51 protein-coding genes and 1 riboswitch (1 of these 52 cut by a window edge) are annotated in these 57,671 nt (G+C 73.1%); of the genes, 39 read left to right on the forward strand and 12 right to left on the reverse strand.

The window, feature by feature from the left end:
- The 3 genes from AB0H57_RS04055 to AB0H57_RS04065 form a co-directional block, all read left to right on the forward strand.
- On the forward strand, positions 1–412 hold the 3' portion of the coding sequence (locus AB0H57_RS04055) for an Lrp/AsnC family transcriptional regulator (protein WP_357502423.1). 47 nt of this gene lie to the left of the window's left edge; the window shows 412 of its 459 coding nt (coding positions 48–459); the start codon falls outside the window, past its left edge; the stop codon is at positions 410–412.
- Between the two features lie 236 nt (positions 413–648).
- Positions 649–1,521 carry an SDR family oxidoreductase gene (locus AB0H57_RS04060; RefSeq protein WP_357502425.1) on the forward strand — a complete coding sequence of 291 codons (873 nt, stop codon included), beginning with the start codon at positions 649–651 and terminating at the stop codon, positions 1,519–1,521.
- Positions 1,522–1,531: 10 nt separating this feature from the next.
- Entirely contained in the window at positions 1,532–2,623 is a 1,092-nt protein-coding gene (locus AB0H57_RS04065; protein WP_357502427.1) for a PLP-dependent cysteine synthase family protein, read from the forward strand.
- A 7-nt stretch (positions 2,624–2,630) separates the two neighbouring features.
- On the opposite strand, the gene AB0H57_RS04070 is transcribed toward AB0H57_RS04065, so the two are convergent.
- The 4 genes from AB0H57_RS04070 to AB0H57_RS04085 form a co-directional block, all read right to left on the reverse strand.
- Positions 2,631–3,251, reverse strand: a complete 621-nt coding sequence (locus AB0H57_RS04070) for a putative glycolipid-binding domain-containing protein (RefSeq protein ID WP_357502829.1) — start codon at positions 3,249–3,251, stop codon at positions 2,631–2,633.
- Between the two features lie 116 nt (positions 3,252–3,367).
- Positions 3,368–5,161 (reverse strand): DEAD/DEAH box helicase, encoded by a 1,794-nt coding sequence (locus AB0H57_RS04075; protein ID WP_357502429.1) that lies wholly within the window; start codon positions 5,159–5,161, stop codon positions 3,368–3,370.
- 195 nt (positions 5,162–5,356) lie between these two features.
- Positions 5,357–7,093, reverse strand: coding sequence for a hypothetical protein (locus AB0H57_RS04080; RefSeq protein WP_357502431.1), 1,737 nt, complete (start codon positions 7,091–7,093; stop codon positions 5,357–5,359).
- A 113-nt stretch (positions 7,094–7,206) separates the two neighbouring features.
- Positions 7,207–8,874: a C40 family peptidase gene (locus tag AB0H57_RS04085; protein WP_357502433.1), complete on the reverse strand. Its 1,668-nt coding sequence runs from the start codon at positions 8,872–8,874 to the stop codon at positions 7,207–7,209.
- A 236-nt stretch (positions 8,875–9,110) separates the two neighbouring features.
- Between AB0H57_RS04085 and mqnE the strand changes: the two genes are divergently transcribed.
- From mqnE to AB0H57_RS04100, 3 genes are read left to right on the forward strand one after another with little or no spacing between them, the layout of a single operon-like run.
- Entirely contained in the window at positions 9,111–10,280 is a 1,170-nt protein-coding gene (gene mqnE / locus AB0H57_RS04090) for an aminofutalosine synthase MqnE (RefSeq protein WP_357502435.1), read from the forward strand.
- A 24-nt stretch (positions 10,281–10,304) separates the two neighbouring features.
- On the forward strand, positions 10,305–10,760 hold the full coding sequence (locus AB0H57_RS04095) for a hypothetical protein (RefSeq protein ID WP_357502437.1): 456 nt from the start codon (positions 10,305–10,307) through the stop codon (positions 10,758–10,760).
- Positions 10,761–10,807: 47 nt separating this feature from the next.
- Complete coding sequence (locus AB0H57_RS04100; protein WP_357502439.1) at positions 10,808–11,089, forward strand: DUF4229 domain-containing protein; 282 nt, start codon at positions 10,808–10,810, stop codon at positions 11,087–11,089.
- A gap of 96 nt (positions 11,090–11,185) precedes the next feature.
- On the opposite strand, the gene AB0H57_RS04105 is transcribed toward AB0H57_RS04100, so the two are convergent.
- Positions 11,186–12,526: a C39 family peptidase gene (locus tag AB0H57_RS04105; RefSeq protein WP_357502441.1), complete on the reverse strand. Its 1,341-nt coding sequence runs from the start codon at positions 12,524–12,526 to the stop codon at positions 11,186–11,188.
- Between the two features lie 205 nt (positions 12,527–12,731).
- Here AB0H57_RS04105 and AB0H57_RS04110 point away from each other — a divergent pair, with 205 nt between their 5' ends.
- From AB0H57_RS04110 to AB0H57_RS04125, 4 genes are all read left to right on the forward strand, one after another.
- Complete coding sequence (locus AB0H57_RS04110) at positions 12,732–14,600, forward strand: M14 family zinc carboxypeptidase (protein ID WP_357502442.1); 1,869 nt, start codon at positions 12,732–12,734, stop codon at positions 14,598–14,600.
- A gap of 98 nt (positions 14,601–14,698) precedes the next feature.
- Positions 14,699–14,782: riboswitch (cobalamin riboswitch) on the forward strand.
- Between the two features lie 112 nt (positions 14,783–14,894).
- Positions 14,895–15,833 carry an ABC transporter substrate-binding protein gene (locus tag AB0H57_RS04115; RefSeq protein WP_357502444.1) on the forward strand — a complete coding sequence of 313 codons (939 nt, stop codon included), beginning with the start codon at positions 14,895–14,897 and terminating at the stop codon, positions 15,831–15,833.
- A gap of 10 nt (positions 15,834–15,843) precedes the next feature.
- On the forward strand, positions 15,844–16,935 hold the full coding sequence (locus AB0H57_RS04120; protein WP_357502446.1) for an iron ABC transporter permease: 1,092 nt from the start codon (positions 15,844–15,846) through the stop codon (positions 16,933–16,935).
- Between the two features lie 2 nt (positions 16,936–16,937).
- Positions 16,938–17,720, forward strand: a complete 783-nt coding sequence (locus AB0H57_RS04125) for an ABC transporter ATP-binding protein (protein WP_357502831.1) — start codon at positions 16,938–16,940, stop codon at positions 17,718–17,720.
- A gap of 94 nt (positions 17,721–17,814) precedes the next feature.
- Here the strand turns inward: AB0H57_RS04125 and AB0H57_RS04130 are convergent, their stop codons facing one another.
- From AB0H57_RS04130 to AB0H57_RS04140, 3 genes are all read right to left on the reverse strand, one after another.
- Positions 17,815–18,579, reverse strand: coding sequence for a VOC family protein (locus tag AB0H57_RS04130; protein ID WP_357502448.1), 765 nt, complete (start codon positions 18,577–18,579; stop codon positions 17,815–17,817).
- Positions 18,580–18,674: 95 nt separating this feature from the next.
- A complete protein-coding gene (locus AB0H57_RS04135; protein WP_357502450.1) occupies positions 18,675–19,412 on the reverse strand; it encodes an ABC transporter permease in 738 nt (245 codons plus the stop codon).
- Positions 19,413–19,423: 11 nt separating this feature from the next.
- Positions 19,424–20,317, reverse strand: coding sequence for an ABC transporter ATP-binding protein (locus AB0H57_RS04140; protein ID WP_357502452.1), 894 nt, complete (start codon positions 20,315–20,317; stop codon positions 19,424–19,426).
- 167 nt (positions 20,318–20,484) lie between these two features.
- Here AB0H57_RS04140 and AB0H57_RS04145 point away from each other — a divergent pair, with 167 nt between their 5' ends.
- On the forward strand, positions 20,485–21,093 hold the full coding sequence (locus AB0H57_RS04145; protein WP_357502454.1) for a hypothetical protein: 609 nt from the start codon (positions 20,485–20,487) through the stop codon (positions 21,091–21,093).
- A 65-nt stretch (positions 21,094–21,158) separates the two neighbouring features.
- Here the strand turns inward: AB0H57_RS04145 and AB0H57_RS04150 are convergent, their stop codons facing one another.
- Entirely contained in the window at positions 21,159–23,204 is a 2,046-nt protein-coding gene (locus AB0H57_RS04150) for an AAA family ATPase (protein ID WP_357502456.1), read from the reverse strand.
- 185 nt (positions 23,205–23,389) lie between these two features.
- Here AB0H57_RS04150 and AB0H57_RS04155 point away from each other — a divergent pair, with 185 nt between their 5' ends.
- Genes AB0H57_RS04155 through AB0H57_RS04165 form a run of 3 tightly spaced genes read left to right on the forward strand, consistent with a single transcriptional unit; the run spans position 23,390 to position 26,173 of the window.
- Complete coding sequence (locus AB0H57_RS04155; protein ID WP_357502458.1) at positions 23,390–23,974, forward strand: metalloregulator ArsR/SmtB family transcription factor; 585 nt, start codon at positions 23,390–23,392, stop codon at positions 23,972–23,974.
- A 45-nt stretch (positions 23,975–24,019) separates the two neighbouring features.
- Entirely contained in the window at positions 24,020–25,288 is a 1,269-nt protein-coding gene (locus AB0H57_RS04160; RefSeq protein WP_357502460.1) for an MFS transporter, read from the forward strand.
- 33 nt (positions 25,289–25,321) lie between these two features.
- Positions 25,322–26,173 (forward strand): menaquinone biosynthesis protein, encoded by an 852-nt coding sequence (locus tag AB0H57_RS04165; protein ID WP_357502462.1) that lies wholly within the window; start codon positions 25,322–25,324, stop codon positions 26,171–26,173.
- A gap of 25 nt (positions 26,174–26,198) precedes the next feature.
- Here the strand turns inward: AB0H57_RS04165 and AB0H57_RS04170 are convergent, their stop codons facing one another.
- Complete coding sequence (locus AB0H57_RS04170; RefSeq protein WP_357502464.1) at positions 26,199–27,143, reverse strand: serine hydrolase; 945 nt, start codon at positions 27,141–27,143, stop codon at positions 26,199–26,201.
- Positions 27,143–28,087 (reverse strand): hypothetical protein, encoded by a 945-nt coding sequence (locus AB0H57_RS04175; protein WP_357502465.1) that lies wholly within the window; start codon positions 28,085–28,087, stop codon positions 27,143–27,145. Before AB0H57_RS04175 ends, AB0H57_RS04170 begins: the two co-directional genes overlap by 1 nt.
- A 365-nt stretch (positions 28,088–28,452) precedes the next feature.
- Between AB0H57_RS04175 and paaA the strand changes: the two genes are divergently transcribed.
- From paaA to AB0H57_RS04300, 25 genes are all read left to right on the forward strand, one after another.
- Entirely contained in the window at positions 28,453–29,523 is a 1,071-nt protein-coding gene (gene paaA, locus AB0H57_RS04180; protein WP_357502467.1) for a 1,2-phenylacetyl-CoA epoxidase subunit PaaA, read from the forward strand.
- Positions 29,520–29,804: a 1,2-phenylacetyl-CoA epoxidase subunit PaaB gene (gene paaB, locus AB0H57_RS04185; protein WP_357502469.1), complete on the forward strand. Its 285-nt coding sequence runs from the start codon at positions 29,520–29,522 to the stop codon at positions 29,802–29,804. The genes paaA and paaB overlap by 4 nt, the downstream gene beginning before the upstream one ends.
- A gap of 140 nt (positions 29,805–29,944) precedes the next feature.
- Positions 29,945–30,706, forward strand: a complete 762-nt coding sequence (gene paaC, locus AB0H57_RS04190; RefSeq protein ID WP_357502833.1) for a 1,2-phenylacetyl-CoA epoxidase subunit PaaC — start codon at positions 29,945–29,947, stop codon at positions 30,704–30,706.
- A gap of 55 nt (positions 30,707–30,761) precedes the next feature.
- A complete protein-coding gene (paaD, locus tag AB0H57_RS04195) occupies positions 30,762–31,238 on the forward strand; it encodes a 1,2-phenylacetyl-CoA epoxidase subunit PaaD (protein WP_357502471.1) in 477 nt (158 codons plus the stop codon).
- Entirely contained in the window at positions 31,235–32,344 is a 1,110-nt protein-coding gene (gene paaE / locus AB0H57_RS04200; protein ID WP_357502473.1) for a 1,2-phenylacetyl-CoA epoxidase subunit PaaE, read from the forward strand. The genes paaD and paaE overlap by 4 nt, the downstream gene beginning before the upstream one ends.
- Before the next feature lie 328 nt (positions 32,345–32,672).
- Entirely contained in the window at positions 32,673–33,863 is a 1,191-nt protein-coding gene (mqnC, locus tag AB0H57_RS04205) for a cyclic dehypoxanthinyl futalosine synthase (protein ID WP_357502475.1), read from the forward strand.
- A 466-nt stretch (positions 33,864–34,329) separates the two neighbouring features.
- Positions 34,330–35,745 carry a PT domain-containing protein gene (locus AB0H57_RS04210; protein WP_357502477.1) on the forward strand — a complete coding sequence of 472 codons (1,416 nt, stop codon included), beginning with the start codon at positions 34,330–34,332 and terminating at the stop codon, positions 35,743–35,745.
- Between the two features lie 110 nt (positions 35,746–35,855).
- Complete coding sequence (locus tag AB0H57_RS04215; RefSeq protein ID WP_357502479.1) at positions 35,856–36,566, forward strand: demethylmenaquinone methyltransferase; 711 nt, start codon at positions 35,856–35,858, stop codon at positions 36,564–36,566.
- A gap of 80 nt (positions 36,567–36,646) precedes the next feature.
- Positions 36,647–36,859 (forward strand): hypothetical protein, encoded by a 213-nt coding sequence (locus AB0H57_RS04220; protein WP_357502481.1) that lies wholly within the window; start codon positions 36,647–36,649, stop codon positions 36,857–36,859.
- Between the two features lie 135 nt (positions 36,860–36,994).
- Entirely contained in the window at positions 36,995–38,269 is a 1,275-nt protein-coding gene (locus AB0H57_RS04225) for a geranylgeranyl reductase family protein (protein WP_357502483.1), read from the forward strand.
- 197 nt (positions 38,270–38,466) lie between these two features.
- Complete coding sequence (locus AB0H57_RS04230) at positions 38,467–38,832, forward strand: NADH-quinone oxidoreductase subunit A (RefSeq protein ID WP_091593239.1); 366 nt, start codon at positions 38,467–38,469, stop codon at positions 38,830–38,832.
- A 14-nt stretch (positions 38,833–38,846) separates the two neighbouring features.
- A complete protein-coding gene (locus AB0H57_RS04235; RefSeq protein WP_357502485.1) occupies positions 38,847–39,524 on the forward strand; it encodes an NADH-quinone oxidoreductase subunit B family protein in 678 nt (225 codons plus the stop codon).
- The gene (locus AB0H57_RS04240) at positions 39,521–40,252 is read left to right on the forward strand and encodes an NADH-quinone oxidoreductase subunit C (protein WP_357502487.1); all 732 of its coding nucleotides are present in this window, start codon (positions 39,521–39,523) and stop codon (positions 40,250–40,252) included. The genes AB0H57_RS04235 and AB0H57_RS04240 overlap by 4 nt, the downstream gene beginning before the upstream one ends.
- A 52-nt stretch (positions 40,253–40,304) precedes the next feature.
- A complete protein-coding gene (locus AB0H57_RS04245; RefSeq protein ID WP_357502489.1) occupies positions 40,305–41,630 on the forward strand; it encodes an NADH-quinone oxidoreductase subunit D in 1,326 nt (441 codons plus the stop codon).
- The gene (nuoE, locus tag AB0H57_RS04250; protein ID WP_357502491.1) at positions 41,627–42,757 is read left to right on the forward strand and encodes an NADH-quinone oxidoreductase subunit NuoE; all 1,131 of its coding nucleotides are present in this window, start codon (positions 41,627–41,629) and stop codon (positions 42,755–42,757) included. Before AB0H57_RS04245 ends, nuoE begins: the two co-directional genes overlap by 4 nt.
- Positions 42,754–44,070 carry an NADH-quinone oxidoreductase subunit NuoF gene (gene nuoF, locus AB0H57_RS04255; protein WP_357502493.1) on the forward strand — a complete coding sequence of 439 codons (1,317 nt, stop codon included), beginning with the start codon at positions 42,754–42,756 and terminating at the stop codon, positions 44,068–44,070. The genes nuoE and nuoF overlap by 4 nt, the downstream gene beginning before the upstream one ends.
- On the forward strand, positions 44,070–46,583 hold the full coding sequence (locus AB0H57_RS04260) for an NADH-quinone oxidoreductase subunit G (RefSeq protein ID WP_357502495.1): 2,514 nt from the start codon (positions 44,070–44,072) through the stop codon (positions 46,581–46,583). Before nuoF ends, AB0H57_RS04260 begins: the two co-directional genes overlap by 1 nt.
- A 67-nt stretch (positions 46,584–46,650) precedes the next feature.
- Positions 46,651–47,997: an NADH-quinone oxidoreductase subunit NuoH gene (gene nuoH, locus AB0H57_RS04265; RefSeq protein WP_357502835.1), complete on the forward strand. Its 1,347-nt coding sequence runs from the start codon at positions 46,651–46,653 to the stop codon at positions 47,995–47,997.
- Between the two features lies 1 nt (position 47,998).
- Positions 47,999–48,640, forward strand: a complete 642-nt coding sequence (gene nuoI, locus AB0H57_RS04270) for an NADH-quinone oxidoreductase subunit NuoI (protein WP_357502497.1) — start codon at positions 47,999–48,001, stop codon at positions 48,638–48,640.
- On the forward strand, positions 48,637–49,410 hold the full coding sequence (locus AB0H57_RS04275; RefSeq protein WP_357502499.1) for an NADH-quinone oxidoreductase subunit J: 774 nt from the start codon (positions 48,637–48,639) through the stop codon (positions 49,408–49,410). The genes nuoI and AB0H57_RS04275 overlap by 4 nt, the downstream gene beginning before the upstream one ends.
- 118 nt (positions 49,411–49,528) lie before the next feature.
- Complete coding sequence (gene nuoK, locus AB0H57_RS04280) at positions 49,529–49,828, forward strand: NADH-quinone oxidoreductase subunit NuoK (RefSeq protein WP_357502501.1); 300 nt, start codon at positions 49,529–49,531, stop codon at positions 49,826–49,828.
- Between the two features lie 9 nt (positions 49,829–49,837).
- Positions 49,838–51,796, forward strand: a complete 1,959-nt coding sequence (gene nuoL, locus AB0H57_RS04285) for an NADH-quinone oxidoreductase subunit L (protein WP_357502502.1) — start codon at positions 49,838–49,840, stop codon at positions 51,794–51,796.
- A 64-nt stretch (positions 51,797–51,860) separates the two neighbouring features.
- A complete protein-coding gene (locus tag AB0H57_RS04290; RefSeq protein WP_357502504.1) occupies positions 51,861–53,393 on the forward strand; it encodes an NADH-quinone oxidoreductase subunit M in 1,533 nt (510 codons plus the stop codon).
- 124 nt (positions 53,394–53,517) lie between these two features.
- A complete protein-coding gene (nuoN, locus tag AB0H57_RS04295; protein WP_357502506.1) occupies positions 53,518–55,071 on the forward strand; it encodes an NADH-quinone oxidoreductase subunit NuoN in 1,554 nt (517 codons plus the stop codon).
- A gap of 92 nt (positions 55,072–55,163) precedes the next feature.
- Positions 55,164–56,246 (forward strand): polyprenyl synthetase family protein, encoded by a 1,083-nt coding sequence (locus AB0H57_RS04300; protein ID WP_357502508.1) that lies wholly within the window; start codon positions 55,164–55,166, stop codon positions 56,244–56,246.
- Between the two features lie 92 nt (positions 56,247–56,338).
- On the opposite strand, the gene AB0H57_RS04305 is transcribed toward AB0H57_RS04300, so the two are convergent.
- Positions 56,339–57,538: an MFS transporter gene (locus tag AB0H57_RS04305; protein WP_357502510.1), complete on the reverse strand. Its 1,200-nt coding sequence runs from the start codon at positions 57,536–57,538 to the stop codon at positions 56,339–56,341.
- Positions 57,539–57,671 lie beyond the last annotated feature (133 nt).

Here is a 57,671-nt window from a genome sequence, read left to right on the forward strand (position 1 = left end):
CCGCCTGTCGTACGCCGAGTTGGCCCGCCAGGTGGGGCTCTCCGCGCCGGCCGTGCACGAGCGGGTCGGCAAGCTGGAGTCCAGCGGCGTGATCCGGGCGTACCGGGCCGAGGTCGAGCCGGAGGCGATCGGGCTCGGGGTCACCGCGCTGATCGGCATCGTCGAGGACTCCACCGCCGACACCGACGACGTGCTGGAGGCGTTCCGGCAGATGCCGGAGATCGAGTCCTGCTACTTCATGGCCGGCGTGGAGTCGTTCCTGCTGAAGGCGCGGGTCGGCACGATCGCCGAGCTCGAGCAACTCATCATGCGGTTGAACCGGACGCCCGGGGTGGCGTCCACCCGGACCGGGATCGCGCTGTCGACGAAGTGGGAGAACCGCCCCCAGCCGCTCGGTCCCCCCGCCTCCTGACCGACCCACCGGACGGGCCGCCGGGGGTGCGGCCGAGCCGGCGCTGCCCGGGCGGTGTCGCTGCCCGGTGGTGTCGGCGCTGCCCGGGTGGTGTCGTCTGGTGATTCGTTTTCGCGTCCCACGTCCGCGCGCTGCGCCGCGTCCCGCGTCCCGCGCGACATCCGACTCTCGTGGTCCCCGAGGCCGATCCTGGTGGGCTCTGGCGCGGGCGGGGAGCCCGGCGATACCGTGCGCCGATGACGCCGCCGGCACGGGAAGCAGCACGGGAGGCAGCACGGGCACGGGAGGTGGCCGTGGTGACCGGGGCGGGCGGTGGGCTGGGTCGGGCCGTCGCCGCCGCGCTGCACGCCGACGGGTGGCGCGTACTCCTGACCGACCTGGACCCCGACGCGGCCCGCGCTGCCGCCGCGCCGCTGGGCGGGTGGTCCCGGGCGCTCGACGTGCGGGACGAGACGGCCTGCGCCGAGGTCGCCGCGGCGGCGGCCGACTCCCCGGGCGGGCTCGGGCTGTGGGTGAACAACGCCGGCATCCTGGTCACCGGCGCCGCCTGGACGCACGACGCGGCGACCCGGCGCCGGGTGGTCGAGGTGAACGCGCTCGGTGCGATGAACGGCACCATGGCCGCACTGGATGTGATGCGCCCGCGCGGTCGCGGGCACGTGCTCAACGTCGTCTCCCTGGCCGGGCTGGTCGCCGCCCCCGGCGAGACGGTCTACGCCGCCAGCAAGCACGCGCTGCTGGCCTTCAGCGTCGGCACCCTCGCCGACCTGCGGCTGGCCGGCCTGCGGGACGTACACGTGTCGTGCCTGTGCCCGGACGGGATCTGGACGCCGATGCTGCACGACCGGCTGGACGACCCGGGGGCGCTGGCCTCCTTCACCGGCGCGATGCTGAGCCCCGCCCGGGTGGCCGCGCGGGCCGCCCGGCTGGCCCGGCGGCCCCGCCCGGTGGTCACCCTGCCCCGGTGGCGCGGCGTGCAGGTACGCCTCCTCGACGCCTTCCCGCGGGTCGCGCTCGGCCTGCTGCCGGTGGTCCGGGCGGCCGGGCGGGCCGGTCAGCGCCGGCAGCGCCGCCGGGTCGGGCCGGAGTCGAACGGCACTCGCTTGTAACGTTGCCGGCGTGACACATCTGGACCGGTGCGACGAGGCCAGCCGGACGTGGGTGACCGAGGCGATCGCCACGGTCGAGGCCGACGCCAACCGGTCCGCCGACACCCACCTACTGCCCTTCCCGCTGCCCCGGGCCTGGGGGATCGACCTCTATCTCAAGGACGAGTCGGTGCACCCCACCGGCTCGCTGAAGCACCGGCTGGCCCGCTCGCTCTTCCTCTACGGGCTGTGCAACGGCTGGATCGGCCCGGAGACGACAATCGTCGAGGCGTCCTCCGGCTCCACCGCGGTGTCCGAGGCGTACTTCGCCCGGATGCTCGGGCTGCCGTTCATCGCGGTGATGCCCGCGTCCACCTCGCCCGAGAAGATCACCCAGATCGAGTTCCACGGCGGCCGCTGCCACCTGGTCGACGACCCGGCCAAGGTGGTCATCGAGGCCCGCTGGCTGGCCGAGGACACCGGCGGGCACTTCATGGACCAGTTCACCTACGCCGAGCGGGCCACCGACTGGCGGGGCAACAACAACATCGCCGAGTCGATCTACGCCCAGCTCGCCCTGGAACGGCACCCCGTGCCGGCCTGGGTGGTGGTGGGCGCGGGCACCGGCGGCACCAGCGCCACCATCGGCCGGTACGCCCGCTACCGGCGGCTGGCCACCAAGCTGTGCGTGGTGGACCCGGAGAACTCGGCGTTCTATCCGGCCTGGCAGGCCGCCGACTGGTCGGTCCGGACCGGCCGGGGCTCGCGGATCGAGGGCATCGGCCGGCCGACCGTCGAGGCGTCCTTCCTGCCCTCGGTGGTGGACCGGATGGTGCAGGTGCCCGACGCGGCGTCGCTGGCGGCCATGCGGGCCGGGTCCCGGATCCTCGGCCGCCGGGTCGGCGGTTCCACCGGCACCAACCTCTGGGGCGCGTTCGGGCTGATCGCGGAGCTGCGCGCCGCCGGCCGGACCGGCTCGGTGGTGACGCTGATCTGCGACGCCGGGGAGCGGTACGACGACACCTACTATTCCGACAAGTGGGTGGCCGCGCAGGGCCTCGACCTCGCCCCGCACCTCGCCACCATCGACCGGTTCCTGGCCAGCGGCGCCTGGCCGGCCTAGCGCACGGTCAGCCCGCGTCGACCCGTTCGGCCAGCCCCGGGTAGCGCAGCACGAAGCCCTCCGGGTCGACCTCCAGGTCGGCGGTGAAGGAGTCGCTGGCGTACCGGACCCGGCCGGGTCCGAGCGAGGTGTAGACCTGCTCGGCGGGGAGCACCGCCAGGCCCGGCAGCAGTACCCAGGCGACGGTTACCCCGTGCGCCTGGTCGGCGGGGAGCCGGCTCAGCCCGAGCCGGCGGATCGGCAGGGTGTTGGTCAGCGGGGAGCCGCCCAGGTCGACGTCGAGCGCCTCGGCCAGCCGGCCCGGGTCGTCCGTGCCGGGCAGGCCGGCCGGCGGATGCCCGGCCGCCCGCAGCGCCGCGTCCAGGTCACCCTCCTCGCCGGTACGCACCCGCCACCCGTCCCCGGCCCGCTCCAGGCGTACGCTCCGCGCCCAGCCGGCGCCGTTCGCCTCGACCTCCAGCCGGCTGGTCGACCAGTCCGGCGCGGCGGTCAGCCGGTAACGGCACGTGTACGGGATCGGGTCCACGGCCAGCGCCACGCCCTGGGCGGTCAGCCCCGGACGGTCGTCGAGGACGACGTGCTCCGAGCCGGCGGTGTCGGTCCGGGACCAGAAGAGCGACTTCGGCATGCTCGACATGAACCGGACGTTACGCGAGCGGGCCGACACCGGCAGCGGATGCCCGAACGCCGCCGCCGAGCGGGTGCTCGACGGCGGCGTTCGCGGTGTGCCCCTCCGGGGCTCGGTCAGTGGGTGCGCGCCGGCGGACGGCCACCGAAGCCGCGCCGGTCGTCACGCGGCCGGTCGTCGCGGCCGCGCCCCTCGGGCCGGAACCCGCCCCGGCGCTCGGCCGGCCGGAAGTCGCCCTGGTCGCCGTAGCGCCGCTCGCCGTGTCCGCCCTGGTCGCCGTAGCGCCGCTCGCCGTGTCCGCCCTGGTCGCCGTAGCGCCGTTCGGCCTGCGGGCGGTCGTCGCGGCGGCGGTCGCCGAAGCCCCGCCCGCCGGCGGGCCGGTCGTCCTGCCGCCGCTCGCCGAACCGGCGGTCGTCGCGGGCGGACTGGTCACCGAAGCCCCGCCCGCCGGCGTGCCGGTCATCCTGCCGCCGCTCGCCGAAGCGCCGGTCGTCGCGGGCGGGCTGGTCACCGAAGCGGCGGTCGTCGCGCCGCTCGCCCCGGTCGAAGTGCCGGTCGCCGCCGAACCGGCGCTCGCCGCCGGCCCGACCGCCGAAGCGGCGCTCGCCGCGCCCGTCCCGGTCGGCGAAGCCGCGCGGGCCACCGCGGCGCGGCTCCGGCTCGTCCCGCACCGGCACCGGCACCCCGCTCGGCTCCCGCGCGCCGGTCAGCTCGGCCAGCACCGCGTCGCCGGCCCGGACCCGGACCTCGGCCGGCTCGACGCCCGCCTTCTCCAGCATGGCCAGCGTGGTGCGGCGCTGCTTCGGCAGCACCAGCGTGGCGACCGCGCCGGACTCGCCGGCCCGGGCGGTACGGCCCGCCCGGTGCAGGTAGTCCTTCGGGTCCTTCGGCGGGTCCACGTGCAGCACCAGCGAGACCCCGTCGACGTGGATGCCGCGGGCCGCGACGTCCGTGGCGACCAGCACGCTCGTCCGGCCCTCGCGGAACTCGGCGAGGGTGCGGGTGCGCATCCGCTGGGTCTTGCCGCCGTGCAGCCCACCGGCCCGGACGCCGACCGCCGCCAGTTGCTCGACCAGCCGGTCCACACCCAGCTGGGTACGGGCGAAGACCATCGTCCGGCCGTCCCGGGCGGCGATGGAGGCGACGACGGAGAACTTGTCGTGCGGCGGGATCAGCAGCACGTGGTGGTCCATGGTGGACACCGACGCGGTGGAGGGGGCGGTGGAGTGGGTGACCGGGTCGGTCATGAACCGCCGGACCAGCGCGTCCACGTCCCCGTCGAGGGTGGCCGAGAAGAGCAGCCGCTGGCTGTCCGCCGGCGTCTTCGCCAGCAGCTCGGTGACCTCGGGCAGGAAGCCCATGTCGGCCATCTGGTCGGCCTCGTCGAGCACGGTCACCTCGACGTCGTCCAGGCGGCACACGCCCCGGGCGATCAGGTCACCGAGCCGGCCCGGGGTGGCGACCACGATCTCGACACCGCGGCGCAGCGCGTCGATCTGCCGGTCGTACGGCACCCCACCGACGGCGGTCTTGAGGAAGATGCCCACGGCCTTGCCCAGCGGCAGCAGCGCGTCGTTGACCTGCATGGCCAGCTCGCGGGTGGGCACCAGCACCAGGGCGCGCGGGTGCAGCGGCCGGGCCCGGTTGCGGTCGGCCAGCCGGGCGATGATCGGCAGCCCGAAGGCGAGGGTCTTACCGGAGCCGGTCTGGCCCCGGCCGAGGACGTCCCGGCCGGCGAGCGCGTCCGGCAGGGTGGCCCGCTGGATCTCGAACGGCGCGGTGATGCCCTGCCGGGCGAGCGTGCGGACCAGCTGGTCGGGCAGGCCGAGGGCGGCGAAGTCGGGGGCGGCGGGCTCGGTGGGGGCGTCGAGGGCGGGCGGGAACGTGCCGGGTTCAGCGAAGGTGGTCAACAAAAGCCTTTCGAGCGGGGCGCATCTTCGCGATGGCCCGCCGCGCTGAACGCCGCTGTTTCGCCCGCAAGATCGCCCATGGGCGCGGCAGAACGCGCGCCAGGTCAGTGATCCTGACAAGTGTACGGCGATCGGGCCGGTCCGCCCACGCCGGCGGCCGGTAGTGGGCGGGCTCACCTCGGCCGGCGGGGCGGGTCAGCCGGAGAGCAGGTCGCCGAACAGCCCGTCCAGCGCGTCGTTGGCGAGGACCAGCACGAGCACGCTGATCGCCACCAGCAGGGCCAGCGCGGCCGCCAGGACGACGACCACCCGGACGGTCCGGGACCGGGTCCTGCTCGGCTCCTCGGCCCAGCCCTGGGCCAGGATGTGCCCGGTCAGCGAGCCGGAGTTGTCCAGCGGGTTGCCGGCCGGGAAGGAGACCGTCGCGAATCCCGGCCCCTCGGTGCCCCCGTACCCCGTGCTGGCCAGGTCCGGGCCCCCGTGGTAGGCCCGACCGGTGGGCGCGGCGGCCGCGGACCAGGCCGGCCCGCCGGTGACCGTCGTGGCGGCCGTCCCGGCCGGCCGGTCGTACCGGCTGGCCGGCTCCGCCCGGCGGTCGGCCGGTTGGGTCGGCGGTGGCCAGGTGGGCAGCGCCGGAGCCGGCACCACCGGCGGTGCGGCGGCCGGCGGTGGTGTCGGCGGTGCGGCGGCCGGCGGTGCCGATGGTGCGGCTGCCGCCGCTGGCGACGCGGCGGGCGGGGCCGAACGCGACGCGGACGGTGGGCCCGGGCGCGACGCGGACGGTGGGGCCGGCACGGAGGCGGTTCCCCGGGGTGCGGCCATGGCGGGCGGCGGCGGGAACGGCGGCGCCGGCATCGGCCCGGGCGGACCCGGCGGCCCGGGGATCGGCGGCCCCGGCGGCGGCACCGGAGGGCCGGGCACCGGCGGGATCGGCCCGGGCGGCACGGGCCCGGGGCGGGGCGGGGCGGGCGGGACCGGCACCGGGGGCGGCACGGGCGTGGGCGCGGGTTCCGGTCCCGGCACGGGCGTGGGCGCGGGTTCCGGCCCCGGTACGGGGCTGGGCACGGGCTCCGGCTCGGGGGTGGGCGGCGTCGGCGGCTGGGCCGGCTCGGGCGGCTGGGCGGGCTCCGGCGGTTCGGGGTTCACCGGACCCGACCGGTAGACGGTGGCCTGGCCGCTGTGGGTGGCGGCCGGGGCGGCCTCGGCGGTGGCGACCCGGTTCAGGCCGGGAACCGAGGCGGTGGCGCGGGCCGCGCCACCCGCAGCGGCGACCCGCCGCTGCTCCGGCAGGCGGGCGGCCGGTTCCGGGGTGGCCGCCGGTTCCGAGGTGGCCGCCGATCCCGAAGCGACGTCCGGTTTCGCGGCGGCGTTCGGCTCCGGGACAGCGGTCGATCCCGGGGCGGCGGTCGCCTCGGGTGGAGCGGCCGGCTCGGGCGCGGCGGCAGCCTGGTTCGGCGCGACCGCCCGGGACTCGGGGGGAGGCGCCGTGGTGGCGGACGCTGCGTCGGCGTTCCCGGGGCCCGTGGTGCTCGCCGGCGGCGCCGACGAGGGCGACTGCCCGGCCTTCTCGAAGGCGGACCAGCTGCCGGCCGACGCCACGGAGGCGCCGGGCCGGCGCCGGTCCAGTGGTGGCACCCCGGACGCCCCGGCACTCGGCGTGCCGGCCCGGTACGTGGTGGCGGTCGCCCGTCCGCTCGGCACGGCGTCGCCGTCGGCCGGCGCCGCGGCGGTGGCCACGGTGACCCGGCCCCGGGCCGGCGCGGCGCTGACCGGTGCGGCGCTGACCGGACGGGCGGCGGCATCCTCCGTCGCCGGTGTGCCGGGCTCCACGACGGACGGATCGTCCCCCCTGGCGCGGTCCGTGCCCTGCCCGGCAGCTACGGGCAGCGGGGTCCCGCCCGCGATACCCGCCGGAACCTGCTGCTCACCCATGCTCGACCTCCGCGCCCACGCCCGCTCCGGACCGGTGCTGCCGGTCCGCGAGTGCCTGGTTGTCACCGTGCCACATTCCGGCCCGACCGCACAGTCGGAGTGGACGGTTGCGGTCAGTTGCCGGGGCTGCTGCTGGTCGACGTGTCGGCGGAGGAGCTGGTGGACGCCTCCGCGGAGGTGCTGTCCGCGGGGTCGGCGCTGCCGCCATCCGGGCTGGGCGCCTCAGTGGTCGTCGCCGGCTCGGTGGGCGCCGAGGTGGGTTCGGTGGGGCTGGGCGCGGGCGTGGTGGGCGGCGCGGAGGTGGTCGGGGGCGTCGTGGTGGGCGGCGGGGTGGTGGTGGGTGGGGTGGTCGGCGTACCGGTCGGGCTCGGCGTGGTCGACTTGGTGGGGGTCGGCTTCGGCGTGGTGCCGCCGGTCGGCTTCGGGGTCGGGCTGGTGGTGCCGCCCGGCGTCGGCGGGGCGCTCTTGCTCGGCGTCGGCGTCGGCGTCGGCGTCGGGGCGCCGCCGGTGGGCACCGGCTGCGGGATCGTGGTGGGGGCGGCCGGCCCGGGGACGGCGCCGACCACCCGGGTGGCGGCGTAGAGGCGGGACCAGCGGACGGTCGAGATCTTGACCACGTCGCCCGTCCGGGGCGCCTCGACCATCTTGCCGCCGCCGATGTACATCGCCATGTGGTGGATGGTCGTCCAGCTGCTGCCGGAGGCGAAGAAGAGCAGGTCACCGGGGAGCAGGGCGGACGGGTCGACGGTGCGGGTCCGGGTGGCGTAGTACTGGTCGCGGGCGACCCGGGGCAGCCCGTTGTAGCCCGCCGAGCGGTACGCCGCCCAGACCAGGCCGGAGCAGTCGAAGGTGTCCGGCCCCTCCGCCGCCCAGACGTACGGGTCGCCGAGCTGGGCGAGCGCGTAGCGGACGGCGGCCAGCGCCTGCGGGTGGGCCGTCATCCCGACCGCGTTGCGGCCGACCCCGTTCGGGCCGGTCAGGTAACCGGCCCCGATCCGCTGATCGACGGCGTCCTGCTGCTGCTCGATCCGGTTCAGCTGGAGCGCGTTGTCCCGGCGCAGCGTGATCAGCCGGGTCTCCTGGCCGCGCAGCGACTGCTGGGTGCCGGTGAACCGCGCGGCGATGTCCCGGTCCCGGGCCTGGGCGGCCAGGTACGCCTGGTTGGCCATCTCCTCGGCGGCCCGGGCCCGGGCCAGCTCGCCGGTCGCCCGGGTGGTCGACGGCTCCTCGCGCTGGCCCTGGTTGATCTGCTGGAGCTGGTTGAGTTCCTGGAGGTTGCGGGCGAACTCACCGGGCGGCAGCGCGGCGGCGGCCTTGAACACGCTGGCCGCCGTCCGGTCCGCCTGCTCCTGGGCCCGGGTCAGCGCCTCCCGCGCGGCGGTCAGGTCGCGTTCGGCGGCGGCGAGCTGGGCGGCCGTCTCGGCGCGCTGCTGGCGCAGGGTGAGCAGCTCGTCGCCGAGCTGCCCGACCTGGGCGTCGACCGCGTTGATCAGGGCCATCAGCGGCCCGTCGGTGGGGCTGGTGGTGGTCGGCACGGCCGGCCGGTCGGTGGCCGGCGCGACGGGTGCGCCCGTGCCGGGCAGGAACAGCGAGCCGGTGACCAGCGGGCGGGACCCGGAGTCGGGGACGGTGTCCGGCAGCGGTGGTTCGGCGTACGCGGGGCTGGCGATCGCCGCGGCGACGACCGCGCCGAGCAGTGCCGCCCACAGGCGCGGACGCAGTATCGGCGAGATCACCGGGCTCCTGCGTCGTTGCCGTGCCCTGCGCCCGCTGTCGTTCATTCCGCTCCCCGCCCGGCACCCGCCGCCGCGCAGCCGGGCGCGGCGGTCGGGAGCTGTCAGTGTGTGTCGTCCCCCACCATGTCTTACCTCACCTGGGCAGGGATGTCGATGTGCGGAGGGTGACGACGAGCTGAAGAACCAGTGAGCCGGGTCGCTGCCCGTGCCCGGCCCGCCGCTGTGTCGGTGTTCCGACGTAGGCTCGACCGGGACCGCAGGTGGAAGGGACGTGGCTTTCGATGGACGCCGGACTCAAGCGCGAGCTCGAAGCGAAGGTGTACGCCGGGGAGCGGCTGACCCGGGAGGACGGGGTCGCCCTCTACGAGTGCGACGACCTCTCCTGGCTCGGGCGGCTGGCCCACCACCGGCGCACCGAGCGCAACGGTGACCGGGTGATGTTCAACGTCAACCGGCACCTCAACCTGACCAACGTCTGCTCCGCGTCGTGCGCGTACTGCTCGTTCCAGCGCAAGCCGGGCGAGAAGGACGCCTACACGATGCGCATCGACGAGGCGGTCCGCAAGGCCAAGGAGATGGAGGACGAGCAGCTCACCGAGCTGCACATCGTCAACGGCCTGCACCCGACGCTGCCCTGGCGCTACTACCCGAAGGTGCTGCGCGAGCTGAAGGCCGCGCTGCCGAAGGTCAACCTCAAAGCGTTCACCGCGACCGAGGTGCAGTGGTTCGAGAAGATCAGCGGGCTGAGCGCCGACGAGATCCTCGACGAGCTGATGGACGCCGGCCTGGAGTCGCTGACCGGCGGCGGCGCGGAGATCTTCGACTGGGAGGTCCGGCAGCACATCGTCGACCACGCCTGCCACTGGGAGGACTGGTCGCGGATCCACCGGCTGGCCCACTCGAAGGGCATGAAGACGCCGTCGACCATGCTCTACGGCCACATCGAGGAGCCCCGGCACCGGGTCGACCACGTGCTGCGGCTGCGTGAGCTGCAGGACGAGACGGGCGGCTTCCAGGTCTTCATCCCGCTGCGCTACCAGCACGACTTCGTCGACTCGGCGGACGGCAAGATCCGTAACCGGATCCAGGCCCGCACCACGATGGCCTCGCCGGCCGAGTCGCTGAAGACCTTTGCGGTCTCCCGGCTGCTCTTCGACAACGTGCCGCACGTGAAGTGCTTCTGGGTGATGCACGGGCTCTCGGTGGCCCAGCTCTCGCTGAACTTCGGCGTGGACGACCTGGACGGCTCGGTCGTGGAATACAAGATCACCCACGACGCCGACTCGTACGGCACGCCGAACACCATGCACCGGGACGACCTGCTGCACCTGATCTGGGATGCCGGCTTCCGCCCGGTCGAGCGGAACACCCGCTACGAGACCGTCCGGGAGTACGACGCCGCGCCGACGCTGGCCGAGCGGCGTGCCGAGCCGCAGCAGGTCTGGGCCTGAGCGGGCCCGTATCCTCTTGCCACGATGACCGAGCAGCGCCGCGACCGTACGCCAAAAGGCACCCAGCAGCCCGGTGGGTTTCCCCGCCGGGACGCGCAGGGGCGCATCCTCACCCTGGGCGACCTGCTCGGGATCAGCCTCGCCGGCTGGCTGATCGGCATGCTGGCGCTGGTGCTCTTCGACTGGGCCTTCGCCGGCCTGGGCGCCGGCTCGTTCGGGCACACCAACGGCTGGCTGGCGATCATCCTGCCGGCGTGGCTGTTCTGGGACGACTTCCGGGCCTGGGAGTTCGGTGCCGCCCGGGTGGTCGCGGCGCTGGTCGCCGCGGCGCTCGCGGTGGTCGCCGGGCTGCTGCTGGCGGGGTTCGCCGGCGGCCTGGCGCCGCTGGCCACCGGAGGGCTCGCCGCGGCCGGGTTCACCGTGGTGTACGCGGTGCTCTGGTTCCGGGGTGTGCACTGGCTGGCCCGACGGACCGGCTGAACACGTGCCCGGCGGTGGGCCGGGCGGGACGAACGGAGGGGTGGAACGTGAGCGCGGCGGTCAAGTACACGCTGGGCCGGATCGGGCTGTTCGTCGCCGTGCTGGCGGCCCTCTGGTTCGTCGACATGAACATGTTCCTGCGGCTGATGGTGGCGCTGGTGTTCTCCGCCGCGCTGTCGTTCTTCCTGCTGCGCGGCTGGCGGGACGAGATGGCCGGCGAGATGGCCGAGTCGGCGGCCCGCCGCCGGGCGGACAAGGAGCGGCTGCGCTCCGCGCTGGCCGGCGACGACCAGGCCGCCGAGGGCGAGCCGGAGAACCCCCGCAGCTAACCCCCCACCCCCCACGCGCGCCGCGCGTGGGGGCTGAGGGGTTTGACCGGGGGCCCTGCTACACAAAATGCGTTAGGCGGGGCCCCCTCCTTCGGGTTACCAGTTGGTGGAGCCGGGGACGACTGGCCAGGGCTTGTCGGTGGGCTTGATCAGGTACGCGATGCCGCCGGAGCCGCCGGCCACCGTGCCGTTGGCCCGGTAGCGCTTGGTCCGCAGCCAGATCTGCTCGAACTGCTCCCGCTTGTACACGTTGCGCACCTCGGCGTTGGACGACGAGGCCGGGTCGTTGACGATCACGTCCCCGTCGGCGGTGAAGCCGACGACCACGAACAGGTGGCCGGAGGTGCCGTAGTTCGAGCCGTCCAGCTCCTCAGCGAGGAAGGACTGCGAGGTGACGACGGGGATGCCGGCCTTGATGAACCGTTCCACCTCGTCCAGCGAGTGCAGCCGGGTCACCTTGGCGTCGATGCCCGGGAAGCTGGCCGCGTACGCGGTGTTGAACGGCCAGTTGCCCGCGCCCTCGTACTCGTGGTCCCAGGTCATCCGGGCGGCGTGGGCGACCTGCGGGTCGGTGTAGCCGGGGGTGACCCAGGCCAGGTCCGCGGGTGAGGGGCCGCGCCCGTAGTACTCCAGGACCATGGTGGTCGAGGTGGGGCTGCACCAGACCTGGCCGCCGCCGCCCCACTCGGGGTAGTTGCCCCGGTGGATCATCTGGGAGCGGGCCGGCACGGGCAGCTCGGTGCCCCAGGCGATGCCGCCCCTGCTGGGCGTGACGGTGAACCGGTCCGGCACGTTGGAGCTCATCGCGCCGAGCATCCGGACCCGGGGCGAGGCGGTCTGCCCGGGCGCCCGGTAGAGGGTCAGCCGCAGCTGGTACGAGCGCAGCAGCACGCCGGCCTTGGCGTCGTCGATGGCGAAGGTGTCGGTCCAGATGGTCGACCAGGGGTCGCCCTGGCCGTCCAGGGTGGCCCGCTTGATGTCCTGGTCGCCGGAGGCCCAGCGGCCCAGCACGTACCACGGGGTCTGCGCGCCGGTGTTGTACGTGCCGTGCAGCTCGACCTGGATCCAGGTGCCGGCCGGGGTGTCCGCGTTCCACGAGGCGACCAGCTCGGTGGCGTCGAAGCCGATCCGCCGCACGGGCGAGGTCCAGGTGGCGTACTCCCAGGTGCGGGTGGTGCCGCTGTGTTCGTCGGTGAACTCGGTGGTGCCGGCCGGCTGGCCGATGGTGATCCCGGTGCGGTGGCCGGGGAGGGCGTACGTGCCGCGGTGCTCACCGGTACGCCAGTCGGGGTGGCTGGACCAGTCCTGGTAGGTGATCTGCTCGTCGTGCCCGGCCACCGGCAGGTTGTCGCCGGCGCGGGCCGGAACGGTGGTGGCGAGCAGGGTGAGCGCGGTCAGGCCGGCGAGGGTCGCCGTGCGCAGCGGGTTCGTGACCATGGCAGCTCCACAGTGCTGAGGCAGTCTTGCCGTTCACTGTCGCGCCCGGAGGGAACTTTCGCCAGGGGTTCCGCGGAGGAAAATTGTTGCCGAAGTGAGGATCCGGTCGGGATGACCTCAGACAGTGATGGATATTGATCTGGTGAGGTGACTGCTGGTGGAGTGTGCGCACAACGGGATCTCCCGTACCCCGAGGAGGTTTTCCATGGCCCTCCGCACGTCCACCCTTCGCAGGCGCCTGGCGCTGCTCGTCGCCGCCGGGCTCGGCGTCGTCACCGTCGCCGCCACCCCGGCCTCCGCGCGACCCGCGCCGGACCGGACCGACGAGCCGGCCGCCGTCGGCTACCGGGTCGTCGGTCCGCGCACCCTCGCCGACCGGGACGCCGTCGCCCGGACCGGCGCGTCCGTCGACTTCGTCGAGCACGGCAAGCTGCACGTCTCGGCGACCCGTGCCGAGGCCGCCGCCATCGCGCGCCTCGGCTTCACCCTGGAGCGCGAGGCCACCCCGGATCGGCGCGCCGACGGTGACGTCGGCACACTCGCCTTCCCGCCGGCCGACTCCAACTACCACGACTACGCCGAGCTGACCGCCGTGGTGAACCAGGCGGTCGCCGACCACCCGGCCATCGCCCGCAAGATCAGCATCGGCACCTCGTACGAGGGCCGCGACCTGATGGCCGTGAAGATCTCCGACAACGTCGGCACCGACGAGAACGAGCCGGAGATCCTCTTCAACGCCCAGCAGCACGCCCGCGAGCACCTGACCGTCGAGATGGCGATCTACCTGCTCAACCTCTTCACCGACAGCTACGGCAGCGACTCCCGGATCACCAACATCGTGAACTCCCGGGAGATCTGGATCGTGCCCACCGTCAACCCGGACGGCAGCGAGTACGACATCGCCACCGGGTCGTACCGGTCGTGGCGGAAGAACCGGCAGCCCAACAGCGGCTCCTCGAACGTGGGCACCGACCTGAACCGGAACTGGTCGTACCAGTGGGGCTGCTGCGGCGGCTCGTCCGGCACCACCTCGTCGGAGACCTACCGCGGCCCGTCGGCCTTCTCCGCCCCGGAGACACAGGCGCTGCGCAACTTCGTCAACAGCCGGGTGGTCGGCGGGGTGCAGCAGATCAAGGCGAACATCGACTTCCACACCTACTCGCAGCTGGTGCTCTGGCCGTACGGCTACACCTACAGCGACACCGCCACCGGGATGAGCGCCGACCAGAACAACACCTTCGCCACCATCGGCCGGCAGCTGGCGGCCACCAACAGCTACACCCCGGAACAGTCCAGCGACCTCTACATCGCCGACGGCACCAGCATCGACTGGATGTGGGGCGTGCACGGCATCTGGGCGTACACCTTCGAGATGTACCCGGGCTCGGCCAGCGGCGGCGGCTTCTACCCGCCCGACGAGGTGATCCCCGCGCAGACCTCCCGGAACCGGGAGGCGGTGCTGCTGCTCTCCGAGTACGCCGACTGCCCGTACCGGGCGATCGGCAAGCAGGCGCAGTACTGCGGCACGGGTGGCGGCAGCACGGTCTGGTCGGACACCTTCGAGACGGCGACCGGCTGGACGATCAACCCGGCCGGCACCGACACCGCCACCGCCGGCCAGTGGGAACGGGGCACCGCGCAGGCCACCACCTCGTCGGGGGCCAAGCAGCTCACCCCGTACGCCGGCAGCAACGACCTGGTCACCGGCCGGCTGGCCGGCACCGCCGCGGGTGACTACGACGTCGACGGCGGGGTGACCAGCGCCCGGTCGCCGGCGGTGACGCTGCCCTCGACGGGCACCCTCACCCTGTCACTGGCCTGGTACCTGGCGCACGGCTCGAACTCGTCGTCGGCCGACTACTTCCGGGTCAGCGTGCTGCACAACGGCGGCACCACCGCCCTGCTCAACGTCGCCGGGGCGGCCACCAACCGCAACGGCGCCTGGACGGTGTCGAACCTCAACCTCACCCCGTACGCCGGCCAGTCCGTCCGGATCCAGGTCGAGACGGCCGACGCGTCCACCGCGAGCCTGGTCGAGGCGGCTGTGGACAACATCACCATCACCAGTTCCTAACCCCGAGGCGGGGCCCCGGTCCGCCCCCGCCGGGGCCCCGCCACCCCTTGTCGGTCTCCGGGCGTGCGCTACGGTGCTACCGACCGTTCCGCAGCGAAGCCGGTGGGAAACCGGCGCTGTCCCGCAACTGTGATGCCCCATCGCAACCGGCCCCCGGCCGGCGGCGGTGCGGACGAGCCAGGTCGCCTGCGGCGCGGTCGCGACACGCGCTCTCGAGGAAGGGCGCCTCGCGGACGGGCGGCCATCGCAGCCCTGTCGGCGAAGCACCACGCTCCTCGACCGACAGGAGGACCGATGTCCAGACGTACCCCCCGGGTGTTCACCGCCCTGCTCGCGGCCGCCGCGCTGACCCTCGGCGGCTGCGCCGAGCAGGCCGCCGACCCCACCCCCGCGGCCGGCGGCGGCTCCCCGGCCGCCAGCTTCCCGGCCACCGTCGGCGACCTGACGCTGGAGAAGCGGCCCGAGAAGATCGTCTCGCTGTCGGCGGCGGCCACCGAGATGCTCTTCGCGATCGGCGCCGGCCCGCAGGTCACGGCGGTCGATGACCAGTCGAACTACCCGCCCGAGGTGCCGAAGAGCGACATCTCGTCGTTTCAGCCGAACGCCGAGGCGATCGCCGGCAGGGCCCCCGACCTGGTGGTGCTCTCCGACGACCGGAACAAGATCGTCGACCAGCTCACCAAGCTGAAGATCCCGGTGTTCCAGACCCCGGCGGCCAAGACGCTGGACGACACGTACCGGCAGCTCACCGAACTGGGCACGCTCACCGGCCACCCGGCCGAGGCCGCCGACCTCACCACCCGGATGAAGGACGACATCGCCAAGCTGGTCAAGGACCTGCCGCAGCGGTCGACGAAGCTGACCTACTTCCACGAGCTCGGCCCGGAGTTCTACACCGCCACCAGCGCCACCTTCATCGGCTCGCTCTACGCGCTGGCCGGGCTGGAGAACATCGCCGACCCGTCGGACGCCGACGGCAAGGCGGCCGGCTACCCGCAGCTGTCCCAGGAAGTGATCATCAAGGCCGACCCCGACCTGATCTTCCTCTCCGACACGAAGTGCTGCCAGCAGACGCCGGAGACGGTCAAGGCCCGCAGCGGCTGGGCCGACCTCAAAGCGGTGAAGAACAACCAGGTCATCGCGCTCGACGACGACATCGCCTCGCGCTGGGGCCCGCGCGTCGTGGACCACGTCCGGGCGATCGTCGACGCGGTCGCCAAGGTGCCGGCGTGACGGTGCGCCGGTGACCACCGAGACACCCGTCCGGCCGGCCGGGACGCGCCCCGCCGCGTCCCGGCCGGCGGGACTGCGCAATCGCTGGCTCGCCGTCGGGGTGGGCGCCGTGCTGGTCGCGCTGGTGGCCGGCGTCTCGCTCGGCCCGGTCAGCCTGCCGCCGGGCAGCGTCGCCGTCGAACTGCTCAACCTGCTGCCCGGGGTGCACCTGGACAGCGGGCTGACCGCCAGCGAGGCGGTCATCGTCACCGAGCTGCGGCTGCCCCGGGCGGTGCTCGGGCTGCTGGTCGGCGCGCTGCTGGCGCTGGCCGGCGGCGCGTACCAGGGGGTGTTCCGCAACCCGCTGGCCGACCCGTACCTGCTGGGGGTGGCGGCCGGCGCCGGGCTGGCGGTGACCGTCGCGATGGTCCTCGGGGCCAACGCGGAGGGGTTCACCGGGATGTCGCTGACCGTCCCGCTGGCCGCCTTCGTCGGCTCGCTCGGGGCGGTGGCGCTGACCTACCTGCTCGGCGCGGCCGGCGGTCGGGACCGCTCCCCGGCCACGCTGATCCTGGCCGGGGTGGCGGTCTCCGCGTTCCTCGCCGCCGGCCAGACCTGGCTGCTCCAGCGGCACGCCGACACCATCCAGCCGGTCTACTCCTGGCTGCTCGGGCGGCTGGTTACCGCCGGCTGGTCCGACGTCCGGCTGGTGCTGCCGTACTTCCTGGTCACCGCCGTGGTGGTGCTGCTGCACCGGCGGGAGTTGGACGTGCTCTCCCTCGGCGACGACGAGGCCACCAGCCTCGGCCTGCACCCGCAGCGCTCCCGCTACCTGCTGATCGCCGCCGCGTCGCTGGGCACCGCCGCGGCGGTCTCCGCCTCCGGGCTGATCGGCTTCGTGGGCATCATCGTGCCGCACACCGTCCGGCTGCTGGCCGGCTCCAGCTACCGGGTGGTGCTGCCGCTGTCCATGCTCTTCGGCGGCGCCTTCCTGGCGCTGACCGACGTGGCGGCCCGGACCGCCGCCGCCCCGCAGGAGATCCCCATCGGGGTGGTGACCGCGCTGCTCGGCGGCCCGTTCTTCGTACTGGTCCTGCGCACCGCCCGGCGGGTGTTCCCGTGAGCATCCCGGCCCCGAACGCCATCGAGGTCCGCGACCTGCGGGTGACCCTGGACCGGGCGCCGATCCTGACCGGGGTCGACCTGACCGTCGCGCCCGGCGAGTGGGTCACCGTGATCGGCCCGAACGGCGCCGGCAAGTCGACCCTGCTGCGCGCCGTCGGCGGCCTGCTGCCCACCGGCCCCGCCGTCTCCCTCTTCGGTACGCCGCTGCGCGCCCTGAAGCCCCGCGAGCGGGCCCGGGTGGTGGCCACCGTGGCGCAGTCCCCGGTGGTGCCCGCCGGCATGTCGGTGCTGGACTACGTCCTGCTCGGGCGCACCCCGTACATCCCGCCACTCGGCCGGGAGTCGGCCGCCGACCTGGCCGCCGTGCACGACGTGCTGGACCGGCTGGACCTGAACGCCTTCCACGGCCGGGAGCTGGCCACCCTCTCCGGTGGCGAGCGGCAGCGGGTGTTCCTGGCCCGGGCGCTCGCCCAGGGCGCCACCCTGCTGCTGCTCGACGAGCCGACCAGCGCGCTGGACATCGGCCACCAGCAGGAGGTGCTGGAGCTGGTCGACCAGCTCCGCCGGGAGCACGGCCTGACCGTGCTCGCCACCATGCACGACCTCTCCGTCGCCGGTGAGTACGCCGACCGCCTGGTCCTGCTCGCCGCCGGCCGGGTCGTGGCGGCCGGCCCGCCGCCCGAGGTGCTCACCGCGGAGCTGCTCGCCACCCACTACCGCGCCCACGTCCGGGTCATCCCCGGCACCCACGGCCCGCTGGTGGTCCCGGTCCGCCCGAGGTGAAAGGCGGGGCCCCCGGTTAACGCATTCCGTATGGGCGGAAGCCCCGGTTAACACCTCCGCCGCCGCGGCGGGTGCCGCGGGGGTGCGGGTGGGATCAGCGGGCGAGGGCGGTGACCGAGAAGAGTGCGCCGGCCGGGTCGCGGAGGGCGGCGGTACGGCCGCGCGCCAGGTCCCGGGGCGGGACCAGGACCGTGCCGCCCAGCTCGGCGGCGCGGGCCGCGGTGGCGTCCGCGTCGGCGACCGCGAAGAACACCGACCAGTACGCCGGCAGGTCGTCCGGGTAGCCGTCGCCGAGCGGCGGCATCATCCCGGCCACGATGCGCGTGCCGCACCGCCAGCGGGTGTACTCGGTCCCGTCCGCCGGCAGGCTCTCCGGGTGCCAGCCGAAGACCAGCTCGTAGAAGACCCTCGCGCCCTCCGGATCGGGGCTGACCAGCTCGTTCCAGCACATCGCCCCGGGGGCGTCGAACAGCTCCGCCCCGCGCATCCGCATCGGCTGCCAGACGCTGAACACCGCGCCGGCCGGGTCGCTGAAGACGCCCATCCGACCCTGGTCGAGGACGTCGAACGGGGCGATCAGCACCTGACCGCCGGCGGCCTCGACCCGGGTGGCCGCCAGGTCGGCGTCGTCGGTGGCCACGTACGTCGACCAGATCGGCACCTGGTCGGCGGTGGCCGGCGGGCCGGCCCCGGCGACGGCCCGGTCGTTCTTCAGGAAGGTGGTGTAGCCGCCCGCCTCCGGTTGCGGCGCCACCCGCCCGGTCCAGCCGAACAGCTCGGAATAGAAGCGTTTCGTGCCGGCCAGGTCGGGGGTGGCCAGGTCGGCCCAGCAGGGCGTGCCGGGCTCGATGGCGCTCACGAGGACCCCTCTCGGCCGGGGGCGGCCCGGACGGCACGCCCTGCCGGCATCGTGGCACTGTAACGACGGCGGGCGCGGAGGAATCAGACAAAACGTCAGCTGAACCGGCGGCCCTCGTCCCGCCGGTACGCCCACCCGGCCAGCCCGGCCAGCGCCACGATCCAGACGCCGAGCATGCCGAGGGCCACCGGGTCGGGACGCCAGTCGGTGACCGCCGCCCACATCAGCTCCACCGCACCCCGGCTGGGCAGGTACGGCGCGATCACCTTGACGAACCCGGGCGCGTCGTCCGGCCCGGAGAGCAGGCCGCCGCCGAACGCCAGCGGGAAGAAGATCACCTGCGCGACCACGATCGCCGCCTTGCTCGGCAGCGAGTAGCCGATCGCGAGCCCGAGCAGCGTGAACGGCACCGACACCGCGGCGACGCCGACCGCGCCGAGCAGGAACTGCACCGGGCTCACCCGGGCCGCGGTGGCCACCGCCGCGATCACCACCACCGGCAGCATCGCCAGGTAGGTCAGCGCCAGGCCGGCCAGGATCCGGCCGGCCAGCCGCGGGCCCGGCCCGGCCGGCAGGGTCCGGGTGTACGGGTTCCACGGCTGGTCGCGGTCCTCGGCGACCCCGATGCCGTACTGGAAGACGTTGGCGCTCAGCACCGCGAAGGTGACCATCGCGGCGGTGGCGTAGGTGGCGCCGACCGGGTCGTCGCCGGCGAACGGCACCACGAAGAAGAGCATCGCCGCGGCGGGGAAGAACATGCTGCCCACTACCGCGATCGGGACCCGGAGGATCTCCAGCAGCTGGTAGCGGGCGTGGAGCAGGGCGAGCCGCACGTCGTACCTCCTCAGGCGGTGACGGTGGTGGCGGGCGGCGCGTCGCCCTCGGTGATGGCGAGGAACGCCTCCTCCAGCGAGGTGGACCGTACCTCCAGGTCGCGGAACGCCACCCCGGTGGCGACCAGGTCGCGGACCAGTTGGTCGGCGTCGGCGGTGAGCAGGTGGATACGGCCGTCGGTGCGCGCCGCGCTGACCACCCCGGGCAGCTCCGGCAGCTGGTCGGCGGACAGGCTGACCCGGCGTACGCCCACCATGCCGCGGATCGCGTCCACCGTGTCGTCGGCGAGCACCCGGCCCCGGCCGATCACCACCACCCGCTGCGCCAGCGCCTCCACCTCCTCCAGGTAGTGGCTGCTCAGCAGCACCGTCCCGCCCTCGGCGTGGAAGGCGCGGACGGCCTCCCACAGGGTGTGCCGGGCCGCCACGTCGAGCCCGGTCGTCGGCTCGTCGAGCACCACCAGCCGGGGCCGGCCGACGAAGGCCAGCGCCACCGCGAGCCGGCGACGCTGGCCGCCGGAGAGCCCGCCGGTCTGCCGGCGTGCCTGGTCGGCGAGGTCGAACCGGTCGAGCAGCTCGGCGCGGGGCACCGGGTCCGGGAAGTGCGCGGAGACGAAGTCGACCACCTCGACGACCCGCAGCGTGCCGGGCAGCCCGGTCTCCTGCGGGGTGACGCCCAGCGCGCGCCGGGACGCCGCGTCGCGCGGGTCCCCGCCGAACAACTCGACCCGGCCGGCGGACGGCTTGCGCAGGCCGACCAGCAGGTTGATCAGGGTGCTCTTGCCGGCGCCGTTCGGCCCGAGCAGGCCGACGACCTCGCCGGCCCGGACCGCCAGGTCGACCCGGTCCAGGGCGACGACGTCGCCGTACCGGCGGGTGACCTGCTCGGCGCGCGCGAGGATCATGGTGGCTCCCTGGGGTTGCGGTCCGTCGAGTGTGCCGCCCACCGTTGTAGCGTCCCGCCGCCACCCGCCCCCGTCGTGCCGCCCTCCGTCGTGCCGGGCATCATCGTCTGATGTGGACCGGAGGAGGGCGACATGACCGTGCTTGACCGGGTCGAGGCGGTGACCCGATGACGCCGACCCGGTACCCCGACCGGCTGCGTGAGCTGGTCGAGCCGGGTGAGCGGGTGCTCGGCGTGGCGCAGGCGGAACTGGCGAACGGGGTACGCCCGAAGGAGCCACGGGACGCGCCGCAGCCCCCGCGTACCCCGGTGTCCGGCGGCCTGCGTTACCGGGTGCTGGGCGGGCTGCTGAGCGTACTGTCGCCCGCCGTCGTCTTCGAGGCGGGCGACCGGCTCGTCGACCGGGTCGTCTACGGCGTGGCCGGCCGGGGCGCCCGGGGTTCGGCCGCGTCCTGGCTGGTGCACCGGCACTGGCTGGCGGGGCACGGGCCGGGGCTGCGGGAGACCCTGGTCGCGGTCACCGACCGCCGGCTGCTGATCTGCCGTACCGGCCGGGTCGCGCTCTTCTCCCGGCGGGGCCACGACGCCGAGCTGGCCGGCATGGAGATCGTCTGGTCCGCGTCCCGGGGGGAGGTCGCCGGGGCCCGGGTCGGCTGGCACCGGCTCAATCCGAAGCGGCTGCGGATCGACTTCACCGACGGCTCCTGGGTGGCCCTCACCGTGCCCATCGCCGAGTCCGGCGCGCCGCTGCGCGCGATCGCCGCGGCCCTGCGCTGACCCGGCCCGAGGTGTCAGGAGGGGCCCCCGCCTATACGGAATGCGTTAAGCGGGGCCGCCTCCTTTCATCCGAGCGGGGTGGGGAGGGGGGTGGTGTGCAGCACGGTGAGGCGGGACACCGCCCGGGTCAGCACCACGTACAGCCGGTGCAGGCCGCGCGGCTCGGCGGCCACGATCGCGGCGGGCTCGACGACCACCACGTGGTCGTACTCCAGGCCCTTCACCAGGGTCGCCGGCACCACGGTGACCCGCGCCGTGGCCTCGACGTCGTCGGCGGTCGCGGTCTCCACGCCGGCGGCGGCCAGGGCCGCCCGGAGCCGGTCCACCTCGTTGTCCGCGGCGATCACCCCCACCGAGCCGTCGTGTGCCAGCGCCGCCCGGACCTCGGCCACCGTCGCCGCCGCCAGCTCCTCGACGGTACGCACGTCCAGCGTCCCGTCGCGGCGCAGCGACTCGGCCGGGGGTACGTCGACGGCGAGCGCGGGTAGCAGCCGGTTCGCGAACGCCACCACGACGGCGGGCACCCGGAAGCCGACGCTGAGCGGGACCACCGTCGCGTCCGGCTTGCCCAGGTGGGCCAGGGTCTCCCGCCAGTCCCGGGCGGCCCACGGGGCGGTGCCCTGGGCCAGGTCGCCGAGGAGGGTGATCGAGCCGTGTTCACTGCGCCGGGCGATGGCCCGGCACTGCATGGGGGAGAGGTCCTGCGCCTCGTCCACCACCACGTGCCCGAAGCCGGCCGGCCGCTCGATCAGCCCGGCCGCCTCGTCGACCAGCACCGCGTCGGCGGCCGTCCACCTGGTCGCCTTCGGCGTGCGGCCGAGCCTGGTCCCGGCTCCCCGGGTCGGCCCGGCGAGCAGCAGCTCCTGCTCCTGCCCGGTGAGCAGCCCGTCGGCGGCGGCGGCGAGCCGGTCGGGGTCGCCGAGCAGGGTGTGCAGCAGCCCGTCCGGGGTGAGCGCTGGCCAGACCGCGTCGAGGAACGTGGTCACCGGCGTGGCCTTGCCCATCCGGCGTAGCCAGGCGTCGCTCGGGGACTCCGCCCGCCGCGCCTCGGCCTGGCGTTGCAGCAGCCCCACCACCCGGGCTCGGACCCGCTCGCGTCCGGTGGCGTACGGCAGCCCCTCGGCACGGGTCTCCTCGACCAGCCGGTGCAGCGGGTCCAGGCCGATCCGCCAGCGGAACGAGCCGTCCGACACCATGATCGGCTCGGTGGGCGCGCCGATGTGCGCGTCGACCGCCCGGCGCAGCAGCTCGGCCATCCGTACGTCGTGCTTGAGCGCCGCCACGGCGGGGTCCTCGACCGCGCGGACCGGCACCCGGGCGATCAGGTCCTCCACCGTGGCCTGCTCGACCTCGACCTCGCCGAGCGCGGGCAGCACCGCCGCGATGTACGACAGGAACGCCCGGTTCGGCCCGACGATGAGCACCCCGGACCGGCGCAGCCGTTCCCGGTGCAGATAGAGCAGGTACGCGGCGCGGTGCAGCCCGACCGCCGTCTTGCCGGTGCCCGGCGCGCCCTGCACGCAGATCGAGTCGGCCAGGTCGGCCCGGACCAGCTCGTCCTGCTCCGGCTGAATGGTGGCGACGATGTCCCGCATCGGCCCGACCCGGGGCCGCTCGATCTCGGCGGTGAGGATCCGGCTGGCGGTGCCCCGCTCCTCGCCGCGGTCCAGGTGTTCGTCCTCGAAGCTGGTGAGCACCCCGGTGCTGAAGCCGAACCGGCGCCGGACGGCGACGCCCTGCGGGTCGCGGGCGCTGGCCCGGTAGAACGACCGGGAGACCGGGGCTCGCCAGTCCAGCACCAGCGGCTCGCCCAGGTCGTCGGTGACGTGCCGCCGTCCGACGTGGTACTCCCGCCCGGCGTGGTCCGGATCGAGCTCGCCGAAGTCGAGCCGGCCGAAGAACAGCGGGGTGGTCGGGTCGTCGGCCAGCTCCTTGACCCGGCGGGCCATGTGCCGGCCGAGCTGTTCGGCGGTGTACGCGTCGCCGGCTACCTTGTTGCCGGTGGCGAAGAGCGCCTCGGCCCGGTCGCGCATCCGGCGCAGGGCGGCGCGGGAGGCGTCCAGGTGGGCGCGCTCCGCCTGGAGGTCGGTGTCGAGATCGGTTGGGGACACGTCTGATCCTCACGGATGGCTCGCTGCTCGCTCGCGTCTCCGGGGCGGATGGCCGGCGCCCGGCGCGGGACGTCCGCTGCGGTGCTGTCTCACCCCGGCCGTCAGGCGGTCGTCAACGTTAGTCGACCGCGCCCCACGCTTCCAGAGCATTTCCCGCCGGCCCGGCGAAGCGGGATCATGTGGGCATGACGGAGGCGCGCCGCGAGCCGCGCCGGGTGACGATCAGCGACCCGCAGGTGATGCGCGCGCTGGCCCATCCGGCCCGGATCTCGATCATGGAATACCTGAGCACGCTGGACGGCGGCGCGACCGCCACGGAGTGCGCGGAGATCGTCGGCCTGTCGCCGAGCGCGACCAGCTATCACCTGCGGGAGCTGGCCAGGTCGGGGCTGGTCGAGCAGGCGGCCAGCCGGGGGGACGCGCGGGAGCGGGTCTGGCGCAGCGCCGGCCGGGGCTACTTCGTCGACGCCGGCCAGGCGGCCGGCCCGGAGGCGCGCGCCGCCGAGGTGGCGCTGGTCGAGGCGCACCTGGCCCGGGACGCCGAGCGGACCCGGGACTGGTTCCGGCGCGCCGGGGACGAGCCGCCCGAGTGGTACGAGACGGCGCTGTTCAGCGACACCGTCCTGCTGCTCACCGCCGCGGACCTGGCCGAGCTGAACGAGAAGGTGCTGGCGCTGTTCGCCCCGTACCGGCAGCGGGACCGGCGCGGCGACGCCCCGGCGGGCGCGCGCCTGGTGGCCGCTCAGTACAAGGTGCTGCCGCTGTCGTAGCCGCAGGTCTTGTGTGGATCAGTTGTGAAGGATTATTTTCGAAATATGTCCTTCACAACTGGCGATTCGCGCTGGGCCGACGTCTGGATCGCCGCCGTCACCCGCGGCACCACGATCTGCGGCGAGTTCCTTGCCGCCACCGCCCTCGCGCTCGCCCTCCAGGGCGCCGGCGCCAGCGGGCTCGCCGTCTCCGGCCTGCTGCTCGCGGCCACGCTCCCGCTGGTGCTGCTCGCGCCGCTGACCGGGCGGCTCGCCGACCGGTGGGACAGCCGGACGCTGCTGATCACGGTGGGCGTCCTCCAGTCCGGGGTCTGCCTGCTGCTCGCGTACGCCGAGCACCCGCTCCTCATCGTCGCGCTGATCGGCCTGCTCGCCTGCGGCCTGGCGGTGACCCAGCCCTGCCTGGCGGCGCTGCTGCCGACCATGGTCCGGCCGGCGGACCTGCCCCGGGCCAGCGCGATCCACCAGACCGCGGTCTCGGTCGGCGCGCTCGGCGGACCGGCGCTCGCCGGCCTGCTGGTCGGCCAGTTCGGCACCCGGGTGCCGCTGCTGCTGGACGCCGCGAGCTACCTGGCCCTGGTCGGCGCGGGCCTGCTGTTGCGCACCCGCCGGGGCGGTCGGCGGACCTCCGCCGCAGCGGCGGTGGGCGGCCCGACGCCGGTGTGGCGGCTGCGCCGGGACCCGCTGATGCTGGCCATGGTGGTGACCACCGCGGCGGTGATCACCGCGATCGGGGGCATCAACGTGATCGAGGTGTTCTTCATCCGGGAGACCCTGTCCTCCTCGACCACCATGTACGGCCTGGTCGGCGCGGCCTGGATGGCGGGCATGCTGCCGGGGAGCTGGCTCGCCGCCCGGCTGGCCGGCCGGCTCACCTCCGACGGCGCGCTGGTCTACGGGGTGCTCACCACCCTGGGCGGCTGCGCGCTGATGGTGGTGTTCGCCGCGTTCGTCCCGACGGCCGCGTTCCTGATCCCGCTCTGGCTGGTCGGCGGGGCGGCGAACGGCGTCGACAACGTCTTCGCCAACCTGCTCACCGCCCGGCGGGTGCCGGAGGCGGCACGTGGCCGGGCGTACGCGGTGAACGGCGCGGCGGTGCAGGGCGGCTCGATGGCCGGCTACCTGATCGGTGGCGCGCTGCTGACGGTGCTGCCGCCCCGGCCGGTGATCGCCGGCCTCGGGGTCGCCGGCCTGCTGGTGGTGGCGACGTTCGTGCCGTTCGCCGCCCGGGCGGTCCGGCAGGCCGGGGAGAGCGCGGCGCCGCCGGCCGCCACCGGCGATGCGGAGTTGGCCACTCCCGGGGCCGCCCGGTGAGCCCGCGCCGGGCGACGGGGATACGGTCAAGTCATGGTCGATCGCGTCGCGCGCCCCCGGGTCGGGCACATCCAGTTCCTGAACTGCCTGCCGATCTACTGGGGCCTGATGCGCTCCGGTGCCCTCATCGACGTCGACCTGCACAAGGACTCGCCGGACCGGCTCAGCGCCGCGCTGGTCGCCGGCGATCTGGACATCGGCCCCATCTCCCACGTGGAGTACCTGCGGCACGCCGACGAGCTGCTGCTCCTGCCCGACCTGGCCGTCGGCAGCGACGGGCCGGTGCTCTCCGTCAACGTGGTCTCCACCCGGCCGCTGGCCGAGCTGGACGGCGCCCGGGTTGCGCTCGGCTCGACCTCGCGTACCGGGGTGCTGCTGGCGCAGTTGCTGCTGGCCGAGCGGTACGGGGTGCGGCCGGAGTACTTCCGCTGCCCGCCCGACCTGACCCAGATGCTGCTGGAGGCCGACGCCGGGGTGCTGATCGGCGACGTGGCGCTGCGCGCGCTCTACGAGGCGCCCCGCCGCGGGCTGGAGGTCACCGACCTCGGGCAGGCCTGGCGGGACTGGACCGGGCTGCCGATGGTCTTCGCCGTCTGGGCGGTACGCCGGGACTTCGCCGCCGCTCACCCGGGCCTGGTCAAGGAGGTGCACGAGGCGTTCCTGCGCTCCCGGGACCTCTGTCTCGCCGAGCTGGACCAGGTGGCCGAGGCGGGCGCCCGCTGGGAACCGTTCGACGCGGCGACCCTGGCCACGTACTTCCGGGCGCTGGACTTCTCGCTCGGCGAGCGCCAGGTCGCCGGGCTGCGCGAGTTCGCCCGCCGAGCCGCCGCGATGGGCGAGGTCCCGCCGCTGCCCGAGGGCGGCCCGGAGTTCTTCGCTGGCTGACCGCCCGACCGCGCCGGGTTCGGGCTCAGACGGCCGGGCGGAGCAGGGCCTTGGTGATGCGCTGGCAGTTCTGCATGCCGTAGTCGTAGCCCAGACCGATCGGGTAACGGACCATCACGCCCATCGTCCAGGTGTCGCCGATGGCCAGGCAGTTGATGTGGATCTCCTGCTCGCGCTGCCGGTCGATCCAGCCGTTCTTGATGGCGATGGTCTTGCGCTCGGCGGCCGGGAACGCCTTGCGGATGCCGAAGTCGCCGGGGGCGTTGACCTGCCGCATCTCGTTGAGCAGCCACTTGGTCCACTTCGGCCCGGCGGCCCGGCCGTCCTTGATGCAGAGCCCCATCCGGGCCGTGTCGCGGGGCGAGAGGTTGGTCCGGCTCCAGCCGCCGTCGGCGGCCGGCTTGCTGTCGGTCAGGCCGCACTTCGAGATCAGTCGCTTGATCGACGGGGTCCGGCCGACCAGGTTGTAGAACTGCTCGGCCCGGGTGTTGTCGCTGTCCCGGATGACCTTCGTGGCGTCGGCGAGCCGGGCGTCGCTCGGCGTCTTCCCCTGCTCGGTGGTACGGCGCAGGTAGTCGGCCACGATCCACGACTTGATCATCGAGGCGGTGGTGCTGGTCTGCGTCATGTTCTTCGAACCGATGAACGTGCCGGTCCGGGTGTCCAGCACGCTCCACGAGTACCAGCCCTTGATGCCGAGGCCGTCGAGCGAGCGCGCCTGGAACGGCAGCGGCTCCAGGGGCGGCGTGGGCGAGGGTGTCGGCGAGGGGCGCGAGCTGCGGTTGGTGGGCGCCCCGGTGGACCGGTCCGGCGCCGAGCCGGACCAGCTCGGCGCGGCGGTGGCGAGCGGGGAGCCCGGCACCAGCCGCAGCGAGACCAGCGCCACCCCGACCAGAGTGATCACGACCGCCAGGAACAGCAGCGGCGAGTTCCGGTTGCGTCGCCGGGGGGCGCGCCGGGTGCCGGCCATCAGAGCTTCCCGGCCGGCGACGCCGCCGGCGTGGCGCCGGGCTGCGCGGTCACCAGCTGGGTGGCCACGCTGGCGCAGACCTTCGCGCCGTACGTCAGACCCTGTTCGGTCGGGTACCGCATCATCACTGCGAGGCTCCACTTGTCGGTCACGGCGAGGCAGTTGACGTGCCAGTTGCTGTCGTACTGCAACGGGGTCCAGCCGTTCTTGATGCTGACCCGGGTCCGATCGGTGATCGACGGGGGCAACCCGTCGATGATGCCCCATCGACCACCGCCGAAGCGCTTCTGCTGCTCCTCGACCGAGCCGCGAACCTTCGACATCTCGTCCAGCACGAATCCGGTCCAATTCGGCCCGGCGGCCCGGCCGCCGGCGACACAGTCGCCCAGCCGTACCGCGTCGCGGGGGGACATCTGGGTGAAGCTCCACCAGCCGAGGTAGCCGGGCACGGTGCCGGGACGGGTGTCGGTCAGCCCGCAGGTGGAGATCATCCGGTCGATGGTGGCGGGGCCGCCGGCCGCCTTGTAGAGGACGTTGGCCGCGTCGTCGTTGCTGTCCCGGATCGCGGTGACCACGTTCTGCCGCATCTCCTCGGGCGGCTCCTGGTCGCCGAGCCCGCGCAGGTAGTCCGCGGCGAACCAGACCTTGATCATCGACTCGGTGGAGCTGGTCAACGTCATGTTCGCCGCGCCGGAGATCCCGCCGGTGGTGCGGTCCAGCAGCGCCCAGGAGAAGAACTCGCCGTCGAAGTCCACCGAGACCGGGCCGGCGGCCAGGGTGGCCGGGCCGGTCACCGTGGCCTGCGGCACGGCCACCCGGTCCGCGGCGCCGTTGCCGGTGACGACGTCGTCGCCGACCAGCCGGGCGTACGCGGTGGGAGCCACCGCGACGCCGCCCGCGAGCAGGGCGGCCGCGGCCAGCGCCAGGGTCATGCGAGGTCGCATGAGCGGGTGAACTCCAGATGTCGGGGCCGGGGGGACCGGCGGCTGTGGCGAAATGTGCGGCCTGACCGGCCGGGGGACGCGGCCTTCGCCGGGCTGGCGATCGTCAGGAGCCGATCGTTCTGGCCCGGAAGTCTACGTCCGGACGGGCGACGCACCAGGGTCCGACGCGCCTGGGACGGCCCGGAGCACGGGAAAAAGAGTGGCTTTGCCATGCTTGGGAGGATTCACCTTCTGAAAGTGGCCGACGTCACACCGGTCGGGCGCTCCGAGTCCCCGCGAGGTGCCCGCCGTCCCAGCGGTTCCGGTCACCGGAATCCTGTTACACGCCTCTGGCGTGCTGATCGTCGAGCTGTAACACTGTCTCCATGTATGGCAACGACTTCCCCGCCCCGGACGACCCGCCCGGCGGCGGCCTGCTCGGTGAGGTCGAGGCCGCCGAGGCGGCGCTGCGCGAGGCGGCGGCCCGGGCCCGGCGCTCCGGGGTCGCCCCCGGCGAGGACCTCGACGCCTACTTCGCCGACGTGATCGAGGCGGACCAGAAGATCGAGCCGCGCGACTGGATGCCGGACGACTACCGCCGCACGCTCATCCGGCAGATCGCCCAGCACGCGCACTCCGAGATCATCGGCATGCAGCCGGAGGGGAACTGGATCAGCCGGGCCCCGTCGCTGAAGCGCAAGGCGATCCTGCTGGCCAAGGTCCAGGACGAGGCCGGTCACGGCCTCTACCTGTACGCCGCCGCGGAGACCCTCGGCATCGACCGCGACGAGCTGGTCGAGCTGCTGCTGTCCGGCCGGCAGAAGTACAGCTCGATCTTCAACTACCCCACCCTCACCTGGGCCGACGTGGGCGCGATCGGCTGGCTGGTGGACGGCGCCGCGATCGTCAACCAGGTGCCGCTCTGCCGCTGCTCGTACGGGCCGTACGCGCGGGCGATGATCCGGGTCTGCAAGGAGGAGTCGTTCCACCAGCGGCAGGGCTACGAGATCCTGCACACCCTGGCGCACGGCACCCCGGGCCAGAAGGCGATGGCGCAGGACTCGGTGGACCGCTGGTGGTACCCGTCGCTGGCGATGTTCGGCCCGCCGGACGCCGACTCGACCCACTCCGCGAAGTCAATGGCCTGGAAGATCAAGCGCTTCTCCAACGACGAGCTGCGCCAGCGCTTCGTGGACATGTGCGTCGGCCAGGCCGAGGTGCTCGGGCTGACCCTGCCCGACCCCGACCTGCGCTGGAACGACGAGCGGCAGGCGTACGACTACACCCAGCCGGACTACGACGAGCTGATGCAGGTGATCAAGGGCAACGGCCCGTGCAACCGGCAGCGGATGGAGCACCGGCGCCGCGCCCACACCGAGGGCGCCTGGGTCCGGGAGGCCGCCGCGGCGTACGCCGGGAAGCGGGCGGCCAGGCAGAAGGAGAAGGTCGCAGCGTGAGCAGTCATTCGCCTCTCTGGGAGGTCTTCGTCCGGGCCCGGCGCGGGCTGTCGCACACCCACGTGGGCAGCCTGCACGCCCCCGACGCCGAGCTGGCCCTGCGCAACGCCCGGGACGTCTACACCCGCCGGCAGGAGGGCGTGTCGATCTGGGTGGTGCCGGCGAGCGCGATCACCGCGTCCAGCCCGGACGAGAAGGACGCCTTCTTCGACCCGGCCGCCGACAAGGTCTACCGCCACCCGACGTTCTACGAGGTCCCGGAGGGGGTGGCCCACCTGTGAGCGCGAGGAGCGAGCCGGTTCTGCGAGCCCCGCAGTCGGGAACGGAGAGCGGCCCGGTGAGCGCGAGGAGCGAGCCGGTTCTGCGAGCCCCGCAGTCGGGAACGGAGAGCGGCCCTGTGAGCGCGAGGAGCGAGCCGGTTCTGCGAGCCCCGCAGTCGGGAACGGAGAGCGGCCCTGCGAGCGCGCTCTTCGACTTCACCCTCGGCCTAGGCGACGACGCGTTGCTCGCGGCGCAGCGGCTCGGCGAGTGGACCTCCCGCGCGCCGGAGATGGAGGAGGACATCGCGCTGGCCAACATCGCCCTCGACCAGCTCGGCGCGGCCCGCCTGCTGCTCACGTACGCGGGCGAGTTGGAGGGCGCCGGCCGGGACGAGGACGCGCTGGCGTACCTGCGCGACGACCGGCAGTTCCGCAACTGCCTGCTGGTCGAGCTGCCCAACGGCGACTTCGCGGTCACCATGGCCAAGCTGTTCTTCCTGTCGGCGTACCAGCTGCCGCTCTACACCGCGCTGGCCGGGTGCGCCGACGAGCGGCTGGCCGCGATCGGGGCGAAGGCCCGCAAGGAGTCGGCGTACCACCTGGACCACTCGGCGCTCTGGGTGAAGCGGCTCGGCGACGGCACCGAGGAGTCGCACCGGCGCATGCAGGCGGCGGTGGACGAGGTCTGGCCGTACGTCCACGAGATGTTCGCGGCGGACCCGGCGGCACCGGTCGACCCGGCCACCCTGCGGGCCGACTTCGACGCCACCGTCGCCGCGGTACTGGACGAGGCGACGCTGACCCGGCCGGCCGACGGCTGGGCGCCGGGTGGCGGCCGGGACGGCGTGCACACCGAGCACCTGTCGTACCTGCTGGCCGAGATGCAGGTGCTGCACCGCGCCCACCCGGGGGCGAACTGGTGAGCGCGAGGAGTGCAGCGGAGCGGAGCCCCGCAGTCGCGAACGGAAGGCGGCCCTGGTGACTGACGCCAGGGCGGCCGTGGCGGCGGTGGTGGACCCGGAGATCCGGGTCATCACCATCGACGAGCTGGGCATCCTGCGGTCGGTCGACGAGGACCCGGCCACCGGCCGGGTGGTCGTCACCATCACCCCCACCTACACCGGCTGCCCGGCGATGGACGTCATCCGCGCCGACATCCGCCGGGCCCTCGCCGCGGCCGGCCACCCCGAGGCGGAGGTACGCACGGTCTACCGCCCGGCCTGGAGCACCGACTGGATCTCCGAGACCGGCCGGGCCAAGCTGACCGCCGCCGGCATCGCCCCGCCCGCCCCGGTGCGGGCCGGCACCGTGGTGCCGCTGACCCTGGCCGTGCGCTGCCCGCGCTGCGGTTCCCCGGAGACGGAGCAGATCAGCCGCTTCGGCTCCACCGCGTGCAAGGCGCTCTGGCGCTGCCGCTCCTGCTCCGAACCCTTCGACCATGTGAAGGCCCTGTGACTGTCACCATCACCCGCCCGGTCCGCCGCCGGCCGGTCTTCCACCCGCTGAGCGTGGCCGCCGTGGACCGGCTCACCGACGACGCCGTGGCGATCACCTTCGCCGTGCCCGAGGAACTGCGGGAGACCTTCGCGTTCTCCGCCGGCCAGCACCTGACCGTGCGGCGCACCGGTGCGGACGGAACGGACGTGCGGCGGTCGTACTCGATCTGCTCGACGCCGGACGACCTGGCCCGGCACGGCCGGTTGCGGATCGGGGTGCGGGAGATCCCCGGGGGCGCCTTCTCCGCGTTCGCCTGTGGCGCGCTGCGGCACGGCGACACCGTCGAGGTGCTGCCGCCGCTGGGGCACTTCACCACGGTGTTCGCGCCGGACCGGGCCCGGCGTTACGGCGCGGTGGTCGCCGGTTCCGGCATCACCCCGGTGCTGTCGCTGGTCGCGACCGCGCTGGCCGTCGAGCCGGCCAGCACCTTCACCCTGGTGTACGGCAACCGCACGGCGAACACGGTGATGTTCGCCGAGGAGCTGGCCGACCTGAAGGACCGGTACCCGACCCGGCTGCACCTGGTGCACGTGCTCTCCCGGGAGCAGGGCGAGTCGCCGCTGCTCTCCGGCCGGATCGACGCCGAGCGGCTGACCCGGCTGCTGGAGACGGTGGTGGCCGGGGACGCGGTGCAGGAGTGGTTCCTCTGCGGCCCGTACGCGATGGTGGTGGACGCCAGGGCGGTGCTGGCCGGGCGTGGGCTGCCGGAGTCGGCGGTGCGCACCGAGCTGTTCCACGTCGACGCGCCGCCGGAGCCGGTGCGCCGCCCCGGTGACGAGCCCGGGGCCGGCGCCGAGGTGACGATCGTGCTGGACGGCCGCTCGTCGACCTTCACCATGGGCCCCGACGAACGGGTGCTGGACGCCGCGCTGAAGGTCCGCGGCGAGCTGCCGTACGCCTGCAAGGGCGGGGTCTGCTCGACCTGCAAGGCCCGCGTGGTGGTGGGCGAGGTGACGATGGCCCGCAACTACGCGCTGGAGCCGGACGAGGTGGCCGCCGGGTACGTGCTGACCTGCCAGTCCAGCCCGACCACCGAAAGGCTCACCGTCGACTACGACGCGTGACGTCGGGGGTGCGGTGAGTCGGGCGTCACGCCGAGCGACCGCCGAGCCTGGCCCGACCGCCGTCGCCGCCGCCTTTGCTCTGCTGCAGCCCACGCAACACCTGCTTTGAGCAGGAGTTTCTCTGCGCGGGTGGTCAGGATCGTCGCGGGGTCTGCCTACGCCGGGTGACTGTTGCGCGGGGGGAAGCAGAGCAAAGGGCGGAGGAGTGGGTGGCGGGTCGACCGTGGGCGTCACGGAGAGTGCCGCCCGTCTCCGCCGCGCGCCGGAGACGTCACACCGGGCTGGCCGCTCGTCGTCCGGGCCGGGCGGGCGACGTAGGCTCGGGGGCGTGACGGTGAGCCGGGAGATCGACGACATCCTGCAGCGCGGCGCGGACGGCGGGCGGATCACGCCCGAGGAGGCCCTACTGCTCTACACCGAGGCGCCCTTCCACGCCCTGGGCGAGGCGGCCGACGCGGTACGCCGGCGGCGCTATCCGGACAACGTCGTCACCTACCTGATCGACCGCAACATCAACTACACCAACGTCTGCGTGACGGCGTGCAAGTTCTGCGCCTTCTACCGCGCCCCGAAGCACAAGGAAGGGTGGACCCACCCGACCGAGGAGATCCTGCGGCGCTGCGGCGAGGCGGTCGAGCTGGGCGCCACCCAGGTGATGCTCCAGGGCGGGCACCACCCCGACTACGGCGTGGAGTACTACGAGGAGCTCTTCTCCTCGGTCAAGAAGGCGTACCCGCAGCTCGCCATCCACTCCATCGGCCCGAGCGAGATCCTGCACATGGCCAAGGTCTCCGGGGTGAGCCTGGACGAGGCCATCGCCCGGATCAAGGCGGCCGGCCTGGACTCGATCGCCGGTGCCGGCGCCGAGATGCTGCCCGAGCGGCCGCGCAAGGCGATCGCCCCGCTCAAGGAGTCCGGCGAGCGGTGGCTGGAGGTCATGGAGCTGGCCCACCGGCAGGGGGTCGAGTCGACCGCCACCATGATGATGGGCACCGGCGAGACAGCCGCCGAGCGGATCGAGCACCTGCGGATGATCCGCGACGTGCAGGACCGTACCCAGGGCTTTCGGGCGTTCATTCCGTGGACGTACCAGCCGGAGAACAACCACCTCAAGGGGCGCACCCAGGCCACCACCCTGGAGTACCTGCGGCTGGTCGCGGTGGCCCGGCTCTTCTTCGAGACCGTGCCGCACCTGCAGGCGTCCTGGCTGACCACCGGCAAGGACGTCGGGCAGCTCGCCCTGCACATGGGTGTGGACGACCTGGGCTCGATCATGCTGGAGGAGAACGTCATCTCCTCGGCCGGCGCCCGGCACCGCTCCAACCTGCACGAGCTGATCGGCATGATCCGTACCGCCGGCCGGATCCCGGCCCAGCGGGACACGCTCTACCACCGGCTGGCCGTGCACTGGACCCCGGCCGACGACCCGACCGACGAGCGGGTGGTCTCGCACTTCTCGTCGATCGCCCTGCCCGGTGGTGGCGTCGGCCGGTCGCTGCCGCTGGTCGAGGCGAACTGACCCCGCCGCGGGGCATCGCCGCCGTAACCGCAACCTGCGGGCGCTCGACGCCGGAGGAGGGGCCGGCCGGCCGGTTCCGGCTGGCCGAACGGGGGAGCGTTCGCGGCAACCGGGGCGGGCAATCCGGCTGATCGCGACATCTCCGACCCGCCCCTGGTCACAGCCCGGGAAAGATCGAGCGTGGAGGCTGGTGTGCGGGGCCGACGGCCACTAACGTCGCGGCTCGTAGCGCTCCTTCTCCCGGCCCCGCCGGGGTGCTGACCAGGGAAGCGAGCGGCGGAGGGTCGTCCTCCATCGGCCCAGGAGGGCCGTTCACATAACGCACGGCAGTCGGGAGCGGGACGGTCTCGTCCCGCTCTCGCTGTGTCCGGGGGCGAAACCCCGGCGGCGGTCCTGGCATGGCGGGACGGCCTTCGATAGCGTCCGTCGGGTTCCGCAACTTCCCGTCCCTTACCCCGGGGGATTGATGATCTTCACCATGTGTTCGGCCCTGGCCCGGGCCGGCGCCGCGACCCTGCTGGCCGTGGGCGGTCTGGCCGCCGCGGCCCCGCCCGCGACGGCCGCGCCACCGGCTCCGTCCGCCCGGCCCGGGTCCGCGGCCCCGGAGCCGGGACGGGTCGCCGACCTGGCCCTGGTGCCGCTCAGCACCCGGCTGGCCCAGGGGGTCCAGGGGGCCCGGGCCAAGCCGTTCAAGTTCACCGTGGACAACACCCGGGGCGGGGCCGCCGCCCAGGGCGTGACGTACACCGTGGACGTCAGCAACCTCAACCGGGACCGGGTCGGTTACCTGCTCGACCCGGGCTGCGCGGCCGACCGCGGCCGGGACAGCTTCACCTGCCCGGTCGGCGACGTCGCCGCCGGCACCAGCGAGGACTTCGGCATCCCGCTGTTCAGCACCGGCGGCCGGGGTGGCGCCGGCAGCCTGACCGTGACCGTGGCCTCGGCGACCACCGACCCCGAGCTGGGCGACAACACCGTCGACCTGGACATCACGGTGACGGATCCGGGTCACGACCTGATGGCCTGGGCCCAGGACGTCCACGCGGACGCCGAGGCGGACGGCGACGCCGTCGGGGAGGGGCACCTGGCGGGGGTCCGGCCCGGCGGGACGGCGCCGCTGGACTGGCTGGTGCACAACGCCGGCAGCCGCCCGACGACCGGTGTCTTCTACGGCATCACGCTGCCCGCCGGGGCCAGCTTCGCGCAGTTGCCGCCGGGCTGCCTGCGGCAGGAGATCGAGGGGCTGGCCCAGGCGCTCTGCGAGGACACCGGGGTGGTGCTCGGGCCGGGCGAGGTGTACACCGACACGGTCCGGGTGACGGTCGACCCGCGGGTCGAGGACCCGGTGCTGCGGATCGGCAACCTCTTCGCGGTGGGCCTGGACCGGGCGGCGGCGACCGGCCGGGCCCGGCAGGCGCCACGGCCCGCCACGGAGGCTCAGCGCCGGGCGCTGGCCGAGGCCGACGAGGGGGACAACAGCGCCGTCTTCGACGTCTTCGTCGACCTCTCCGCCCCGCCCTCGCCCGACCCGACCGGCCAGCCGACCGCGACGCCGACGGTGGCCCCGACCGGTGAGCCGACGAGCGAGCCGACCGCGTCGCCGACCGGTGAGCCGACGGGGGACCCGAGCCGGTCGCCGACGATGGCCCCGACCGGTCCGCCCACCGGGACGCCGGGCACCGGCGGGTCGGCCGCACCGGGAACTGACGACGGCGGCGGCTCCGCCGGTACGGGCGGGCCGCTGGCCCTCACCGGAGTGCAGGTCGGCCTGATCGGTGGCGTCGGGGCGGGCGTGCTGCTCGCCGGCGCCGCGCTGCTGGTGCTCGCCCGTCGTCGCCGCACCGTGCTGGTCGCGCCCGGCGACGAGCGGCCGGCCGACTGACCGGGCCCGGTGACGAGGGGGCGCGGTGCCGGTCACCGCGCCCCCTCGCCGGATACCGGCCGCGGCGACCCGACCGGCGTCGGGGCGCGGCCGGCTGGCAGAGTGGAGGGGTGAGCCGTACCCCGCAGGGCCAGCGCGCTGGCCTGGACAAGCAGCCGCACGAGGTCGCCGCGATGTTCGACGGCGTGGCGGCTCGCTACGACCTGACCAACACCGTGCTCTCCTTCGGCCAGGACCGCTTCTGGCGGCGGGCCACCCGGGCGGCCCTCGGCCTGCGTCCCGGCGAGCGGGTGCTGGACGTGGGGGCCGGCACCGGAGTCTCGACCGAGGAACTGGCCCACTCCGGGGCGTACGCGGTCGGCGCGGACCTCTCCCTCGGCATGCTGCACGCCGGCAAGCGGACCCGTCCGGCGGTTCCGCTGCTGGCCGGGGACGCGCTGCGGTTGCCGTTCGCCGACGCCAGCTTCGACGCGGTGACCATCTCCTTCGCGCTGCGCAACGTGACCGACACCGACGCGGCGCTGCACGAGCTGGCCCGGGTGACCCGGCCGGGCGGGCGGCTGGTGGTGTGCGAGTTCAGCACCCCGGTCAACCCGGCGTTCCGCACGGTCTACCTGTCGTACCTGATGCGCTCGCTGCCCGCGGTGGCCCGGTCGGTGTCCAGCAACCCGGACGCGTACGTCTATCTCGCCGAGTCGATCCGGGCCTGGCCGGACCAGGCGGCGCTGGCCGCGCGGATCCAGCGGGCCGGGTGGGGCCGGGTGGCCTGGCGGAACCTGACCGGCGGGGTGGTGGCGCTGCACCGGGGCGTCCGCCACTGACGGTCGTCGGCCGCGCAAGGTTCCGGCAAAAGTACGCCAAATGGCTGAATAGTCCACTTTGCCCACGTAAGCTCCGGTCCATGACTCGAAGCGATGCCGGCGCGACGGACGAGGACGCCGTGGAACTCATCGCCCAGCTCCGCGCGCTGGCCGGCGCGGACCCGGCCGACGTCCGGCAGGTCGTCGCCGAGGTGCTCGCGGCGCTGGACCGGGCGGCTGGCGGCGCGCTGCGCGAGCATCTGCCGGAGGCGATCCGCGCGGACGCCGGACTGGACGTGGCCCGGCACGGCTGACGCCTGAGTGGATGCTCACCGGCTGTCACCTCGGTGAGTTAGGTACCCCTAACCCGGCCTTCGTATGGCGCCGGTCATAGACTCCAACCCGATCGGCTTGTGAACCATTTCACGAGCATGCGGGAGGAGGCGCAGATGACCGCGGTGGAGAACGACGCCGAGGTGATCGTCGTGGGCGCCGGTCCCGGAGGATCGGCTACCGCGTACCACCTGGCGCGACACGGCGTACGCGTGCTGCTGCTGGAGAAGACCGAGTTTCCCCGGGAGAAGGTCTGCGGCGACGGGCTGACCCCGCGCGCCGTGCGGCAGCTCGTCCGGATGGGCGTGGACACCTCGCCCGAGGCCGGCTGGCTGCGCAACAAGGGCCTCCGGGTGATCGGTGGCGGGGTACGCCTGGAACTGGACTGGCCCGACCTGGCCAGCTTCCCCAACTACGGCCTGGTCCGCACCCGGCTCGACTTCGACGACCTGCTCGCCCAGCGCGCCGTCGCGGCCGGGGCGAAGCTGCGGACCGGCGTGAACGTCCTGGGCCCGGTGCTCGGCGCGGACGACCGGGTGATCGGCGTGCAGGCCGAGGTGGGCCCGGACAAGGAGCCGGCCACCTTCCACGCCCCGCTGGTGGTCGCCGCGGACGGCGTCTCCGGCCGCTTCCCGCTCGCCCTCGGGCTGGCCAAGCGGGAGGACCGGCCCATCGGGGTGGCGGTCCGCCGCTACTACCGGTCGCCGGCCAAGCACGACGACGACTACCTGGAGTCGTGGCTGGAGCTGCGGGCCAAGGACAGCGACGCGCTGCTGCCCGGCTACGGCTGGATCTTCGGGCTCGGCGACGGCCGGGTCAACGTCGGCCTCGGCGTGCTCAACTCCTCCTCCGCCTTCGGCAAGACGAACTACCGGCGGCTGCTCACCGACTGGCTGGCCAACACCCCGGAGGACTGGGGGATGACCGACGAGGCCAACGCGGAGGGGCCGATCCTCGGCGCCGCGCTGCCGATGGGCTTCAACCGGGTACCGCACTACACCCGCGGGGTGCTGCTGGTCGGCGACTCCGGCGGCATGGTCAACCCGTTCAACGGCGAGGGCATCGCGTACGCGATGGAGTCCGGCGAGCTGGCCGCGGAGGTCGCCGTGCAGGCGCTCGCCCGGCCGGCCGGCGCCGACCGGGAACGGGCCCTGCTGGCGTACCCGCAGGAGCTGAAGGCGCGCTTCGGCGGCTACTACCGGCTCGGCGGGATCTTCGTGAAGCTGATCGGCCGTCCGGAGGTCATGCGGATGGCCACCAGGCACGGCATGCCGCACCCGATGTTGATGCGCTTCGTGCTCAAGCTGCTGGCCAACCTGACCGACCCCCGCGGCGGGGACGCGATGGACCGGGTCATCAACGCGATGACGAAGGTGGCACCGGCCGTGTAGCGCGAGGAGTGCGCTGGCGAGCCCCGCAGCCGCCGAGGAAAAGGGGGCCGTGATGCCAGCCGACCAGCGGTTCCGTGGGCGACGGCGCCCCCGGTCCGGACAGAGATCGACCCCCCGCCGGCCGAGGTCACGAGGGACGTGAATAGTGTGATTTTCGCCAACCGTCGAGGTCAGGGAAGGACGAGCAGGAGACAACGATGACGCTCTCGCCTTACGCACCGATCATCGGGCTGTTCGCCCTCGCCGCGGCGTTCGCGCTGTTCTCCGTGGCCGCCGCCCGCTTCGCCGGTCCCCGCCGGTACAACAAGGCCAAGCTCGAGGCGTACGAGTGCGGCATCGAGCCGAGCCCGCAGCCGGTCGGCGGCGGCCGGTTCCCGATCAAGTTCTACCTGACGGCGATGCTCTTCATCGTCTTCGACATCGAGATCATCTTCCTCTACCCCTGGGCGGTCTCGTTCGACGCCCTGCCGATCTTCGGCTTCGTGGAGATGGTCCTGTTCATCGTCGCGGTCTTCGTCGCGTACGCCTACGTGTGGCGGCGCGGCGGCCTGGACTGGGACTGAGGGAGGTACGTCAGATGGGCATCGAGGAGAAGCTCCCCGCCGGCGTCCTGCTCACCTCCGTGGAGAAGCTGGTCAACTGGTCGCGGAAGTCGTCCGTCTGGGGCGCCACCTTCGGCCTGGCCTGCTGCGCCATCGAGATGATGGCCGCCGGTGGTCCGCACTACGACATGGGCCGCTGGGGCATGGAGGTGTTCCGGGCCTCGCCGCGGCAGGCGGACCTGATGATCGTGGCCGGCCGGGTCAGCCAGAAGATGGCCCCGGTGCTGCGCCAGATCTACGACCAGATGGCGGAGCCCCGCTGGGTGCTGTCGATGGGCGTCTGCGCCAGCAGCGGCGGCATGTTCAACAACTACGCGATCGTGCAGGGCGTCGACCACGTGGTGCCCGTGGACATGTACCTCCCGGGCTGCCCGCCCCGGCCGGAGATGCTGATCGACGCGATCCTCAAGCTGCGCGAGAAGATCATGCACGAGCCGCTGGGCGCGAACGGCCGCAAGATGCTGGAGGCCCGCAAGGAGCGCGGCGACGTTCCCGTGGTTCCGTACGGCTCGATGCCGTCGTCGTACCGCAGTGACAAGGCCCGGCGTGCCGAGTGGACGAAGGCGGTCCGCGAGGGACGCGAGGAGCAGCTGCGGATCGAGAACTGGATGAAGGCGCAGAACCACCTCCACCCGCACGGGGGCATCAAGTGACTGAGGGCAAGCAGAACAACGGTGGGGTGCCGGTGCCGGTCAACCCGGCCGGCGCGAGCACCGGCGCCCCCGCCGAGTACCCGCCGGCCAGCCCGGCCGGTCGCGGCATGTTCGGCATCCACGGCACCGGCGACGTCTCCGGCTTCGGCGGCCTGGTCCGCCAGCGCAAGCCGGTCGAGGGGAGCCCCCGGCCGTACGGCGGTTACTTCGACGAGGTCCGCGACGCGCTGGAGGAGGCGTACCCGGAGTTCGGCGACGCGATCGAGAAGGTCGTCGTCGACCGGGGCGAGCTGACCATCCACGTCCGGCCGGAGCGGATCGCCGAGGTCTGCCAGGTGATGCGGGACGACATGGCGCTCCGCTTCGAGCTCTGCTCCTCGGTCTCCGGCGTCGACTACCTGGGCGCCGACGAGCGGCGACTGCACGTCGTCTACCAGCTCACCTCGATGACCTACCGTCGCCAGGTCCGGCTGGAGGCCGCCGTCTCCATCGAGAATCCGCACCTGCCGAGCGTCACCGCCGTCTACCCGACCGCCGACTGGCAGGAGCGGGAGGCGTACGACATGTTCGGCGTCGTCTTCGACGGCCACCCCGCCCTGACCCGGATCCTCATGCCGGACGACTGGGAGGGGCACCCGCAGCGCAAGGACTACCCCCTCGGCGGCGTGCCCGTCGAGTACAAGGGCGCGGAGATCCCCCCGCCGGACCGCAGGAGGTCGTACCAGTGACCGGTGCGAGAAGTGAGCTTGCGAGCCCCGCAGTCCCGATCGGAGGGCTGAAATGACGACGTCGAACTACGCCACCGAGCGCGAGACCACCGAGGGCAGGGTCTTCACCGTCACGGGCGGGGACTGGGACGAGGTGGTCTCCGGTACCGACCCGATCAACGACGAGCGGATCGTGGTCAACATGGGTCCGCAGCACCCGTCCACCCACGGGGTGCTCCGGCTGATCCTGGAGCTGGAGGGCGAGACGGTCCGCGAGGTCCGCTCGGTCGTCGGCTACCTGCACACCGGCATCGAGAAGAACCTCGAATACCGCAACTGGGTCCAGGGCTCGACCTTCGTGACCCGGATGGACTATCTCGCCCCGATCTTCAACGAGACGGCGTACGCGCTGGCGGTGGAGAAGCTGCTCGGCATCACCGACGACATCACCGAGCGGGCCACCACCATCCGGGTGCTGATGATGGAGCTGAACCGGATCTCCTCGCACCTGGTCTGGCTGGCCACCACCGGCATGGAGCTCGGCGCGATCTCGATCATGCTGTACGGCTTCCGCGAGCGGGAGTACATCCTCGACATCTTCGAGAGCATCACCGGCCTGCGGATGAACCACGCGTACGTCCGCCCGGGCGGTGTGGCGCAGGACGTGCCGGACGAAGCGATCGTCAAGATCCGCAAGTTCCTGGCGATGATGCCGAAGCGGCTCAAGGAGTACGAGGACCTCCTCTCCGGCCAGCCGATCTGGATCGAGCGGACGAAGAACGTCGCGGTGCTGGACGTCACCGGTTGCCTGGCGCTGGGCGTCACCGGCCCGGTGCTGCGCTCCGCCGGGCTGGCCTGGGACCTGCGCAAGACCATGCCGTACTGCGGCTACGAGACGTACGAGTTCGACGTGCCGACCCACCCCGACGGCGACGTCTGGGGCCGCTACCAGGTCCGGCTGGCCGAGATTCGGGAGTCGCTGAAGCTGGTCGAGCAGGCGCTGGACCGGTTGAAGCCGGGCCCGGTGATGGTGTCGGACAAGAAGATCGCCTGGCCGGCGCAGCTTGCCATCGGCGTGGACGGCATGGGCAACTCGCTGGAGCACGTCGCCAAGATCATGGGTCAGTCGATGGAGTCGCTGATCCACCACTTCAAGCTCGTCACCGAGGGCTTCCGGGTCCCGCCGGGCCAGGTGTACGTCGGCATCGAGGCGCCCCGCGGCGAGCTGGGCGTGCACGCGGTCTCCGACGGCGGCACCCGGCCGTACCGGGTGCACTACCGGGAACCGAGCTTCGTCAACCTCCAGGCCCTCCCGGCGATGGCCGAGGGCGGCCTGATCGCCGACGTGATCGCCGGCGGCGCCTCGCTGGACCCCGTGATGGGTGGGTGTGACCGATGACCTTCTCTGAAACGACTCGCGCCCGGGCGCGGGAGATCATCGCCCGGTACCCGGCCGACCGGTCCCGCTCGGCGCTGCTGCCGCTGCTGCACCTGGTCCAGGCCGAGGAGGGGTACGTCTCCCCGGCCGGCGTCGAGTTCTGCGCCGAGGTGCTCGGCCTGAACAAGGCGCAGGTCGGCGCGGTCGCCACCTTCTACACCATGTACAAGCGCAAGCCGACCGGTGACTACCTGGTCAGCGTCTGCACCAACACCATGTGCGACGCGCTGGGCGGCCAGGCGGTCTACGACGCCCTCGCCGAACACCTGGGTGTCGGGCACGAGGAGACCACCGCCGACGGGAAGATCACCCTGGAGCACGCCGAGTGCCTGGCGGCGTGCGACTACGGCCCGGTGATGACCGTCAACTACGACTTCTTCGACAACGTCGAGCCGCAGGGCGCGCTCGGGGTGGTCGAGGAGTTGCGCGCCGGTGGCCGGCCGATGCCGACCCGGGGCGCGCGGCTCTGCACGCTGAAGGAGATGGCGATCCAGCTGGCCGGCTTCGCCGACGAGCGGGACGGCGCGGTCGCCGACGGCGGGCCGGGCGAGCCCAGCCTCCGTGGCCTGCGCCTGGCCGAGCAGCACGGCATCTCGGTGCCGGGCTACGACCCGAACACCCCGATCCGCAGCAAGGCCGAGGCCGACCAGGCCGCCGCCAAGGCGAAGGCCGAGGCCGCGAAGCCGGCCCCGGCACCCGAGCAGGCCAAGGCCGAGCGCCCTGGCAACGCGGGCACCGGCGAGCCGGCGAGGCCGGAGGCGGCCACCGGCAGCACCGCGCCCGACGTCAAGGCGCCGGACGACAAGTCCCCGCAGGTGCGTACCGCGGAGACCCGGCAGCCGGACGCGCGCACCGCGGTGCCGGACGCGCCCGGCACCAAGATCCCGACGGACTCGGTGCCGCCCGCGCCGCGCGACGCGCAGAGGGCGGAGGCGGCCGGCGTGGCGGCGAACCCGACGGCCGGTGACGGCAAGGCGGCCGGCGACGAGGCCGGGGCGCAGGAGCGCAACCTCAAGGAAGCGGAGGCCGGGACCGGCGCGAACGGCGCGGGCTCGGCGGTCGCGAGCGAAACGGGGGTCCAGAAGTGACCACTCCTCGGCCGGAGACCCTGGCCAAGCTGACCCCGGTGCTGACCAAGCGCTGGCTATCGCCGGACGCCTGGCAGCTCCGCACCTACGAGAAGCTGGACGGCTACGCCGCCCTGCGCAAGGCGCTCAAGGCGCACCCGGACGACCTGATCCAGCTGATCAAGGACTCCGGGCTGCGCGGCCGGGGCGGCGCGGGCTTCCCGACCGGTCTCAAGTGGGGCTTCATCCCGCAGGGCGACGGCAAGCCGCATTACCTGGTGGTGAACGCCGACGAGGGCGAGCCGGGCACCTGCAAGGACCTGCCGCTGATGACCCACGACCCGCACTCGCTGGTCGAGGGCGTCATCATCGCCTCGTACGCGATCCGGGCCAACCGCGCCTACATCTACATCCGCGGCGAAGCCGTGCACGCCGCCCGCCGGCTGCGCAGCGCGGTCCAGGAGGCGTACGCCAAGGGCTACCTCGGCCGGAACATCCTCGGCTCGAAGTTCGACCTGGAGTTGGTGGTGCACTCCGGCGCCGGGGCGTACATCTGCGGTGAGGAGACCGCGCTGCTGGACTCGCTGGAGGGCTTCCGGGGCCAGCCCCGGCTGCGCCCGCCGTTCCCGGCGACCCACGGCCTGTACGCCAGTCCCACGGTGGTCAACAACGTCGGCACCATCGCCAGCGTGCCGTACATCGTGCTGGGCGGCGCCGACTGGTGGAAGACCATGGGGACGGAGAAGTCGTCCGGCCCGATGATCTACTCGCTCTCCGGCCGGATCGCCAACCCCGGCCAGTACGAGGCCTCGATGGGCATCACCCTCCGCGAGCTGATCGAGCTGGCCGGCGGGATGAAGCCCGGGCACGACCTGAAGTTCTGGACCCCGGGCGGCTCCTCGACGCCGCTGCTCACCGCCGAGCACCTGGACGTGCCGCTGGACTTCGAGGGGGTGGCGGCGGCCGGCTCGATCCTGGGCACCACGGCCACCCAGATCTTCTCCGACCAGGACTGCCCGGTGTACGCGACGTACCGGTGGCTGGAGTTCTACCACCACGAGTCGTGCGGCAAGTGCACCCCGTGCCGGGAAGGCAACTACTGGATGGTCCGGGTCTACCGGCGCATCCTCGCCGGCCAGGGCACCCACGAGGACCTGGACACCCTGCTCGACACCTGCGACAACATCCTCGGCCGCTCGTTCTGCGGTCTGGGTGACGGTGCGACCAGCTCGGTGACCTCCTCGCTGCAGTACTTCAAGCAGGACTACCTCGACTACATCGAGGGACGTACCGCGCCGAAGCTCTCCGACAAGCAGCTGGTGGGAGCCCACTAATGACTGATGTCGCCAAGCAGACCGAGACCGTGACGCTGACCATCGACGGCGTCGAGGTCACCGCGCCCAAGGGCGCCCTGCTGATCCGGGTCGCCGAGCAGCTCGGCACCGAGATCCCGCGGTTCTGCGACCACCCGCTGCTGGCCCCGGCCGGCGCCTGCCGGCAGTGCCTGGTGGAGGTGGAGGGCCAGCGCAAGCCGGTCGCCTCCTGCACCCAGCCGGTCGCCGACGGCATGGTGGTCCGCACCCAGCTCACCTCCCCGGTCGCCAAGAAGGCGCAGGAGGGGGTCATGGAGCTGCTGCTGATGAACCACCCGCTCGACTGCCCGATGTGTGACAAGGGCGGCGAGTGCCCGCTGCAGAACCAGGCGATGTCCACCGGCCGGACGGACTCGCGGTTCCACGAGCACAAGCGGGAGTACCCGAAGCCGCTGCCGATCAGCACCCAGGTGCTGCTGGACCGCGAGCGCTGCGTGCTCTGCCAGCGCTGCACCCGGTTCTCCGAGGAGATCGCCGGCGACAAGTTCATCGACCTGATGGGCCGGTCGTCCGCCGAGGAGATCAACATCTACCGGGACGACGCGTACGGCGAGGAGGGCGACGAGGGGGACGTCCCGTTCAACTCGTACTTCTCCGGCAACACGGTGCAGATCTGCCCGGTCGGTGCGCTGACCGGCACCCAGTACCGGTTCCGGGCCCGCCCGTTCGACCTGGTCTCCAGCCCCAGCGTCTGCGAGCACTGCTCGGCCGGGTGCGCCCAGCGCACCGACTGGCGGCGCGGCAAGGTGCTGCGCCGGCTGGCCGGCGACGACCCGGCGGTGAACGAGGAGTGGAACTGCGACAAGGGGCGGTGGGCCTTCCAGTACACCCGCGCCTTCGACCGGATCACCACCCCGCTGGTCCGCGACGAGCGGACCGGTGAGCTGCGCGAGGCCTCCTGGAGCGAGGCGCTGACCCGGGCCGCCGAGGGGCTGCGCGCCGCCCGGGACGGCGGTCGGGGCAGCGCGGTGCTCACCGGCGGCCGGCTGACCGTCGAGGACGCCTACGCGTACGCCAAGTTCGCCCGGGTGGCGCTGCACACCAACGACATCGACTTCCGGGCCCGGCCGGTCTCCCGCGAGGAGGCCGACTTCCTGGCCAGCAACGTCGCCGGGGTCACCGACGTCACCTACGCCGACGTCGAGAACGCCCCGGCCGTGGTGCTGGTCGGCCTGGAGCCGGAGGAGGAGTGCCCGATCCTCTTCCTGCGGCTGCGCAAGGCGTACCTGAAGAAGACGCTGAAGGTGTACGCGATCGCGCCGTTCGCCAGCCGCGGCCTGGAGAAGCTCGGCGCGAAGCTCGCCCGGGTCATCCCCGGCGAGGAGGCGCAGGTCCTGGCCGAGCACGAGACGGTGACCGAGGCGCTGAGCGCCCCGGGCGCGATCCTCGTCGTCGGCGAGCGACTGGCGGGCGTACCCGGTGGCCTCTCCGCCGCGGCCGGCATCGCCCGGCGTACCGGGGCCAAGCTGGCCTGGGTGCCGCGGCGCGCGGGCGACCGCGGCGCGGTCGACGCGGGCTGCCTGCCCAACCTCCTCCCCGGCGGCCGGCTGGTCACCGAGCCCGCGGCGCGGGCCGAGCTGGGCGAGGCGTGGGACATCCCGGCCGGGGTGATCCCGAGCCAGGCCGGCCGGGACACCGACGGCATCCTCACCGCGGCCGCCAACGGCCAGCTCGACGCGCTGGTGGTGGCCGGCGTCGACCCGGCCGACCTGGCCGACCCGCGGCTGGCCGAGGCGGCCCTGGACGCGGTGCCGTTCCTGGTCAGCCTGGAACTGCGGATGACCGCGGTGGCCCGCCGGGCGGACGTGGTCCTGCCGGTCGCGCCGGTGGCCGAGAAGGCTGGCAGCTTCCTGGACTGGGAGGGCCGGCTGCGGCCGTTCGACGCGGTGCTGAAGACCGCCGCGATGACCGACGGTCGGGTGCTGGACGCGATCGCCGCGCAGCTCGACGTACGGCTCGGCACCGGCGACGTGATGAGCGTCCGCCGCGAGCTGGGCGGGCTGCCGCCGACCCGGATGGACCGGCCGAGCGCGCCGGACGTCGAGCCGGCCACCGTCGCGCAGCCCGGGCCCGGCGAGGCCGTGCTCGCCACCTGGCACCAGCTGCTCGACCTGGGCAGCCTCACCGACGGTGACGAGTACCTGCTCGGCACCGCCCGCCCGCCGGTGGTCCGGCTGGGCAAGGGCACCGCGGAGGCGCTCGGCGTCGCCGACGGCGACCCGGTGACGGTGGGCACCGAGCGCGGGGCGCTGACCCTGCCCGCGGCGATCACCGAGATGCCGGACGGGGTGGTGTGGCTGCCCACGAATTCACCCGGTTCGACCCTCCGGCGCAGCCTCGGCGCGGCGTCCGGCGAAGTAGTGAAGGTCTCGGCCGGCTCTACTGGCGGTCCGGCCGTTCCGGCCGAACGTGTCGCCGCGGACGTGGCCGGCCAGCCGGGCCCGCTCCTCAACACCGGGAGCGTTGTCCAGTGAGCGCGAGGAGTGAACGAGCGAAGCGAGTGAGCCCCGCAGTCGCGCACGAAAGGCGGGCACAGTGAACATGTACCTCGCGGCACAGGATCCGACGCTGGCCGACTTCGGCAAGGACCCGTGGTGGCTGGTCCTGATCAAGATCCTGTTCGCCTTCGTCTTCGGCCTGCTGGCCACGCTGCTCGGCGTCTGGTTCGAGCGGCGGGTGGTCGGCTTCATGCAGGTCCGGCCCGGCCCGAACCAGGTCGGTCCGTTCGGCCTGCTGCAGACCCTCGCCGACGGGCTGAAGATGGCCTTCAAGGAGGACATCCTCCCGAAGGCCGCGGACAAGGTCGTCTACTTCTTCGCGCCGGTCATCTCGGTGGTCTGCGCGGTCACCGCGCTCTCGGTGATCCCGTTCGGCCCGATGGTGAGCATCTTCGGCCACCGGACGCCATTGCAGGTGACCGACGTGTCGGTGGCGGTGCTGGTGCTGCTGGCCTGCTCCTCGCTGGCCGTCTACGGCATCGTGCTGGGCGGCTGGGCCTCCGGCTCGACCTACCCGCTGCTGGGCGGCCTGCGCTCCACCGCCCAGATGATCTCGTACGAGGTCGCGATGGGGCTGAGCATCGTGGCGGTCTTCATGACCGCCGGCACGATGTCCACCAGCGGGATCGTCGCCAAGCAGGGGGACGCCACCCAGCTGACCGTGCTCGGCACCGAGATCCCGGCCCCGGGCTGGTACGCGATCCTGCTGCTGCCGAGCTTCATCATCTTCTTCATCGCCATCGTCGGTGAGACGAACCGGGCGCCGTTCGACCTGCCCGAGGCGGAGTCCGAGCTGGTCGCCGGCTTCATGACCGAGTACAGCTCGCTGAAGTTCGCGCTCTTCATGCTCTCCGAGTACGTCGCCATGGTGAGCATGTCCGCGGTCACCGTGACGCTCTTCCTCGGCGGCTGGCGCGCGCCCTGGCCGATCACCATCTGGGAGGGCGCCAACTCCGGTTGGTGGCCGATGCTGTGGTTCTTCGGCAAGGTGATCATGCTGGTCTTCGTCTTCGTCTGGCTCCGCGGCACCCTGCCCCGGTTGCGCTACGACCAGTTCATGCGCCTGGGCTGGAAGGTCCTGCTCCCGATCAACCTGGTCTGGATCCTGGTCCTGGCCGGCCTGCGCTCGATCGAGGACTGGGAGTCCCGGGACCGGCTGCTCGTCACCGCCATCGGGGCCGGCGTGCTGCTGCTGGCCACGCTGCTCTGGCCGAGCCGGAAGAAGGCGCCGAAGCCGACGGTGCAGGAGCAGGTCAACAGCCGGCCGCACGGCAGCTACCCGCTGCCCCCGATGGACCTGCAGGTTCCACCGAGCCCGCGCACCAAGCGCGTGGTCGCCGAGCGGGAGCCGGCCAACGTCGCCGCCGGCTCGGACTCCAGGGAGGTGTGACGTGGGCGCGATCACCGGAACGTTCAAGGGCTTCGGGGTCACCTTCTCGCACATGTTCAAGAAGGTCGTCACCACCGACTACCCGTTCAAGCCGCCGACGCCGGCGCCCCGGTACCACGGGCGGCACATCCTCAACCGGCATCCGGACGGGCTGGAGAAGTGCATCGGCTGCGAGCTGTGCGCCTGGGCCTGCCCGGCGGACGCGATCTACGTGGAGGGTGGCGACAACACCGACGAGCAGCGCTTCTCCCCGGGTGAGCGGTACGCCAGCGTCTACCAGATCAACTACGCCCGGTGCATCTTCTGCGGGCTCTGCATCGAGGCCTGCCCGACCCGCTCGCTCACCATGAGCAACGAGTACGAGCTGGCCCGGGACAACCGGCAGGACCTGATCTTCACCAAGGAGCAGCTGCTCGCGCCGCTGCTGCCGGGGATGGAGCAGCCGCCGCACCCGATGCGGCTGGGTGACAGCGAGAAGGACTACTACGTCGGATCGCTGACCAACCCGGGGACGTCGGCCGGTGCCGAGCGCTCCACGATGACCCCGGGCGGGTACCGGGTCGAGGAGCACCCCGGGGTGACCTTCCCCGGCGCCGAGCAGGCCGCCCAGCGGGCCGCCGCGGGCAAGGGAGAGGGAGCATGACCACGCAGACGCTGCTCGCCGCCGCGTCGACGTCGGTGTCCACCGGCGAGGCGGTGACCTTCTGGATCCTCGCCCCGCTCGCCCTGCTCGGCGCGATCGGGATGATCGTCGCCCGCAACGCCGTGCACTCGGCGCTCTGGCTGGTGCTGACCATGCTCTGCCTGGGCGTGTTCTACGTGCTCCAGGCCGGGCCGTTCATCGGCATGGTGCAGATCATCGTCTACACCGGCGCGATCATGATGCTGTTCCTGTTCGTGCTGATGCTGGTCGGCCGGGACGCGTCGGACTCGCTGATCGAGACGCTGCGCGGGCAGCGGACCGCCGCGATCGTGCTCGGCCTCGGCTTCGCCGGCCTGGTCGGCAGCGGCCTCTACCGCGCGCTTCAGGGCGTACCGGCGGTCGGCCTGGACGAGGCCAACGCCGAGGGGAACGTGCAGGGCATCGCCCGGCTGCTGTTCACCAAGTACGTCTTCGCCTTCGAGCTCACCTCCGCCCTGCTGATCACGGCGGTGGTCGGCGCGATGGTGCTGGCGCACGCCGAGCGGCGCAAGGAGGACCGGATGGACCAGATCGCCACCATGAAGGCCCGCTTCCGGCCCGGCAACTACCCCGGCCCGAAGCCCGGCCCGGGTGTCTTCGCCACCTCGTCCTCGGTGGCCACCCCGGCCCGCCTGCCGGACGGCCGGCTGACCGACCGCAGCACCCCGGACATCCTCCCGGTGCGCGAGCTGACCGCCGAGGAGACCACACTGAAGGGGACCGAGCGGTGAGCGCGAGGAGTGCAGCGGAGCGGAGCCCCGCAGTCGCGAACGAAGGGCCGGCTGCGGTGAGCGCGAGGAGTGCAGCGGAGCGGAGCCCCGCAGTCGCGAACGAAAGGTTGGCTCAGCGGTGACCCCCGACTACTACCTGGTGCTCGCCGCGGTGCTGTTCACCATCGGCGCCACCGGGGTGCTGATCCGGCGCAACGCGATCGTGCTGTTCATGTGCGTCGAGCTGATGCTCAACGCCGCCAACCTCACGCTGGTCACCTTCAGCCGGATCAACGGCGACCTGAACGGCCAGATCATGGCGTTCTTCGTGATGGTGGTGGCGGCGGCGGAGGTCGTGGTCGGCCTCGCGATCATCATGTCGATCTTCCGGACTCGGCGCTCGGCGAGCGTCGACGACGCCAACCTGCTGAAGTACTAAGGGGCCCCGGTGGATGAGATTCTGACGTACGCCCAGGCCGAGCCAGCAGGAACCGTCGCCTACGCTGCGGCGGACGGACTGCTCGGCAGCGTCTGGCTGCTGGTCGCGATCCCGCTGATCAGCGCGGCGATCCTGTTGCTGCTCGGCCGCCGGGCCGACCGGTGGGGGCACTGGCTCGGGGTGGGCGCGGTCGGCGCCGCCTTCGTGCTCGGCCTCACCTACTTCTTCCAGCTGCGCGGCCTGGAGAACAAGTCCGTCGAGCGCAGCCTCTGGCAGTTCATCGTGGTCGGCGACCTCAAGGTGGACTTCGGGTTGCTCTTCGACCCGCTGGCCGCGGTCTTCGTCCTGCTGATCACCGGGGTGGGTTTCCTGATCCACCTGTACGCGGTGGAGTACATGGCCCACGATGAGGGCCGGCGCCGGTTCTTCGGGTACTTCAACCTGTTCGTCGCGGCCATGCTGCTGCTGGTGCTCGGCAACAACTACGTGATGCTCTACTTCGGCTGGGAGGGCGTCGGCCTGGCGTCGTACCTGCTGATCTCCTTCTGGTACGAGCGGCCGAGCGCCGCCACCGCCGGCAAGAAGGCGTTCCTGATGAACCGGGTCGGCGACGCCGGCCTGGCGATCGGCATCTTCATCATGTTCGCCACCCTGGGCACCACCCAGTACGACGAGGTGTTCAACGGCATCAGCGGGCTGGCCGGCGGGACGGTGCTGGTGCTGGGCCTGCTCCTGCTGCTCGGCGCCACCGGCAAGTCCGGCCAGTTCCCGCTCCAGGCGTGGCTGCCGGACGCCATGGAGGGCCCGACCCCGGTGTCGGCGCTCATCCACGCGGCCACCATGGTCACCGCGGGCGTCTACCTGATCGCCCGATCCAACCCGATCTTCTCGGCCAACGCCACGCTCCAGCTCGTGGTGGTCAGCGTCGGTGCGCTCACCCTGCTGATCGGCTGCGTCATCGGCGCGGCCAAGGACGACATCAAGCGGGTGCTGGCCTGGTCGACGGTGAGCCAGATCGGTTACATGTTCCTCGGCGTCGGCCTGGGCGGCGCGGCGTACGCGCTGGCCATCGTGCACCTGCTGGCGCACGGCTTCTTCAAGGCCAACATGTTCCTCGGCGCCGGTTCGGTGATGCACGGGATGAACGACCAGGTGGACATCCGCCGCTTCGGCAACCTGTCGAAGTACATGAAGGTCACCTGGCTGACCTTCATGATGGGCTGGCTGGCCATCATCGGCATGTTCCCCTTCTCCGGCTTCTTCTCCAAGGAGCCGATCATCGTGGCCGCGTTCGAGCGGGAGGGCTGGACGGCCTGGCTGTTCGGCATGGCGGCGCTGCTCGGCGCCGGGCTCACCGCGTTCTACATGACCCGACTGTTCGTGCTCACCTTCCACGGCCCGGCCCGCTGGACCGAGGACATCGAGCACCCGCACGAGTCGCCGAAGCTGATGACCATCCCGCTGATCCTGCTGGCGATCGGCTCGGTCGGCGCCGGCTTCCTGCTGGCCACCTCGGTCCCGGACTGGCTCCAGGCGACCGGCGGGCTGGGCGGCGAGCACGCGGAGCACGCCGCGGTCCTGCCGCACTGGCTGCTCACCGTGCTCTCGCTGCTGGTCACCGTGCTCGGCGCGGGGCTGGCCTGGATGCTGTTCCGCAACGGCACCGCCACCGCGCCGCAGCCGGCCGGGGTGCTGGTCACCGCGGCCCGGCGCAACCTCTACACCGACGCCGTCAACGAGGCGGTCTTCGAGAAGCCGGGCATCTTCCTCACCCGGGCGCTGGTCTACCTCGACAACCGGGGCGTGGACGGGCTGGTCAACGGCCTCGCCGCGGGCGTCGGCGGCGGTTCGGGCCGGCTCCGGCGGCTGCAGACCGGCTTCGTCCGGTCGTACGCGACCTCCATCCTGGCCGGCGCGTTGCTGGTGGTGGCGGCGTTCCTGGCGGTGCAGGCGGGGTGGCTGGCGTGATCGACCTCTCTACGGCCGCCCCCGCCGGCGGACCGCGCAGTCACGACGGAGGTAAGGCCGCATAATGTCCAACTTCCCGTTCCTCTCGGTGCTGACCGTGCTGCCGCTGGTCGGTGCCCTGGTCGTGGCCCTGCTGCCGCGGCGCAACCCGGACCTGGCCAAGCTGGTGGCGTTCGGCTGGTCGCTGCTGGTGCTGGTGCTGTCGGTGGTCATGTGGATCGCCTTCTCCGCCGGCGGTGACCGGTTCCAGTTCCGCGAGTCGTACCCGTGGATCCCGACCTGGGGGGTCCGGTTCACCTTCGCGGCGGACGGCATCGCGCTGGTCATGCTGATGCTGATCGCGATCCTGGTGCCGCTGGTGATCCTGGCGTCCTGGCACGACGCCGAGTCGTCCAAGCGCTCGGTGCCGGTCTACTTCGCCCTGCTGCTCGTCCTCGAATGCACGATGATCGGCGTCTTCGCCGCCGCCGACGTCTTCCTGTTCTACGTGTTCTTCGAGGTCATGCTGGTGCCGATGTACTTCCTCATCGGCAGCTACGGCGGCCACCAGCGGCAGTACGCGGCGGTGAAGTTCTTCCTCTACTCGCTGGTCGGCGGCCTGTTCATGCTGGCCGCGGTGATCGGCCTCTGGGTGGTCGGCGGCCGGACCTTCGACTGGGCCGAGCTGGCCAACGCGGACATCTCCACCGGCACCGCCCGCTGGCTGTTCCTCGGCTTCTTCATCGCGTTCGCCATCAAGGCGCCGTTCTTCCCGTTCCACACCTGGCTGCCGGACGCCGGTGGCGCGGCCCCGGCCGGCGCGGCGGCGCTGCTGGTCGGCGTGCTGGACAAGGTCGGCACCTTCGGCATCCTGCGCTACTGCCTCCCGCTGTTCCCGGAGGCGTCCCGGTGGTTCGCGCCCTGGGCGCTGGCACTCGGCGTGATCGGCATCATCTACGCCGCGTTGCTGGCGGTCGGCCAGAACGACCTGAAGCGGCTGGTGTCGTACACCTCGATCGCGCACTTCGGTTTCATCGGGGTCGGCATCTTCGCCTTCACCACCCAGGCCGGCACCGGCGCGGTGCTCTACATGCTCAACCACGGGCTGGCCACCGGCCTGCTCTTCCTGGTGGTGGGCATGCTGATCGCCCGCCGCGGCTCGGCGATGATCAGCGACTTCGGCGGCGCGGGCAAGCTGGTGCCGCTGCTGGCCGGCGTGCTCTTCTTCGCCGGTCTGGCGTCGCTGGCGCTGCCCGGCACCGCGCCGTTCATCTCCGAGTTCCTGGTGCTGATCGGCACCTTCACGGTCAACAAGCCGGTCGCGGTGATCGCCACGCTGGGCATCGTCCTGGCCGCCGCGTACGTGCTGTGGATGGTGCAGCGCACCACCCAGGGCACGTTGAACCCGGCGCTGACCGAGATCGAGGGGATGCGCCGTGACCTGAACCTGCGCGAGAAGCTGGTGGTCGGGCCGCTGATCGCGCTGATCGTGCTGCTCGGCTTCTATCCGAAGCCGGTCACCGACGTGATCAACCCCGCCGTCCAGGCGACCATGCAGGACGTCGGCAAGACCGACCCGGCTCCCGAGGTCGGCAGCGTCCAGGAGGCCAGCCGATGATCTCCGCAGCCGTGAACCCGCGCCCGGGCGGCCGAGTCCTTCCGCCGCCTGAAAGGTCGGTATCGGTGAGCGCGAGGAGTGCAGCGCAGCGGAGCCCCGCAGCCGCGAACGAAAGGTCGGTACAGTGACCGAGCTGAAGTTGCCGTCGATCGACTACGGCGCCATCGCTCCGATCCTGATCATGCTGGGCGCGGCGTTGCTCGGCGTGCTGGTCGAGGCGTTCGTGCCCCGGCGGCTCCGGCACTGGACGCAGCTGCTGCTCGCGCTGGCGGCGGTCTTCGCCGCGCTGGCCATGGTGGTCGTCCACGCCGACGACCGGCTGATCACGGTCGGCGGGGCGATCGCGGTGGACGGGCCTACCCTGTTCCTCCAGGGCGCGATCCTGATCCTCGCCGCGATGGCGCTGCTGCTGATCGGCGAGCGGTCGGTGGAGCGGGGCGGATACTTCGTGGCCCAGGCCGCGGTCACCGCCGAGTCGGCCGACGACCGCCGGCAGGCGGAGGGCGCCGGTGGCGCCACCGAGGTGTACCCGCTGACCACCTTCGCCATCGGCGGCATGCTGATCTTCGTGTCGGCGAACGACCTGCTGACCATGTTCATCGCGCTCGAGGTCTTCTCGCTGCCGCTGTACCTGCTCTGCGCGCTGGCCCGTCGCCGCCGGCTGCTGAGCCAGGAGGCGTCGATGAAGTACTTCCTGCTCGGCGCGTACGCCTCGGCCTTCTTCCTGTTCGGCGTGGCCCTGGTGTACGGCTTCACCGCCGGCACCCCGGGCCGGTCGGCCGGCGTCGACTTCGCCACCGTGCACGCGGCGGTCGGTGGCTCGCCGGCCAGCCCGCTGCTGCTCTTCGCCGGCATCGCGCTGCTCTCCATCGGCCTGCTCTTCAAGGCCGCCGCGGCGCCGTTCCACGTCTGGACGCCGGACGTCTACCAGGGCGCCCCGACCCCGGTGACCGGCTTCATGGCGGCCTGCACCAAGGTCGCCGCCTTCGGCGCCCTGCTGCGGGTCTTCCACGTCGCGTTCGGCGGGGCGGCCTGGGACTTCACCCCGGTGATCGGCGCGGTGGCGGTGCTGACGATGCTGGTCGGTGCGGTGCTCGCGGTGACCCAGACCGACATCAAGCGGCTGCTGGCGTACTCGTCGATCGCGAACGCCGGTTACCTGCTGGTGGGCGTGCTCTCGCCGAGCAAGGACGGGCTCTCCGGCACGATGTTCTACCTGGTCGCGTACGGTTTCTCGGTGCTCGCCGCGTTCGCGGTGGTGACGCTGGTCCGGGACGCCGACGGGGAGGCCACCCACCTGTCCCGCTGGGCGGGGCTGGGCCGGCGCTCGCCGTTCTTTGCGGGGATCTTCACCTTCATCCTGCTCGCCTTCGCCGGCATCCCGCTGACCAGCGGCTTCACCAGCAAGTTCGCGGTCTTCGCCCCGGCGCTGGACGCGAACCAGGCGTGGCTGGTGGTCGCCGGCGTGCTGACCAGCATGGTGCTGGCCTTCCCGTACCTGCGGGTCGTGGTGATGATGTGGCTCTCCGAGCCGGGCGAGGCCACCCCGACGGTCGCCGTGCCGGGTGGGCTGACCGCCGCCGCGCTCATGATCGGCGTGGCCGCCACGTTGGTCCTCGGCGTGGCTCCGGCGCCGCTGCTGGATCTGGCGAGCGGTGCGGCCGAATTTGTCCGATGACGGACGTCCGTGAGGCCGGGGGCCGGTACGCCGATGGCGTGCCGGCCCCCGGCCCGTGTGCCCCGTCCGGAGCCAGGTCGAACGGGTGTGGCATGGTTGATGACGTGGTGAATCCGGCTGGCGCACGTTCAGGTGCCACCGGCTCCGGCGAGGGTCGGAGCCCGGTGGGCACGGGTCAGTTCGGCGCGCTCGGGCTGCACCTTGCCGATCCGGCCGTCGAGCGGTCCGTGCTGGGCCTGCTGGAGGTCGTCGAGGGGGAGCTGCGGTCGAGCGTGGCCAGCGCTGACCCCCTGGTCACCGAGGCCTCGCGGCACCTTGTGGAGGCCGGCGGGAAGCGGTTCCGGCCGCTGCTGGTCGCGTTGGGGGCGCAGTTCGGCGACCCGTCCGCCGCGCAGGTGGTGCCCGCCGCGGTGGTGATGGAGCTCACCCATCTGGCCACCCTCTACCACGACGACGTGATGGACGAGGCGGCGATGCGCCGGGGCGCCCCGAGCGCCAACTCCCGCTGGACCAACTCGGTGGCCATCCTGGTCGGCGACTACCTCTTCGCCCGGGCCGCGGACATCGCGGCCGAGCTGGGCACCGAGGCGGTACGCCTGCAGGCCCGCACCTTCGCCCGGCTGGTGCACGGCCAGATCGCCGAGACGGTCGGGCCCCGCGACTCCGACCCGGTCGCCCACTACCTGCACGTGATCGCCGAGAAGACCGGTTCGCTGATCGCCACCTCGGCCCGGTTCGGCGGCATGTTCGGCGGCGCCTCCGGTGTGCACACCGAGGCCCTGGCCGGCTACGGCGAGACGATCGGGGTCGCCTTCCAGCTCTCCGACGACCTGCTCGACATCGCCTCCGAGTCGATGCAGTCCGGCAAGACACCCGGCACCGACCTGCGGGAGGGCGTGCCGACCCTGCCGGTGCTCTACGCCCTCGCCTCGGACGACGCCGACGCGGCGAGCGTACGGCTGCGGGAGATCCTGGCGACCGGCCCGTTGGTCGACGACGCGTTGCACGCCGAGGCGCTCGGCCTGCTCCGCGAGTCCCCGGCCCTCAAGCGCGCCCGCGAGACGGTCCGCAGCTACGCCGAGGACGCCCGCGCCCAGCTCGCCCCGCTGCCGCCGGGCCCGGCCCGCGCGGCCCTCGAATCCCTCTGCGACTACATCGCCGACCGCACCAGCTGACCCCACCCCTCCCGGCCCCCAGCCCGGCTCCCCCGGCGTTGACCAAGGTGTCTGCGTCGGGATTCGTGCTCACCGGGACGCAAACTCCTTGATCAATGGAGCGATGGGCGGGGCGGGGTGAGGAGGCGGCTGGCGGTGAGCATGAGGGTGGCGGCCAGGAGCATGGACAGGGCGCCGATCAGCCACATCGCGGGGTAGCCGAGGTGGCCGGCGGCGGCACCGAGGCCGAGCGGGCCGAGGCAGCCGCCCGCGTACACCCCGGTCTGGGTGATCGAGGTGGCCGCGGCCGGGGCCTGCGGATGCAGCTTGACCACCGCGAAGTTCATCAGCCCGGGCCAGGCCCAGCCCAGCCCGAAGCCGAGCACCACGCCGGCCACCAGCGGCACCGGGCCGGCCACCGCGAGCAGCCCCAGCCCGACCGCGCCGACCACCAGCATGCCGGCGATCAGCGCCACGTGCCCCTCGGCCCGCCGGTCGGCCAGCCAGCCGGCGCCGACCCGGGCGGCCACGCAGACCGCGCTGCCCAGGGTCAGGGTGAGGCCGGCCAGCCCGGGCGCGAGGCCCCGGGCGACCGACGAGTCGACCACGAAGGTGCCCAGGGCGTTGGCGGCGGCCGCGGCCAGGGTGGCGGCGGCCCCGACCACCAGCAGGGGCAGGGTAGCCCGGCCGCCGGTCGTCCGGGTGGTCCGCCGGGCCGTCGCGGGCCGCGCCGCGGCGGGTACGGCGGGCAGCGCGGCCAGGGCGGCCCCGGCGGCAGCCACGAAGGCCCAGCGCCAGCCCACGGTCAGCGCGATGGCCGGTACGGCGGCCCCGGCCAGCAGCGTGGAGACCGGGATGGCGGCCTGCTTCACGCCGAACGACAGGCCCTGCCGCCGGGCCGGCACATGCTCCGCCAGCGCCGCGTTGCTGGCCAGTTGGCCCAGCGCGTTGGCGGCGGCGCTGAGCCCGAGCAGGACGACCAGGAGCGGGTACGACCGGGCCAGCCCCGCCACGGCCAGCAGCGCCCCGGCGGAGAGCAGGATGCCGGCGCGGGCCACCGGCGCCGGACCGAACCGCTCCACCAGCGCCCCCGAGGGCACCGAGGCCAGCGCGCTGATCCCGAAGTAGACCGAGACGGCCAGCCCGAGCCCGGTCGGGGTGAAGCGCAGGTCCTGGGACATCTGCACGGCGAGGCCGCCGACCAGGAAGACCGGCAGGACGCAGGCGATGGTGACGGCGGTGGCGCCGGCCCCGGCCCGTACCGGGCGGGGTGGCGCGGACCCGGGCGGGGAGGCGAGTGCGGTGTCGGCCATGATTCGGCAAACCTACGCCGCCGGTTCCGAACAACGGATTGTGTCCGTCACCGCACGCGCTGTGGGCGAGGTTCTGGCATCCTCGACCCGAACAGGCATTTCGCACGGGGCCTCCATTTCATATGGTGTAAGT

It is taken from the genome of Micromonospora sp. NPDC050686 (genome assembly GCF_040654475.1).
In the GTDB taxonomy this organism is placed as follows: domain Bacteria; phylum Actinomycetota; class Actinomycetes; order Mycobacteriales; family Micromonosporaceae; genus Micromonospora.

What these genes read in the sequence shown, in the direction of transcription:
- AB0H57_RS04060 (WP_357502425.1), top strand. Translation starts at nt 649, where the DNA reads ATGACGCCGCCGGCACGGGAAGCAGCACGGGAGGCAGCACGGGCACGG.
- AB0H57_RS04070 (WP_357502829.1), bottom strand. Translation starts at nt 3,251, where the DNA reads ATGCCGAAGTCGCTCTTCTGGTCCCGGACCGACACCGCCGGCTCGGAG.
- AB0H57_RS04080 (WP_357502431.1), bottom strand. Translation starts at nt 7,093, where the DNA reads ATGGGTGAGCAGCAGGTTCCGGCGGGTATCGCGGGCGGGACCCCGCTG.
- AB0H57_RS04085 (WP_357502433.1), bottom strand. Translation starts at nt 8,874, where the DNA reads ATGAACGACAGCGGGCGCAGGGCACGGCAACGACGCAGGAGCCCGGTG.
- mqnE (WP_357502435.1), top strand. Translation starts at nt 9,111, where the DNA reads ATGGACGCCGGACTCAAGCGCGAGCTCGAAGCGAAGGTGTACGCCGGG.
- AB0H57_RS04095 (WP_357502437.1), top strand. Translation starts at nt 10,305, where the DNA reads ATGACCGAGCAGCGCCGCGACCGTACGCCAAAAGGCACCCAGCAGCCC.
- AB0H57_RS04105 (WP_357502441.1), bottom strand. Translation starts at nt 12,526, where the DNA reads ATGGTCACGAACCCGCTGCGCACGGCGACCCTCGCCGGCCTGACCGCG.
- AB0H57_RS04110 (WP_357502442.1), top strand. Translation starts at nt 12,732, where the DNA reads ATGGCCCTCCGCACGTCCACCCTTCGCAGGCGCCTGGCGCTGCTCGTC.
- AB0H57_RS04115 (WP_357502444.1), top strand. Translation starts at nt 14,895, where the DNA reads ATGTCCAGACGTACCCCCCGGGTGTTCACCGCCCTGCTCGCGGCCGCC.
- AB0H57_RS04140 (WP_357502452.1), bottom strand. Translation starts at nt 20,317, where the DNA reads ATGATCCTCGCGCGCGCCGAGCAGGTCACCCGCCGGTACGGCGACGTC.
- AB0H57_RS04145 (WP_357502454.1), top strand. Translation starts at nt 20,485, where the DNA reads ATGACGCCGACCCGGTACCCCGACCGGCTGCGTGAGCTGGTCGAGCCG.
- AB0H57_RS04155 (WP_357502458.1), top strand. Translation starts at nt 23,390, where the DNA reads ATGACGGAGGCGCGCCGCGAGCCGCGCCGGGTGACGATCAGCGACCCG.
- AB0H57_RS04160 (WP_357502460.1), top strand. Translation starts at nt 24,020, where the DNA reads ATGTCCTTCACAACTGGCGATTCGCGCTGGGCCGACGTCTGGATCGCC.
- AB0H57_RS04165 (WP_357502462.1), top strand. Translation starts at nt 25,322, where the DNA reads ATGGTCGATCGCGTCGCGCGCCCCCGGGTCGGGCACATCCAGTTCCTG.
- AB0H57_RS04170 (WP_357502464.1), bottom strand. Translation starts at nt 27,143, where the DNA reads ATGGCCGGCACCCGGCGCGCCCCCCGGCGACGCAACCGGAACTCGCCG.
- AB0H57_RS04175 (WP_357502465.1), bottom strand. Translation starts at nt 28,087, where the DNA reads ATGCGACCTCGCATGACCCTGGCGCTGGCCGCGGCCGCCCTGCTCGCG.
- paaA (WP_357502467.1), top strand. Translation starts at nt 28,453, where the DNA reads ATGTATGGCAACGACTTCCCCGCCCCGGACGACCCGCCCGGCGGCGGC.
- AB0H57_RS04210 (WP_357502477.1), top strand. Translation starts at nt 34,330, where the DNA reads ATGATCTTCACCATGTGTTCGGCCCTGGCCCGGGCCGGCGCCGCGACC.
- AB0H57_RS04220 (WP_357502481.1), top strand. Translation starts at nt 36,647, where the DNA reads ATGACTCGAAGCGATGCCGGCGCGACGGACGAGGACGCCGTGGAACTC.
- AB0H57_RS04225 (WP_357502483.1), top strand. Translation starts at nt 36,995, where the DNA reads ATGACCGCGGTGGAGAACGACGCCGAGGTGATCGTCGTGGGCGCCGGT.
- AB0H57_RS04230 (WP_091593239.1), top strand. Translation starts at nt 38,467, where the DNA reads ATGACGCTCTCGCCTTACGCACCGATCATCGGGCTGTTCGCCCTCGCC.
- AB0H57_RS04235 (WP_357502485.1), top strand. Translation starts at nt 38,847, where the DNA reads ATGGGCATCGAGGAGAAGCTCCCCGCCGGCGTCCTGCTCACCTCCGTG.
- AB0H57_RS04245 (WP_357502489.1), top strand. Translation starts at nt 40,305, where the DNA reads ATGACGACGTCGAACTACGCCACCGAGCGCGAGACCACCGAGGGCAGG.
- nuoE (WP_357502491.1), top strand. Translation starts at nt 41,627, where the DNA reads ATGACCTTCTCTGAAACGACTCGCGCCCGGGCGCGGGAGATCATCGCC.
- AB0H57_RS04260 (WP_357502495.1), top strand. Translation starts at nt 44,070, where the DNA reads ATGACTGATGTCGCCAAGCAGACCGAGACCGTGACGCTGACCATCGAC.
- nuoH (WP_357502835.1), top strand. Translation starts at nt 46,651, where the DNA reads ATGTACCTCGCGGCACAGGATCCGACGCTGGCCGACTTCGGCAAGGAC.
- AB0H57_RS04275 (WP_357502499.1), top strand. Translation starts at nt 48,637, where the DNA reads ATGACCACGCAGACGCTGCTCGCCGCCGCGTCGACGTCGGTGTCCACC.
- AB0H57_RS04290 (WP_357502504.1), top strand. Translation starts at nt 51,861, where the DNA reads ATGTCCAACTTCCCGTTCCTCTCGGTGCTGACCGTGCTGCCGCTGGTC.
- AB0H57_RS04300 (WP_357502508.1), top strand. Translation starts at nt 55,164, where the DNA reads ATGGTTGATGACGTGGTGAATCCGGCTGGCGCACGTTCAGGTGCCACC.
- AB0H57_RS04305 (WP_357502510.1), bottom strand. Translation starts at nt 57,538, where the DNA reads ATGGCCGACACCGCACTCGCCTCCCCGCCCGGGTCCGCGCCACCCCGC.